The organism is Marinobacter shunpengi, assembly GCF_045449695.1.
Classification (GTDB): Bacteria; Pseudomonadota; Gammaproteobacteria; order Pseudomonadales; family Oleiphilaceae; genus Marinobacter.
The window spans coordinates 1-57,671 of sequence record NZ_JBJJKZ010000020.1 but is presented as its reverse complement, the minus strand read 5'-3'; the positions used below and the strand labels follow the sequence as shown (position 1 = coordinate 57,671).

Genomic DNA, 57,671 nt, shown 5'->3' with positions numbered 1-57,671 from the left:
CTGGCAGCCGCCCGTGAGGCGCCGGCCTTCCAGCGCCTGGAGGCCAACGACACCGACCAGATCGTACCGGTGGATGGCACCCTGTGGACCAGCGCGTCCGGCCCCCTTGCCGCCCTGGCCATTCTGGACGACATCGAGGCCGCACTGAAGTAATCCATGGCAGTCACCCTCAGAAGCACCCTTGCATCTTGTGCCTTTGCACCGCCACTTGCCGTGGCGGTTTTTTTCGTTATGGCCACCGCTCTCGCCAGCCTGCTCTGGGGCGCCGGCCCGGTGTCGGCCATCGAAGCCCTGCCGGTGCTGTTCGGGCAAGGTACCGAGGAAGCCCGCTTTGTGGTCACGGAACTGCGGCTGCCCCGTCTTGCCACCGGTATTGTCGCCGGCATTGCCCTGGCTGTAAGCGGTGCCCTGCTTCAGTCCCTGACCCGCAACCCGCTGGCGGAACCCGGCCTGCTGGGGGTCAGTGGCGGCAGCGCCTTTGCCGTGGCCATTGCCATCCTGCTGGGGGCCAGTTCCGCCACCATGACCACGCTGGTGGCCCAGACCGGCGCCCTGGCCGGCTGTTCCCTGGTTATGCTGGCCACCCGTTCCCGGGGTCTGGCGGCCGACCCCGTGCGGCTGGTGCTGGCTGGCGCCACGGTGACCGGCCTGCTGCTGTCGCTGACATCGGTGCTGATGCTGGCGGATCAGCGGGCTGCGGACGAGATACGCTTCTGGATCACCGGCAGTATCGCCGGTACACCGCTGTCCCACCTCAGGGCAGTGGGACCGTCCCTGTTGGTCGCCGGCGTACTGGTGGTTTTGGTGGCCTCACCACTGGCGGCCATGTCGCTGGGGGAACGGGCCGCCATGGGGCTGGGCCACAAGCCGGGCCGCATCCGGCTGCTGGTGATCATTGCGGTTGCCCTGCTGGTGGGCGGCGCCACGGCCCTGGCCGGCCCCCTGGCCTTTATCGGCCTGGTGGTGCCCTTTATCGCCCGCGCCCTGGCCGGCCCGGATATCCGCAAGACCCTCTGGCTGTGCCTGCCCATCGGCCCGGGGCTGCTGCTCCTGGCGGATACCATGGCACGGGTGGTCGCGGCCCCCTCGGAGTTGCCGCTGGGCGTGATTACCGCGCTGATCGGCGCACCGGTGCTGCTGATGATTGTCCGTTCCGGGCGTATGCCAACGCTATGAGAACCACTGCCATGACCCTGCTGACCACCCGCCAACGCAACGCCTCCACCAACCTGGCCCTCGCCCTGGCCCTGGTGGCGGCGGTTACCGCCTCCCTGGCGCTGGGAACGGTGGCGGTTCCCCCTGAAGCGATACTGGATGTGCTGGCAGGCGGCGGCGATGCCATCCACCAGTTTGTTATCCGGGAACTGCGGCTGCCCCGGGTGCTTGCCGGTGCCCTGACCGGCGCCGCCTTTGCCCTGGCCGGCTGCATGATGCAGACCGTGGCCCGCAACCGCCTGGCAACCCCGGGCATCATCGGCATTGATAACGCCGCCACCGCCTTTGCCGTGGCCTCGGTGGTCGGCACCGGTATCGCCGTGGCGCCATCGGCCATGGCCCTCACCGGCGCGGCCGCCGCCACCGCCCTGGCCTTCGGGTTGGCCGGTGCCAACGGCACCCGTGGCTACCGCTTCATTATTGCCGGTCTGGGCATCGGCGCCATTGCCGGGGCCGTCACCCAGGTGATGCTCAGCCGCGTGGCCATTGACGCCGCCAATGCCGCCTTCCCGTGGACCGTGGGCAGCCTGAACGCCCGGTCGGCAACCGCCGTGCAGGTGCTCGCCCTCGGCTTGGCGATCGGCTACGGTCTGGCCATCGCCCTGGGCCCGGCACTGACCACCCTGCAGTTTTCGGATCCGGTGGCCATCAACCTGGGCACCCGCCTGAAGCGGATCCGCGCCCTGAGCCTGGCCTGCGCGGTGTTGCTCACCGGCCTGGCGGTCGCCGTCGCCGGCCCCGTGGGCATGGTGGCCCTGCTGGCACCGGAACTGGCCCGTGCCCTGAGCCGTGCCGGCAAGGTGCCGCTGACCGCGTCGGCCCTGGCCGGTGCGGCCTTCATGGTGGCGGCGGACCTGGTGGGCCGGCTGGCCCTGGCGCCCCTGGAACTGCCGGTGGGACTGGTGACCGCCATCGCCGGCAGCCCGTACCTGATCTGGATTCTTGTCAAACCTTCCACCCGGAGCCTGTCATGACCGATGCCACCCCAATGCCCCGACTGGAAGCCCGGGACCTGACCCTGGCCCATCGCCATACGCCGGTGATCAACCAGCTCAACCTGACGCTGCCCCCGGGTCAGGTGACCGCCATTGTCGGCCCCAACGGTTGCGGCAAGTCCACCCTGCTGAACGGACTCGCCCGGGTGCACGCGCCCGCTGGCGGCGCGGTGCTGCTGGATGGCGGCGATATCCACAGCCAGCCCAGCCGCGAGGTGGCCCGCAAGCTGGCCCTGCTGCCCCAGGACAACTCGGCGCCGGAGGGGCTGACCGTGACCGACCTGATCCGCTTCGGTCGCCAGCCTCACCAGGGCTGGCTGCAGCGCTGGACCGCCGATGACCAGGCTGTGCTGGAGCAGGCCCTGGCGGCAGCGGACCTGTTGCCACTGGCCGACCGCCCCCTGGACACCCTGTCCGGTGGCCAGCGGCAACGGGCCTGGATCGCCATGAGCATTGCCCAGCAAACGCCCCTGCTGTTGCTGGACGAGCCCACCTCCGCCCTGGACCTGGGGCACCAGATCGAGGTGTTCGAACTGATCCGCCAGCTTGCCCACCAGGGCAAGACCGTGGTGATGGTGGTGCACGACTTGGTCAGTGCCTGTCGCTATGCCGACCACCTCATTGCAATGACGGACGGCACCATCCAGGCCCAGGGAGCCCCCGGTGACATCCTGGACCAGTCACTGATTCACCGGCTGTACGGCGTCCACTGCGATGTCATCCAGGACCCGGCCAGTGGCACCCCGGTACTGGTCAATCTCCGCAAAACACCGTGAGCCCAACTGTCATGAAGCTGTAATCACCATAAGTTATAAATGCGACCACATTTATTTCTTCGGAGATGCAGTAATGTCCGAAAATGCCTCCCTCCTGGTAGAACAACTCTGGCAACTCAAGCGGCTGGTGGATCGCGGCGAATGCAGCGATATCCAGTTTGTCCACCTCAACAATCTGCTGCGGGAACCCAACTACCGGGCCGATGTATTGCGTCGGGCGGAGAGCTCCGGTTCGGACAAGGTCCGCAAGCTGGTGAAGGACATCCGGGACAACGACCCGGGCAAAGCCCTGATGGCCAACCCGGACAACCGCCAGGCGCCGTTCCGGGAGCCCGACGAGGAGAAGCCCCGCAAGCGTCGCCGCCACCTGACCTGGATTGCGCCGGTCCTGGTGGCCGGTGCCGTGGCCACCGTGGGGTTCACGGCCCTGGAGCCCCAGACCATCCGCATCACCGACGACATCACCACCGCCACCACCTGGGAAGGTGACAAAACCTACGTGTTGGAAGACATCATATTTGTGGAAAACGCCAGCCTCACCATCGAGGCGGGCGCCACCATCAAGGGGGAGAACGGTGCCGCCCTGATCGTAACCCGGGACAGCCAGCTTTTCTCCCGCGGGCGCCCCGACAAGCCCGTGGTGTTCACCAGCGCCCAGGACGCAGGTGCCCGATCACGGGGTGACTGGGGAGGCGTGGTTCTGCTGGGCAGCGCCCCGGTCAACCAGCCATCCCCCCAGATCGAAGGCATCCCCGACAGCGACCAGCGGGGCAGCTTTGGCGGCACCAACGCCACGGACAGCTGTGGCGTGGTGGAATACACCCGTATCGAGTTCGCCGGCTTCGAGGTGTACCAGAACAACGAGCTGAACGGCCTGACCCTGGGGGGCTGTGGCAGCAATACCATTATCCGCCATGTGCAGGTGCACCGGGCGCTGGACGACGGTATAGAAATGTTCGGTGGCACCGTGGACCTGCAGCATATCCTGGTAACCGGTGCGGCGGATGACAGCATTGACTGGGACTGGGGCTGGCGCGGCCGGGTCCAGTTTGCGGTGATCCAGCAGCACGCGGATGTCGGCGACAATGCTTTCGAGGGGGACAACAACGGCAACCAGCACGAGGCAACGCCACGCTCGGAGCCAGTGTTCTACAACGTGACCCTGGCCGGTACCGGACAGAGCGCCAAGACCCATCGGGGCATGGTGCTGCGCGAGGGCACCGGCGGGCACTTCCACAACATGATCATCGACAGCTATGCCATCGAAGCCGTGGATACCCGTGACGAAGCCCGTGCCCTGGTGGCCAGTGGCAAGCTGACCTTCAGCCACAACATCCTGGCCAGCACCGGCAGTATCGCCGGCCAGCAGCAGGAGCGGGGTGACAGTGACGATGATTTCGGCTTTGACGAGCAAGCCTGGCTGAAGGCAGCGGAAAGCGAGAACCTGATCAGACTGGAAAGCGCCCTGCACCCGGCAGCCCGTAACCCGACGTCACCGGATTTCCGTCCCCGGATCCCCCTGAGCGATATGCCGGCAACCACACCACCCAAGAGCGAGTTTTTTGACGAATCAGCTACTTTCTCAGGCGCCATCAACCCCCGTAGTCCTGGCGACTGGCTGGAGGGCTGGACCGCCTACCCGGAGGCCTGAACCCGGGAGTCTCCGCGGCAAAACGTGTAGAATGCTCTCTTTCCGGAACATCCGGACAGGGCCAGGGGTCTGCGACTTTCCACCGCGCAGCCCCCAGGCCCTGTCCGGCAGGTGGCCGGGTTACCAGCAGTAAAGAGAGGCGCCATGAACCAGGTTATCGATCTACTCAAATCCCACCGTTCGATCCGCAAGTTCACTGACCAGAGCATTCCCCGGGACCTGTTCCTGGAGCTGATCCGTGCCGGCCAGAGCGCGGCCACCTCCAGCCATGTGCAGGCCTACTCCATTATTCATGTCAGGAACCCGGACAACCGCGAGAAAATTGCCGAACTGGCCGGCGGGCAGCCGTATATCGCCACCTGTTCGGATTTCCTGGTGTTCTGTGCCGACATGAAGCGCCCCACGGACTCGGCGGAGCGCACCGGTGCCGAGGTGGTCCGGGGCATGACCGAACAGTTCCTGGTGGCCAGCGTGGACACCGCGCTGATGGCGCAGAACGTGGTGGTGGCCGCCGAGTCCGCCGGGCTGGGCATCTGCTATATCGGCGGCATTCGCAACAATCCCTCCGAAATCAGTGAATTGCTGCAGCTCCCCGACCATGTCTTCCCGGTGTTCGGCCTGTGCCTGGGCTACCCGGACCAGAACCCGGAAGTGAAACCCCGCCTGCCGGTGGAGAGCATCCTGATGGAAGACGTCTACCGGGAGGACGAGGATTCCGTCAACCGCTTCGACGACACCATGCGTACCTACTACCGCCAGCGCACCGGCGGCACCAAGGACACCAACTGGTCCCAGCAGCTCAGCCCGCTGTTCAACGCCAAGCTGCGCGCCCATATGCGGGAGTTTCTGAAGAAGCGGGGCTTTGATCTCAAATAGGATCTATCGGCTCACTTTTCCCAAAAAAATGAGCCGTCAGGGACACCCTGACGGCTCATGATCTTCCTTATGACGGGGCGCAGGTTTTACTCCGTCGGCAGCCTGTAATCCTTGAAGTCGTCGCGGAGCTTGGCCTTCTGCAGCTTGCCGGTGGCACCGTGGGGCAGCTCATCCACGAACACCACGTCATCCGGCAGCCACCACTTGGCGACCCGCTCTTCCAGGAACTTGAGCACATCCTCGCGGGTGACGTCCGCATCCTCGTTCTTCACCGCCACCAGCAGCGGACGCTCCTGCCACTTCTCGTGGCGAACACCGATCACCGCCGCTTCCGCCAGACCCGGATGGGCGATGGCTTCGTTCTCCAGATCGATGGAGCTGATCCATTCGCCACCGGACTTGATCACGTCCTTCACCCGGTCAACGATTTCCATGAAACCGTCCGGGGTGATCACGGACACGTCGCCAGTATGGAACCAGCCGTCCTTGTCCAGGGCCTTCTTGGTGGCTTCCGGGTTCTCGTAGTAACCGCTGATGACCGCGTTGCCGCGCACCAGCAACTCGCCCTGGGACTCGCCATCATGAGGCAGTTCCTTGCCCTCGGCATCGACGATCTTCATCTCCACGCCGAACACCAGTCGGCCCTGGGAGGCCCGCAGGCGCAGTTCCTCATTCCAGTCGCCGTCACGCTGGCTCGGTCGCGGTGTTGCGACGGTACCCAACGGGCTCATTTCCGTCATGCCCCAGCCCTGGATGGCCTCGACGCCAAAGTTGTCGCGGAAGTCCTCAATCATGGACTTGGGCACGGCGGAGCCGCCGATCAGGGTACGCGTGAGGGTGCTGAACTTCTTGCCGGCCTTTTTCATGTAACCCAGCAGACCCAGCCAGACCGTGGGAACGCCCCAGGCGTCAGTGACCTTTTCATCTTCGATCAGATTCGCCAGATTCTCACCATCAAGCCCCGGGCCCGGGAACACCAGCTTGGTGCCGGCGATCAGGCCGAAATACGGCGTGCCCCAGGCGTTTACATGGAACATGGGCACCACCGGCAGAATGGTGGAGCGCTCGTCCAGTGGCAGGCCGGACACCGTCAGCGCAAACAGGGCATGGAGCACGTTGGAGCGGTGGCTGTAGAGCACGCCCTTCGGGTTGCCGGTGGTGCCGGAGGTGTAGCACAGGGATGAAGCGGTGTTCTCGTCGAACTCCGGCCACTCGAACTGGTCGGGCTCGTCCTTGATCAGGGTTTCGTAGCAATAGACCCGGGGCAGGTCCGTCTGCGGCATGTGTTCCTCATCGGTCATCACGATGTAGCCTTCCACATCCGGGAAATGCTCGTGGAGCTTTTCCATCAGCGGCAGGAAGGTCAGGTCCACGAAGATGAACTTGTCCTTGGCGTGATTGATGATGTAGATGAACTGCTCCGCCGGCAGGCGCGGGTTCATGGTGTGGCAGATGGCCCCCATGCCGGAGCTGGCGTAATAGATCTCAAGGTGCCGGTAGGTATTCCAGGCGATGGTGCCGATCCGGTCTTCCTCGGTGACGCCCAGCTTCTTCAGGGCATTGGCCAGTTTGCGGGTACGCTGGGCCAGTTCCGGGTAGGTGTACCGGTGGATGGGGCCCTCGGTGGTGCGGGATACGATCTCCTGATCGGGGTAGTTCCCGGCCGCGAACTCCAGGATCTGGGAAATGAGCAGGGGGCGTTGCATCATGAGGCCATGCATCGGGCGTCTCCTTTGTTGTTATGGTTTGATATCGGGTTGTTATGGTTTCGGTGTCAGGTCGGCGAGCAACCGCTTTATTTTGAACCCATACGATATAGCCACAGGTTGGATCCTGACAAGCCGCTTATATATGTTTTTCTCAGATTTCTTTCCCTATCCCCAGTGTAGTCCACCCCCGGAACACTAGTTCAGGCCATAACGCCGTTCCCGCTGGAAACGGAAGAAACCCTGCTCTTCCTCCCTGGCGATGGTGGGCGCGGTATCGCCAAAGTGCGCCTGCCGGAGACGGTCCAGAGCCTGCTCCAACTGTTCCCCCTGGTATTGCCGGCCAAGCTCCCGGCGTTCGGCCATATAGGCCTCGCCCTCCTGCCAGCGCTGGTTCCGCTGACGGTCCAGTTGCTCCAGTCGGCGAACGTCCTCCTCGCTGTAGCCCATCTGCCGGCGCAGGCTGTCAATGCGCTGCTGCCGTTCCTCCGCAGACATGGCCGCCAGGTCCGTCTGTACCGACTCCATGGCAAACAGGGCCTGGCCCAGTGCCTGGGGGGTGACCAGTTGGCTGGCCGCTTCCAGGCCATAGAGGTCATCCACTGTGGTGCTGAGCTGGTGGGCCACCTCTTCCGGGGTGAGTTCGTGGGCCTGGTCGAGACGGGTCAGTTCCTCCCTCACCGCATCGGCATTCTTGCTGGCAACGGTTTCCTCCTCACCCCAGATTTCCGAGGCCCTGGCGCCAAAGATCGCCTGCCGCTGCTTCCAGATCGCCGCCCGCCGCTGCAACAGTGGCATCTCCCGCAGGGTCAGTTCGTTGTCCGACAGCCACTGGTGATAGCGGTCCATGCCCGCCATCAGCGCCAGGATGGATGCCGAGCGGTCGGGGAAGGCCATAGCCACGGCGGTCTCGAACAGGGCCCGCCCGTCCCGGGGATGGGTGTCGGCCAGTTTTTCCCGCTCCACGAACAGGTATGCCTGGGTGGCCGGTTCATCAATGGTGTCGCCGTAGTCGTTCCGCAGTCGGGCTGCCAACCGGCTCACTCGCTGGTCCCAGGAGGTTGAGGCATCGGTTTCGACGGCCTCCCCGGAGCCCGGGGCTGTCGGCACGTTCGCCGGGACGGGCCCAGCGCGTTTCTCCGCGACCGGGGAATCCGGATCATCGGACAGGATGGTGGAGTAGCCCGCGACGCCCCCAATCACGATCAGGGCCAGCAAACCGGCGATCAACGTCGTTGGTTTCATGGCAATGCGTCCTGTTCTGGTAAAAGCGGTGACAACGCCCGGAGCGCCGCCACCGCCGGGTCAGTTATCCGCAACCACGGTTACAGCAAGGGCTGCAGCTTGGGCCAGATCAGATTGGCAATCTTGCGGGAACCGCTGTCCGAGGGGTGGATACCGTCGAAGATGATATCGCTGTTAACAATGCTGGAACGCGGGTCCACAAAGGTGCACTCCAGGACGGAGTTAGCGCAGGCCCGGGCCAGTGACTGATTGCCGTAATCCACGGCCTCTTTCATGCTCTCCAGACGGAACAGCCCGTTCTTGGTGTAGTAGTAGCCCAGGAAGATGGCCTTATCCACGCCGGCTGCGGCGGCACCGTTGAGGTAGTCCACGGCATCCACGTAGACATCGTCGATCAGCGACTTGCAGCTATCGCTCAGGCGACCGAACTGGTACCAGTGGGTCTTGCAGTGGTGGGGGTCCAGCGCAATGGCCGGGATCAGGATGTCGTTGCCACCGCCATCGGTCACCAGGGTGTCGATATCCGGATTGTCGTTGACTGCGGTGTCCAGTTGCTCGACCACCGACGGTGCCAATACGCCACCGGTCAGTTCCGCTCCGGAGACCGTATAGCGCCGGAAGGTTTCGCCGGCCTTGCCTTCCAGTTCATCCTGGATACCGCCGGACAGCGCGAAGATGGAGTCGCCCAGGAAGACCACCTGATCGTTGTCGGCATCCGCTACCTGGTCGTTGCTCAGCAACTGCCCCAACTGGCCACAACCGGTCATGACCAGCGCCAGGGCCGCCATTGTCAGGATACGCAGGAGGTTTCCGGTGTTGAGGAGTAAAGTCGTGTGCCTGGTAAGGTCTGTATTGTTCATTATTGTTGCTCCTTGTTGTTGAACCGCAGCCTGAAAGCCTCAGGCCACGGCCAGGCAGTCTGTTCACCCCTCCCGCTTCAGACCATGCCAGTACCGGCTACCCTCTTGGGCGAAACGGCCAAACCCGAAAAACGTGAATCAGATCACGTCCAGGAAACATGAAAATCATAACCATTGGGCGACATGGTCATATAGGCACCGTGTAGGCAAACCACCCGGGACGAACACCGGGCCAAGAACAAGAACCACCTCAGGAAGAGACAGGACGCCAGATGTCCGATCACGTATCCGTGGAAAGGGGCAGCCAACACCGGCTGGGTATCGGCACCTTCGATATCCTGCTCAGCTATGCCCGGGAACAGGGGCTGGACCGGGTCCGGTGCCTGCAACGCGCCGGTGTCACCCCGGATGCCCTCGACAACCCGGACACCGTTATCGACGCCAGCCAGGAACTGGCCCTGATTCGCCTGCTGGTCCGGGAATGCGGCTCCGCCTTTCATCATGGCCTGCAGGTAGGCGGTCGCCAGGGGCTCACCGCCCATGGGGTATGGGGGCTAGGCGTGATGAGTTCCGCCAATGGCATTGTGGCCCTGCAGTGGGGCGGCCGGTTCGCGTCCGTCGCCTTTCCCTTTGTCCGCTACCGCTGGCGGCTGGGTCGCCGGGGCCCGCTGCTGCTGATGGACGATGACCACCTGCCGGACGATGTATCACCGTTCATCGTTGCCAGGGACCTGGCCTGCCTGTGGAGCCTGCACCGGGAACTGCTCCCGGGGCATTCCATGGGCGTCAACGAGCTACGCCTGACCCTGCCGGAGATGAACGGCATGGACATGCTGCGGGACCTGTACCCCTGCCCCGTCCGCACCCGGCAGGCCCATACCGGCATGACGCTCGACCCGGCCACCTTCCAGCAACCGTTCAGCGGGGCCAACCGTGTTACCCAGGCCCAGTGCGAACGCTACTGCCGAGAGCTGATCAGCCAGCGCAAACAGCGCCTGGCGCTTTCAGACCGGGTACGGGACTTCCTGCGAAACCAGGGCGATAACCTGCCGACCCTGACGGAAGTAGCCGGGGTGTTCCACCAGTCGACCCGCAGCCTGCGCCGCCAGCTCAGCCTGGAAGGTACCGGCTGGCGCCAGTTGCGGGATGAGGTGCTGGAACGCCGGGCCCGAAGACTCCTGGGCTCGGCGCACTACACGGTGGAACAGGTGGCGGAACAACTGGGCTACACGGAAACCTCCAGTTTCTCCCACGCCTTCAAGCGCTGGACAGGACTCTCCCCGGCGCAGTTCAGGCAGGCCCAGAATGTTCACCGGTCGAATCGGGACAATCCCAGTCATTCCTACTACATTGAAAACTGAACCAGCTCATTGAACTTTCAGGAATTCCGAAGGTCCATGCATCCCTATCGATGAGGTAAGCATCCCGTCAGCAACCGAGAGAGACCGATCATGATCCAGGACAATGTTGACCGATACGGCTCCATCAGTCGCCTGCTCCATTGGGGCATGGCCCTGTTACTGCTCTGGCAGTTTACTTCCGCCGCTGCCAGGGTGCTGGCGGAGGACACCGCTGTAGAGCAGTTCCTCTGGTCCACTCATAAACCCCTGGGCACCCTGTTGCTGACCCTGGTGGTCATCCGTATCGTCTGGGCGCTGGTCAACGCCAGCCACCGGCCACCTTCCATCACCATCGCGGCCAAGGCCGGACATATTGCCCTGTACCTGCTGTTGCTGGTGATTCCCGCCATTGCCCTGCTGCGCCAGTATGGTTCCGGGCACAGTTTCGAGCCTTTCGGCATCCCGCTGTTCCCCGGTTTCGAGGGCGACGAAATCGCCTGGATGGAGGCCCCGGCCAACCTGCTACACAGCTGGCTGGGCTGGCTCCTGCTGGTGACGGTGATTGGTCATGCCGCCATGGCCCTGATACACCGACGCTCCCCGGAACACGAGGATGTGTTGAGAAGAATGATAAAAAGCGACATAACGTGACGCAGACTATATTTTTCAATTCCTTGAGGGGGTAGGTTACGCGACTCGCCCGTCCACACCGGCCATTGGTCAGACGGGCTACAAACTCCCAACGAGGATGGCATCATGGAAGACTCTCCGGGCAGGACGCCCGCCAGCGCACGACAGGAGTTGTCCCGCCTTACCGACTACCGCCGCTACACCTACGCAGTGGCGTGCCTCATGGCCATGGCCATATTCTTCGTCAGCTGGCTGTTCCGGCATCCCCATGACTTTTTTATCGCCATCGGCTACCCGATCTTTTCGGTGATCTATGGTGTTTCCTGCGTCCTGCTGATTCATGGGCGTGTGCGCCTGCGGCTGCTGGAAGTCGGCCTGGTATCCCTGATCGCTGTGATCGTGCTCAGCCGGCTTGCCTGGCATTTCATCGCCGGTGATCCGTTCGGCGCCAACTTCATGCCACTGGTGTCCGGCCATTACTGGGCCGTGGGGATGCTGATCGTCGTGGCCTTTATCGCCCTGGGCTTCCGGGCCGGGATGGCGGTTGCCCTGGTGACCTTTTCGTTCTCGGCCCTGCTGGCCACCGGTGCCTCCCTGAGCTGTGCCCTCGACGGATCGGCGGGCTGTTCAGATGCCATGTATTTCCTGCGTATCCACTTTTTCCTGCTGACGCTGCTGGCCCTCACCAGCGCGGGCACCCTGCTACGGGACCGCACCTTCTCCGCCATCGCCCGTACCGAATTGCTGGAGCGCGTGAACGTCACCGACGACCTGACGGGCCTGGCCAACCGGCAGGGCGCCCTCGATTACCTGAAGAAAGCCACCCGTATCGCCAGACGCAAGGACCAACCATTGTCGCTGGCCCTGGCGAACCTGGATCATTTCCGCCGGATCAATCACCACCAGGGCCATGAGACCGGTGACCGGGTCATGACCCTGGTGGGGGAATTACTGACAGAGGCCATGGGGCGTGACAGCCTGGTGGCCCGGTGGGGCAGCGATGAGTTCCTGATGGTCAGCCCCGGGATGACGGAAGGGGAGGCCCTGCACAGTGCCGAACATTGCCGGTGGCGGATGGAGCAGTTGCCCATCGCGGGTCTGACCGTTACCGCCACCTTCGGTGTGGCCCAGTATCATCCGGAGCGGGACCTGGACGAGGTCCTGTACCGGGTCGATCAGGGCCTGGTCCAGGCAAGGAGCCTGGGCCGCAATATCGTCGCCACCGCACCGGCGGAGCGACCAGCCCCCCATACCTTGCGGCACCGGCGGGAGGATGCGACGACAGTGTGAGGGGCACTACCCTCCCCCCAAGGGGCCGGCCAGACGGAACACTAGAACAGTAGCCCAGGCAGGAAGGTCGACAGGAAGGGCACGTAGGCCAGCACGATCAACCCCAGGATCAGTGCTATCAGGAACGGTACGATTGCGCGACTCAACCGACCAATGGATACCCCCGAGATGCCACAGGTGGCAAACAGCGTGATGCCCACCGGCGGCGTTGCCATGCCTATGGCCAGGGCGACCACCGTCACCACCCCGAAATGCACCATATCAATACCAAGCTGTTGGGCAATCGGCGCAAAGATCGGCACCGCCAACAGAATAATGGCACCGGTTTCCATGAAGGTGCCCAGGATCAGGTACATGATGATGATCAGCATCAGGATGATGTACATGTTGGTCGATATACCCAGAATCGCGCTGGAGGCCATCTGCGGCACCTGCTCGATGATCATCACCCAGCCGAACGGACTTGCCGCAGCAATCAGCAGCATGATCATCGCGGAGTTCAGGGAGGCCTTGTAGAAGATGGGCACCAGGTCACCCAGCCTGAGTTCCTTGTAGACGAAGAAGCTGATGATCAGTCCGTAGACCACGGCAATCGCGGCGGATTCCGTTGGCGTGAACGCCCCCGTCATGATCCCGCCAAGGATAATGATCGGCAGCAGCAACCCCCAGACCGACTCGAGGAAGGGTTGCCAGCGCTCTTTCCAGGTCCGCCTGTCTTCCGTCGGGTAGCCGTGCTTGCGGGACCAGATCAGGTTCACACCGATCAGCAGGACCGCAAGGAATATCCCGGGGATAATCGCGGCGACAAAGAGCTGGCCAATGGAGACGTTGGCCACGATACCGAAGATGATAAAGGTAATGCTGGGAGGAATGATCACCCCCAGGCAGGAGGCGGACGACACCACGGCCGACGCATAGGCCTTGGAGTAACCCCGCTTTTCCATCTCCGGGATGGTCAGCTCACCCACGGCGGCAGCCGTGCCGGGGGCCGAACCGGAAATGGCCGCGAAAAAAGTGCACGCCAGGATGGACACGGCCGCCAGCCCACCGGACACATGACCCAGCAGCGAGCTCGCCAGGCGGACGATACGACGGGAAATCCCGCCCCGCTCCATGATCGACCCCACCAGCATGAACAGGGGGATCGCCAACAGGGGAAAGGAATTCACGCCGGCAATCATCCGCTGGGGAAGGATACCGATGGGTGCCATGCCCGAGGCCACCAGGCTCGCCAGGGCGGCAATGGCCAGGGCGAAACCGATGGGAACATTGATCAGAAACGCAATCAACAGTGTCGCAACGAGGGCAAACAGCATGGTCAGTGACTCCCCGACGCGGTGAAGCGCTTCCAGGCATCGCCGATTTCCAGGGTGCAGTAGAACACCATCATAGCGCCCATCACCGGAATCGACAGGTACACCCAGCTCATGGGAATGCCCAGGGCCGGTGACGGTTGGCCATCCGCCATCTTGACGTTCTGCCAGCCGTAATAAACCATGAATCCGGCAAAGATCAGGATGGCCAGATTCACCAAAATGTGCATCAGGGGAGCGAATTTACGGGGCAGCAGATCAACGAATATAGTGATGCCGATGTGTATCCCTTCACGCACACCAATCGCGGCGGCCATGAAGCTGCACCAGATAAAGATGAACCGGATAAGCTCCTCACTCCAGGAGGACGCGCTACTGAACACATAGCGCATGATCACCTGATAGAAGGTAAGGCCGGCAATCGCCATCATCATGGCGACCAACTGCCACTTGACCAGGGTATTGAAGTAGTGAACCAGGCCCGAATCGTTTGTTGTCTTCACGTTTGCCATCCCGACATCGTCACCGCTTATTATTGGAGATGAAGCCGGGGGAAGCGTGAACTCCCCCCGGCTTCAGTATTACTTGGTGTTGAGGATGCGCTGGACCAGTTCCCTGGCCTTGTCGGCATCGCCCTCGCCGATGGTTTCATAGGACATGGGATAGATGTCCTGCTTGGCGACCTCGATGAAGTCGGACTTGTCCACCTCATTGATCACCATGCCCTTCTCTTCCAGAACGCCACGGATCTCCTGCTCGTAGCTGGCCAGCTCCGCCCGCTGGATATCACAGGCTTCCTTGGCGGCTTTGGCGATAATGGCCTGGTGTTCCTCACTCAGACCCTGCCACCAGCGCTCGGAGGCGATGAACTGACGGGGATAGTAGAAGTGGCCGCTCAGGGACAGGTATTGCTGGACCTCATAGAAGCGCTGGCTGTAGATGAGGTTCATCGGGTTTTCCTGCCCATCGACAACACCTTGCTGCAACGCCGAGTAGAGTTCGCCGAACGACATGGGAACCGCTGAGGCACCAAATGCGTTCACCGTATCGATCATGACTTCGCTTTCCATCACCCGGATCTTCAGGCCCTCCAGGTCTGCCATGGTCTCGATGGGGCGCTCGTCATTGGTGAAGTAGCGGAAGCCGCCATCGTTGTAGGCCAGGTGGCGGATGCCCACGTCCAGGTACGCTTCCTGGACCTGCTGGCCGATCTCGCCGTCCAGCACCTTGTGGGCATGGTCAATGTCCCGGAAGATAAACGGCAGGTCCCAGAGCATGGCTTCCGGCACGAACCGACCCATGGGGCCGTTTTCGACGTCGCCCATTTCCAGGCTGCCCATCTGGACGCTCTCGACGATGGTCCTGGCATCGCCGAGTTGTCCGGCGGGATAGATGTTGACCTCAATGGCCCCGTCGGAGCGCTCTTCCACCATCTCCTTGAAGGCAGCCACGCCAACGTTCTGGGGGTCCTTGGGATCGGTATTGCCATTGTGGGCAAACTTGATGGTGACATCGGCGGCGGATGCCACGACTGGCACGGTCAGTGACATCGCGCCGGCCATCATGACGAACGCTGCGGTTATGGCAGACAGTTTACGGTGCATGTGGTACTCCTTGTTGTTGTTTTGCATTGGCGATCAGACGAGTGACGCCGTGTTCGGATCAGGTTGGATCCGTTTTCTGGGAAATGACCATCCCGCCTGGGATGGGCCGGTTTGTTATTGGTTGTTCTCGGGTTATTTCCAGTTCCGGTTGACCCAGAACTTCGGCTGCCCCTCCTGCAGCGTGCGGATGATCTCCCGGGACGCCTTCTTCCTCAGTTCAACCACCGATGCCTCGGAGTAAAACGCGGCATGGGGTGTGATGACCGTGTTGGCAAGCCGGGACAGCGGCGGGGCCTGCTCCGGCGGTTCAGTCTCCAGCACGTCAATGCCGGCACCGGCCAGTCGACCCTCCTCCAGGACCTCCTGCAGGTCCTGCTCATTGATCAGCCCACCCCTTGAGGTGTTGATGACATACGCGGAGGGCTTCATCTTCTCCAGGTTTTCCCGGTCGATGATGTGGTGGGTGTCGTCGGTCAGCGGCACATGCAGGGACAGCACATCGACGCTGCCCAGGAAGTCGTCAAAGTCGGTGACGCGACGAATACCATTGTCGCTGAAGGTGGATTCCGGCGCGTAGGGGTCATAACCAACCACGTCCATACCGAAGGCGGCGGCCCGCCGGCCCACCTGCTGGCCGATCGCGCCACAGCCAAACAGCCCGAACACGGCGCCCCGCAGCGGGGGCATGGGTTTGGCATCGGCGATGCTCCAGACCCCATCGGCCACTTTACGGTTCAGCAGGCAGGTGCGACGGATCACGGACAACGCCAGGGCCATGGTGTGATCGGCCACTTCATCCAGACAGTAGTCGGGAACGTTAGCCACCATGATCCCGGCTTTGGTGGCCGCTTCCAGGTCCACATTGTTGAAGCCGATGCCGGCTCGCACGATGACCTTGCAGCGGGTGAGGCTATTAATGACGCTGGCATCCACCTTGGCGTAGACCACCAGCATGGCATCGCAGTCACGGCCCTCGCGGATCAGGGTGTCGGCATCCGGGGCGCTGGAAAACGTCAGCTCCGCATCGGCGAGCCCCAGTTCGTCCCGCTCGATGGCCGTGTCGGGGAAGATACTATCGGTCATGAATACAGAATACTTGGCCACGGTCTGCTCCTTTCAGAAATCGGGGAAACGCCGGCCACATAAGGCCGGCGGCGTCTGGTCCGTTGCTTAACCGGCCACCAGTTGATTGGTCAGCGAGCCAATGCCGTCGATGGTGACGGTCATGGAATCGCCGGGCGTAACGGGACCAACGCCGTGGGGCGTGCCGGTCAGGATCACGTCCCCCGGGAGCAGGGTCATGTGGGCCGAGATGTAGCTGACCACTTCATGCACGTTGAAGATCAGCTGGTTGAGGTTGGACCGTTGCCGCACCTCGCCATTCACGGTCAGCTCGATGGTCGTATCCTTCTGATTGATGGTGGGGACGATGCCCGGTCCAATCGGGCAGAAGGTGTCGAAGGACTTGCCCCGGGTCCATTGCTTGTCGCCCAGTTGCAGGTCACGGGCGGTAAAGTCGTTGGCGCAGGTGTAACCGAAGATGTAGCCGCTGGCCTCTTCCACCGACACGTTCTTGGCGCGCTTGGCGATGACAATGCCCAGCTCCCCTTCATAGTCCAGGCGTTTGCTGTGGGCCGGAGCGACAATCGCCTCCTGGTGGCCAATCACCGAGGTGGAGGGCTTCATGAACAGCAGCGGTTCCTTGGGCAGGGTCTCGTTCATTTCCGCCGCGTGGTCCCGGTAGTTCAGCCCCACACAGACCACCTTGCTCGGCTCGCAGGGTGCCAGCAGGCGAACACTGGCCAGGTCCACGGAGCGCTCACTGGCGCTGCCGCCCTCCAGCATGGGACCGTTGAGATAGAAGACCTTATCCCCTTCCAGGTAGCCTTCATGGATTTCGTTGTTGTTGTCGTTAAAACGCACGTACATCTTTTTATTCTCCAGCTTTGAGTTTATCGATCCCGGTCATGTGATCGAGCCTTTCCTGTACATCCAGCAGGTGGGACTGCATTTCGTGTTCGGACTCCGGCACATCGCCCCGCTTCAGGGCGTCCAGGATCCGGCGGTGATACTTGATGGACTCCTTCATCACCGTGGCGTCATAGCCGACCCGGGTCTGCACCTTGAAGATCAGCATGATGATGGAGTTGTAGAGAATGATCAGGACGCTGCTGCGGGAGGCCTTGGCAATCTGCTGGTGGAACGCGATATCGGCGATCACGAAATCGTTGTTGTTCTCCCGCTCGTCGGCATCGATCATTGAGGCCAGGTGCTGCTCCATCAGATCGATGTCCTCGTCGGTGATCCGCTCCGCCGCCAGGCTCACCATGGTCTTCTCCAGGAACAGCCGCGCTTCGGTGATGTCCTCGTAGCTGGTGTCATCCAGCAGGATCTTCAGGGTCAGCGTCTCCTCCAGGATCGAGGAAAAGCTGGTGGTAATGACGGTACCGGCATTCGTGCGCTTCAGCAGCCCCTGGAGCGAGAGGATCTTGAGACCCTCCCGCACCGATGCCCGGCTGACGGCAAACTGCTCGCAGAGCTCCCTTTCACCGGGAATCCGGTCGCCTTCCTTCAGCTCACCCTTGAGAATCAGCTGCTTGATCTTCTCAACCACCAGGTCGCTCAAGCTCTTTCTTTCCAGGGGTTCAATACTCATTACGCAACATGCCTCGACGAATCGGATAAGGACGCTTCACTGGATCAATGGACTGATGGTCTGACCACTCGATCTGGAAATAGACTAGATTCGAATTATTCAAACCGTCAAGCACTTTTTTTAATTCTTATATTGCAATAACGATACTTTTTGTCTCATTATCGAATAACAAGATCGATAACACCCTTTCCCAAACGCCCTATACCAACAAGAGGATCAAGCCATGACCCAACGAGTCGTCCTGCCGCGCATCCTGGAAACCGGACCCGGCACCCTCCAGCGCCTGCCGGACATCCTGTCCACCCTGGCATGCCGCAACCCACTGATCGTGACCGACCAGGTGATGATGTCCCTCGGCTACGCTGACCGGCTCACCGATATTCTGAAGACAGCTGGCATGACCTGGGGGCTCTTTGCCGACACCGAGCCTGAGCCCACCGAAAGCTCCCTCCTGCCAGCGGTGGAACAGCTCCGGCAAGGCAGCTTCGATGCCGTGGTGGCGTTGGGCGGAGGCAGTGCCATCGACAGCGCCAAGGCCATCTCGGTACTGGGTCTCCATGGCGGTCGCATGGCCGACTACAAGGTGCCAAGGGATGTATCCGAGCCGGCACTGCCCGTGGTGGCCATTCCCACCACCGCTGGTACGGGGTCCGAGGCCACCCGCTTCACCATCATCACCGACGGCGATTCCGATGAAAAAATGCTGTGCATGGGCCTGGCCTTCATGCCCTACGCCGCGATTGTGGATTACGAACTGACCCTGTCCGTACCCGCCCGGGTTACCGCGGATACCGGCATTGACGCCCTGACCCATGGCATCGAGGCCTACGTCAGCCGGAAGGCCGGCCCATTCAGCGACCAGCAGGCCCTGGCCGCCATCGCGCTGATCGCGCCCAACCTGCGCCGGGTCTACCACAACCCCGAGGACCGGGAAGCGCGGGAGGCGATGATGATGGGCTCCACCCTGGCGGGCATTGCCTTCTCCAACGCGTCCGTCGCCCTGGTCCATGGCATGAGCCGCCCCATCGGCGCCCACTTCCATGTGCCCCACGGGCTCAGCAACGCCATGCTGCTGCCCGCAATCACCCGATTTTCCCTGCCCGGGGCGCCGGACCGGTATGCCCGCTGTGCCCGGGCCATGGGCATTGCCGGGGCGGAAGATTCGGATGACGCCGCCAACGACAAGTTGCTGGCGGAATTGCGCGCCCTGAACCGGGAGCTGGAAGTGCCCAGCATGGCGGCCTTTGGCATCGACGAGGCCCGTTTCATGGAGCTGCGGGAACTGATGGCGGAACAGGCCCAGGCATCCGGATCACCGGGCAACAACCCCCGGGTACCCAGCCAGGCGGAAATGGTCGAACTTTACGAACAGGTGTGGAACCAGGAGTAAATCAGGATGCAGAACATTCTCGGACATTTTATCAACAACACCCACAATGCCGGCGACGGCGGGCGCACGGCCCCGGTCCATGACCCGGCCACCGGCGAAGTCCGCTGCCAGGTCGCCCTGGCCTCAAAGGCCGACACCGAGCGCGGTATCCAGGCTGCCCATGAGGCCTTTTCTGCCTGGTCCCGGACGCCGCCACTGAGCCGGGCGCGCATCCTGTTCCGGTTCAAGGCCCTGCTGGAAGAACACGAGGACGAGCTGGCGGAACTGATCTCCCGTGAACACGGCAAGGTCCTGTCGGATGCCAGGGGGGAACTGACCCGGGGCAAGGAAGTGGTGGAATTCGCCTGCGGCATGCCCCACCTGCTCAAGGGAGAACACAGCCGCAATGTGGGCAGCGAGGTGGACACCCATTCACTGATGATGCCCCTGGGCGTGTGTGCCGGTATCTCGCCGTTCAATTTCCCGGCCATGGTGCCCATGTGGATGTTCCCGGTGGCGATTGCAGCCGGCAATACCTTTATCCTCAAGCCCTCGGAGAAGGATCCCTCGGTCGCCCTGCGCATCGCCGAACTGCTTGCCGAGGCGGGCCTGCCCGAAGGCGTCTTCAACGTCATCAACGGCGACAAGGAAGCCGTCGATGTGCTGCTCACCGACCCCAGGGTCGAGGCCGTCAGCTTTGTCGGCTCAACCCCGGTGGCCGAGTACATCTATGCCACCGGCAGCGCCCATGGTAAGCGAGTGCAGGCCCTGGGTGGGGCCAAGAATCACCTGGTGGTGATGCCGGATGCGGACCTGGACCAGGCGGTCAACGCTCTGATGGGCGCGGCCTACGGCGCCGCCGGTGAACGCTGCATGGCCATCTCGGTGGCGGTGGCGGTAACCGATGAGGTAGGGGATGCGCTGGTCAAACGCTTAAAGGAGAAGGTGCAGGCACTGCGGGTTGGACCGGGCTACGGCGTCGACACCGAGAACGACATGGGACCGCTGATTTCCGGTGAACACCGGGACCGGGTACGGGACTTTATCGACTCCGGCGTGGCCCAGGGCGCCAGCCTGGTAGTGGATGGCCGTGGCGTTGAGGTTCCGGGCCATGAGACCGGCTACTTTATCGGCGGTACCCTGTTTGACGATGTCACGCCGGCCATGGACATCTACCAGCAGGAAATCTTCGGGCCGGTGCTGTCGGTGGTACGGGTGCCCGACTATGACTCGGCGGTGTCCCTGATCAACGACCACGAGTACGGCAACGGCACCGCGATCTTTACCCGGGATGGGGATACCGCCCGCAACTTTGGCGACGATATCCAGGTGGGGATGGTGGGCATCAACGTGCCCATTCCGGTGCCCATGGCCTATCACTGCTTCGGGGGCTGGAAACGGTCACTGTTCGGGCCATTGCATATGCACGGGCCGGACGGGGTGCGTTTCTTCACCCGCATGAAGACCATCACCAGTCGCTGGCCGACCGGCATTCGCCAGAATCCCGACTTCAACATGCCCACGCTGTAACCGGCGATGGAGGCCGATGCCCGACCGATGTCATGGTAGCATCGGCCTCCTGTTAACAATGTCTGGATAGGGATTCATGACCACCTCTCGCGACCACCAAACGGCGTCCCGCCGTGAAAAAGGTTCCTCGATCCTGCGGGTGCTGGACATCCTTCACCATGTCTGCACCGCTGAAAAGGCGACGCCCCTGCCCGAGCTGATCGCCGAACTCAACATTCCCAAGGCCACCGCCCACCGGCTGGTCCAGCAACTGGAGGAACAACGCTTCTTCCAGACCAATATGCGCGGCAACCTGGTCCCCGGGCCCGCCATGCGTGCGATTGCCCTGGGGGTCATGAACAGCAACGAGATCAAGGTGCAGCGCCAGGCCATCCTCCAGGGCCTGTCACACCGGATCGATGAAACCTGCGGCATTTCCATTCCCGACGGCACCGAGATGATCTACTACGACCGGGTGCAGGCCAACTGGCCGCTGCAGGTTCACCTGCCCATCGGCAGTCATGTGCCCATCTGGGGATCGGCCAGCGGCAAGCTCTACCTGGCCCGACTGCCCAAGGCCACTCGCCGCCGGGTCCTCAGGAACCTGCCCCTGGTCAAACTGGCCCGCAACACCATCGTCGACGCGGACCAACTGGAAGAAGAGCTGGAGCAGATTCGCCAGACCGATCTGGGTATCGACAACGAGGAATTCATCGACGGCATGGTCGCCATCTCGGTACCGGTCACCCACCGGGACGGACGGCTGGCCGCCTGCCTGTTCTGCCACGCCCCGGTTATCCGCAGCAGCCTGGAAGAGCTGAAGGCCCACGAGCCACTGTTACGGGAGGCGGCAGTGCAGTTGCAGGAAGTGCTGATTGATGCGGAAGACAGGGCTACGCAACCGTAGCCCCAGGAGCCTGCGCGATGTCTACCGCACAGACTCCTACCGGAAGGCTTACTCGAACGGCGGCTCATCCCACCAGGGGAAGAACGCGGGCATGTCGGTGGATACCTTGTTGGGGAACTCCGCCGGACGCTTCTCCAGGAACGAGGTCACCCCTTCCTTCGCATCCGCCGATTCGCCCCGGGCCTGGATGGAGCGGCTGTCGATGCGGTGGGCGTACATCGGGTGCGGTGCCGCGGACATGCGCCACAGCATCTGACGGGTCAGGGCAACGGACACCGGTGCAGTGTTATCGGCAATCTCACGGGCCAGTTCGTAGGCTGCCGGCAGCAGGTCGTCGGGCTCATGGAGCGAGCGGACCAGCCCCTTCTGCAGGGCCTCTTCGGCACCGAATACCCGACCGGTCATGCACCACTCCATGGCGGTCTGCATGCCCACCAGGCGGGGCAGGAACCAGGACGACGCCGCTTCCATGGTGATGCCGCGACGGGCGAAGACAAAGCCGAACTTGGCCTGGGTGGACGCCAGACGGAAATCCATGGGCAGCTGCATGGTGGCACCGATGCCCACCGCCGGGCCATTGATCGCCCCGATCACGGGCTTGAGGCTCTCGTAGATGCGCAGGGTATTGGTGCCGCCGCCATCACGATAGACATCCCCAACCCTGAGGGACTCCCGGGACAGGTCGCCGGACTGGGCGTTGCGGTCAAAGGTGGAACCGCCGGAGGCGAGGTCCGCCCCGGCACAGAAGCCGCGGCCCGCACCGGTGATCACCACCGCTTTCACATTGTCATCGGCGTCGGTCTCGTCGAACAGGGCCAGCAGTTCCTCACGCATCTTCGCGTTGTAGGCGTTGAGCCTGTCGGGGCGGTTCAGGGTGATGGTGGCAATGCCCTGGTCCACGCTGTACTGGGTCGTTTCAAGGGTAGGTAAAGCCATAAGGCCTCCGGGTGTTGTTATCGGAATCTGGATCAGTGGATCTGGAAGACTAAGCAGACCGGCCGGATCTGACAAATGCATGATTTTGATGATCGACTATTCATACCATGCATAATCCTGCCCGCCATGACCGGATGAACGCGATCTCAGGCATCCGGACTGAAGTAGCCCTTGATCCAGTCCACCAGGGTATCGGTGCTGACCTCCGACAGGGGAGTCCGGCGAAATTCCTCCCCCATTTCCTCTTCGAGCGTCACGAACTGGTACAGCAGGGTGCCGGGCTCCTCATCGTGCAGGATCAGCAGGATTCGCCGGCGGGTCCGCAGACAGTCGATGGTCATCACATCCGCCGGAATACCGGCATCCCGCATGCCACGACGAACTTCCACCACCGGGTTGATGTGCTCGTGGGCCTGCTGGATGCGGGCATGGGCGTCGCTGGCCATATCCGACAGGGTTTTCAGGGGATCTTCAGGCATCAGGGGCTCCTCGTTCATATTCCCCAAGCCTAACAGAAGGTCCCCTGCCCGCGCTCGGCCGTCGCTCCAGCTACCCCAGGGCCCGCACCAGCGCAGCCACCAACTCCGCCTGGCGCCGGTAGCCATTCTTCGATAGCAGGCTCTTGATGTATTGGCGAACCGTGTGGATGGACAGGGCTTCGGCCCCGGCAATCTGGTCCGATGTCAGGCCCCGCATCAGCAACGCCGCCGTGCGCGATTCCGCCACCGTGCAGTCGAACAGGGCCCTGAGCCTGTCCTCGTCAACGTCGCGGGAGGAGGAGAAACATATCAGTTCCGCCAGGGCTCCCTGGCCATGGCCGCCGTCATCCTGAAGGGGCGTAAAGCACAAGGCCAGACGCTCGTCTCCCGAGCCATCCACCAGCGTGACGGTGTCGTGAACGTTCAAGCGAGCATTGAAGACACTGGTGGCAATGGCCGCCATCAGTTCCTCGTTGAAGCCCGCATGACGACTCCGCAGAACGGGTGCCGGACCGTCAGTCACAAACAGCCGGGGATGATCCCGCAGTACCTCCCTGGCCGACGCATTGAGCTGAGCCACCTGGGCCAGCTCGTTGAACACCAGCATGGGCTTGCCCACCAGGTCCAGCGCTGCCGACAGACTGCGGTTATCCGCCCGGGAGTGATATAGCTTGTGGTGGAGGTTGATGGCATTCTCAATATGGGGTGCCAGCAGGTTCATCTGCAGGATTTCCTGACGGCTGTACGGGCCTTCGCTGCGATGGCGGTTTGCCAGGAACACGATCTGGGCATCACGCCCCCGGGTCACCAGCATGCCCGCACTGTCTCCAAGGCCGGCTTCCGCCGCCCAGGCCCGGGTGTCCTCGGTGAGAAGGTCCAGGATATCCACCGAGGCATCGCCACCGACCAGGCTATCAAAATGACGGGGTGGAAGGGCGGCGAAGGTTTTCAGGGCCTCGTCCTGCCGGGGCAGGTCACTGTTGATAAACCACTGCTCGAACCCCTCCGGATATCCGAAGGTCCAGCCATACATCATGCGGATGGGGGCCAGGGTGAGCCCCAGGATACCGCCCTGGAGGCACCGGAAGTGGGACTGGAAGGCATCGAAGAAGGGCTGGAACCCGCTGTTATCGTTGAGGCAGCGATACAGCGAGGCCACCAGTTGACTGTAACCGATGAAATCCCGCTCGCTGATGGCGCTGTCATCCGGCGCCTCCGGACCCCGCGGCAGGACGAATCCGTCGCCCCCCGGGATGGTGTCTTTCGGGTCCATGCACAAGGCTTCCCGTTGATGGCGACAAGGCCGTGTTTCCAATTCTCATTGGTTGTGTATTTAACTTATATTTTATTGCACCCGGTATATCAACATCCGGTATAGCGCCTTGTCACAAACCATCGTCCCGCGGTTACCTCCCCAGAAGGCACCGTTAGCCTCGACAGGTATCGAGTAACCGGTTGAAGGCCCGGGCTTCTGATTCCGGAGGCTTGAGGTCGTACTTGATCAGGATTCGCATGAACCGGCTGATGTACTGGCACTCTCCCGCCGGCGGCATCCACTCGTCCGGCCCCCGGCCACCCTTGCTGCGGTTGAGGCTTGCTTCCACGGGCCAGAGGTTGAGGGGGTCGTTGGCAAAGGCCTCCCGGCGTTCCCGGGACCACTCACTGGCACCGTTATGCCAGGCCCAGACCAGGGGCACCACATGGTCGATGTCGATATCGCCGGCGTTCTGGATCACTTCGCCGGTGAACGGTGATATCCAGCGGCCGGTCACCACCCGGCACCGGTCCGCGCCGGCAAAGCGGACGTTGGTGGTGGAGGTGGCAATCAGTGCCTCGGCGCGACTGTCCTGGCAGTCGCCGTCCCGGTCATCCCAGCCGTGGCCGAAGGCGCTGCGCCGGTAGCCCGCATCCGCCGGGTCAGCGCTGGCAATGCTCACCCCGTCCGGCAAACGCCCGTCTGCGGCCAGGCAGGCTTCAAGGCTGTCATAGGCGGTAAAGGTGGTGGTGCGCTCATACCAGGGACTTTGCGGCGGATGGCAAAGCCCCGAGGAAGACTGCTTGATGGTGGCCTGGGCCAGTACCGGGACAAGCCCGAGCAAAAGCACAGCCACCAGGTTCCGACAGCGAACTGAAACCATGGACATTCCATATACTACAGGTACAACAGAGGGCTACATTATTACCGCCCTCACCTGCGGGGCATTGTATACAGGTGTTCCGTCTGCCGTCATTGCGCCTTTAGTCAGACGATCGAGGGTTTTCAGGTTCAGCCGGATGACGGATCAAACCACCACCCCGGCAGCAGCGACCGGTTCGCTGTCTGCAGGAAGCGGTCGTCAATCAGCCAGATCACGCCTTCGTCCTCCGGTGTCCGTATCACCCGGCCTGCCGCCTGGGCCACCTTCTGCAGGCCGGGGATGCGATAGGTATAGTCGTAGCCGGTGGCAAAGCGGGCGTCCAGCCGGGTCTTGAGCACCTCATGCCAGGGGTCGAACGGTGGCAGCCCGAGGGTTGCCACGAAGGCGCCGATCAACTGGTCACCGGGCAGGTCGATGCCTTCACTGAACACCCCGCCCAGCACTGCAAAAGCCACCGCCGGCTCGGGCTGACGGAAGCCCGCCAGGAAGTCGGCGCGCTGTTCGTGACTCATCCCGGGGTGTTGTGACCGCTGGGGCAGATCCGGATCCCGGCTGGCCAGGGCCTCCGACACCTGCCGCATGTACTGGAAGCTGCTGAAGAAGGCCAGGTAGTGCCCCGGGCGCGCCCGGAACTGGCGGGCGATCAGGTCCGCGATGGCCGCCAGGGACGCCTCCCGGTCCGGTTTGCGGGTACTGATGTCTGGCGTGAACCGAACCTGCAACTGCCCGGCATCGAACGGACTGGGCAGTGAGGTAAAGCGGCTGTCATCCGGCAGTCCCAGCAAGTCCCGGTGGTAGACACCCGGGGTCAGGGTGGCGGAGAACAGCAACACCGAGTCGGCCGCCGTAAAACGCTCCCGCAGGAAATCCGCCGGAATCAGGTTCTGGATGGTCACGCTGGCCCTGCCCCGCCCTGGCCGGTGGAACTCGCACAGGGAGTGGTCGCCGAACTGGTCCGCCAGTTTCAGGAAGGCCACGCTCTCGAACAGCAGTTCCTGCAGGGCCAGGTCCGGCGGGTTATCCGCCAGGTAGTCGGTCAGCGCGGAAACCAGCCCCTGCAGCGCTGCAGGCAGACGGTTTGGCAACGACTCGAGGAATACCGGCTCGGTGCCCGCCGCTTCCTGCTCCCGCACCACGTCCTGCCAGGTCCTGGCCACCCGGTTCAGGGGGGCCTTCAGGCTCTTCGGCGCTGTCTTTTTCACCCGTAACAGGCGTTGCTGATCCAGTCGCACCGAGTACATGCCCCGGGCCCGGTCCACCAGGTTGTGGGCCTCGTCCACCAGCACACTGGCCCGCCACTGGTTCTGGTTCACCAGAGCATGGAGCAGCGCACTCTGGTCAAACAGCCGGTTGACGTCGGCCACCACCACATCGCTCCAGCGGGCCATCTCCTGGGCCAGGAAGTAGGGGCAGAGTTCATGGCCGGCGGCTATCGTCGCCAGCCGCTCCCGGGTCAGGGGTTCCCGCACCTGTGCCGCCTCGGCCCGGGCATCCGGCAGGCGATCGAAAAAGCCCTTCGCCAGGGGGCAGGAATCGCCGTGGCAGGCCTTGTCCGGGTGTTCGCAGGCGTCGTCCTTGGACACCAGTTCCAGGGTGCGCAGGGGCCAGTGGTCCGGTTCCGGCTGGGCTGCCCGCAGGGCGTTCACCCCATCAATGGCCAGTTGCCGGGTGGTGTTGCGGCAGGTGAGGTAAAACAGGCGGTCCTGAGCGCCGGTGGGCATGGCCACCAGTGCCGGGAACAGGGTGCCCAGGGTCTTGCCCAGCCCGGTGGGCGCTTCCAGCAACAGTGTGCGGGACTGAACGGCGTTACGGTAGACGGTTTCCGCCAGTTGCCGCTGACCGGTGCGGAAATCCGCGAACGGGAACCGCAGCTGGCCCAGCCGCTGATCCCTCTGTTCACGATGGTGTTCTTCCTGCTCGGCCCAGTGTTTGTAGGTGTGGCACAGGGTTTCCAGTTCCTGCCACAGTTCATCCGCCGTAGCGGTTTCCGTGACCGGCGATTCCCTGTCCCGGGCGGTGTCGTAATAGACCAGCGACAGGGTGACCTTGCGACGGTTTTCCTGGCGGCACAACAGCGCACCATAGGCCCGCAACTGGGCCCGATGCAGGGCGCGCTGGTGTTCGCGAATGCGGGACAGGTCACCCCGGTGGGTCTTGATCTCTTCCAGCAGGCCTTTGTGGGGATTGTACAGGTCGGCACGACCGGACAGTTCGAGCCCCAGGCATTCACCGGTGAGCTGGTACTCACTCTGGTAGCCGTAACCACGGCGGGATTGCACCGACTTATGGCCTGCGATGCCCTCCTCCGACGAGGGCGCCGGGGTATAACGGAAATCCAGGTCACCCCGGCGGGCGGCAAACTCGCAGAGGGTACGGACCGCGACCTTCACGTTCCGTCACCCAGCCAGCGCACGTAGCAGACCCGCGCCGCGATGCCCTGGTGGTGGAAGAACGCCAACCATCGCCGCTGATGGTCCTGCAAGCGGTCACCGGGGCCCTTCACCTCGATCATCTCATAGCGCCGGGCCGGGTCCACCTCATCGGGCAGGAAACGGATCAGGTCCGGGAAACCGCTGCGGTGTTCCTTCAGGTTGTGGAGCAGCCGCCGGAACAGCACCTCCAGGTGGCTGGCAGGGATGCAGTCCAGTGCCAGTTCCAGCAAGTCTTCGTTCACCACCAGCCAGTTGACGAACGGGTTGGCCAGCCCCTGCTTGCGCCGGTAGTTCGCCAGGATGATGTGACCGTAATCACCGTCCTCCAGGTGGGCAAAGCACTGTTCCAGCCGTTCCCGACGACGGGGTACGAAATCCTCACGGGTCAGGTCCGCCGGCCCCATATGGAAGGGGTGAAAGAAGGCCCCCGGCACCGGTGCAAAGACAACATCCCAACACAACAACCCGAACAGGCCGTTGATCAGGGTGTTCTCCACGTAGAACACCGGCTGGTGGTCGTGCCACAGATGCTGCTGGACGGCCACCTCCACCGGCACGCCCGTGTGGGGCAGGGTTACCAGGAAGTCGTCCGGTGCGGGCTCGGCAGGCAGCTCCGGCACCGGCTGCTCGACCTTGCGGGCCACCCGCTTGAGGATGCGGGCCAGGCCCTGGGCCTCGGCATCGCTGAGTTCCGTGGTATGCCAGTCCCGGGCGATGGCCCAGGCGTCGTCAAAGCGCTTCATCCGCTCCAGCAACCGCAGCTGTTTCAGCCGCGCCTCCCGGTGGGTGCTTTGCGCCAGTACCTCCAGCGCCAGTTCCCGCTCGCCCTGGCGTTCCGCCTGCCGGCCCAGTTCCAGCAGTAATCGATCACGTCGGCTGGCCAGCCAGGTATTTTCAGTGAGAGCAGGTACTTGTGGCCAGAGATTCGCAGCGGGCACGCCCTCGTCCAGTTGCTCCCGGCACTGGTGCATGACCAGATAGCAGTCGACCTCATGCCGGTGCTGGAATGCCCGGGATTCGGGTGTGAAAGAGACCTTCTCGTACTGCTGGTAGCCCAGTTCCACCAGCACAAAATCCGACCAGTTCTGGCGCAGGTTGCCAAAGAACATCAGGCGGATACGGTCGAACAGGGGCATATGGGGCAGGTGGACCACGTTATCGTGATGCGCCGGCAGCCAGTCCGCAAGACGGATGGCATCGTCCAGGTGATCCGCCAGCGCCGCTTTCATGCCAGCCTTGGGAAGCGCCCGGGCATACCCGAGATCCGACAGGGTGGCCGCAAACGCTGGTCGCAGTTCCGCCAGGGTGAACAGGTGGAACAAGTCATCCAGGCTCACCCGATCCGCTGTCCGCACCCATCCGCCCGCCGCCAGTTCCGCGAGGGCAACCGGTTCCGGCTCCGGCAGCTCCGGGTAACTCAGCTTGTCGGCCCGGAACAGCTCACCGGTACGCATGATCATCCGGGTCAGCAGGGCACGGGCGGACACCGACAGCAGGCGGAAATCCGCCAGCCGACGGCGCTCATCGGTCGTCAGCAGGTCGCCGTGGTGATCGTCGACCCAGTTCACCACGGTTTCCATGTTTTCCAGGTAGTACAGCGGGTTGGTCAGGTCCGCAGTCTGTGGTCGCGAATCCTGCCTGTCGGGGGTATTCATCACTGACGAAAGCAACCTGTGGCGGATGGCATCGAGGACCCAACTCTACGATGAGTCCAGGCGGGGCTCAAGGCATCTGGTGTCCCTGAGAATCAGATGCCAAAGTCCGCCCGCTGCAGGGTGACACCGCCCACCTTCCATTCACTGTCCTTGCGGACCATGCGGTAATAGGCATCCCATAGTTTGCCTTCCGGCCCCTCCAGGCGCACCACCTGAACCTCGAACTCGTCGTGGGGAATGCGTTGTCCAAAACGGATGGACGCAGCCCGGTGTACCGGTGGGTAGGCGTTCTGTATCACATAGAGCAGCATTTCGGGGGAGCGCAAACGCCTCTGGATGCCCCGGGAGGCGTGGACCCAGGCGCCCAGCTCGTCATCGTTGGCAAAGGCTTCGATCTGGGTGAGGATGACATCGCGGATGGCCGCGTCCGTCTCGTCGGCCAGCGGCGAAACGGAGACCAGGGCGAGCAGCCCCAGGGCCACCAGCAGGACCGGCAGCCCGACATGGACAGTTCGTCGTCTTTTCGTCATCTTGGAGCCCTCCGCAGGGACCGACACTACCGGTGGATACGGTCGTGAGCCGACGATGGATGGACCAAACTGACTACTGCACCTTACTGATCAAGTATAGACCGCCAGGATAGACTGCGCCCGTCACCCAATAGCCGGGTCGATCGCCGGATCGGTTTTCCGGGGTCAGTTGCGGTAACCTGTACAGGATCAAACGACGTACCCGAACCGGGAGCAAGATGACCCAGACCGCCCACCTACAGCCCGGCTTCCACGCCATCCACGCCAACCACCTTGAGGACCTGCGCCGGGCGGTGGTGTACCTGTGCCGTCAGACACCGGTGCCGCCCCTGGACAGCGAGACCTTCCTGGTGCAGAGCAACGGCATCGCGCAATGGCTGAAGCTGGCCCTGGCGGAGAAGCGTTCCGACGACGGCGTTGACGGTGGGCTGGGTATTGCCGCCGGCATGGACTTCCTGTTCCCGGCCCGCTTTATCTGGCAGGCCTACCGGGCCGTGCTGCCGGACGGCGAAGTGCCGGAGCAGTCCCCCTTCGACAAGCGGCGGCTGGTATGGCGGCTGTACCGTCTGCTGCCGGAGTTGGTGCCCACGGACGAGGTGTTCGCCCCCCTGGCCCGTTTCCTGGAAGGCACCGACCCGGACCTGCGGGCCTTCCAACTGGCGGAGAAGGTGGCCGACCTGTTCGATCAGTACCAGGTATTCCGGGCCGACTGGCTCAGTGCCTGGGAGCAGGGCCACGAGGTGATGATCACTGCCCGGGGCGAGGAAAAGCTTCTGGATGCCGAAACCCTCTGGCAGCCCAGGCTGTGGAGGGCGCTGGTGGCGGATGTGGGTGAGCTGTCCCAGACCAGCCGTTCACGCATCCACACCCGGTTCATGGAAGAAGGCGAGCGCCTGCAACGCCCCGCCAACCCCGGGCGGCTGCCTCAACGCATCGTGGTGTTCGGGGTGTCGTCCCTGCCCCGGCAGGCGCTGGAGGCCCTGCATGTACTGAGCCGGTTCTGCCAGGTGGTGCTGTGCGTCCATAACCCCAGCCAGTTCTACTGGGCCGATATCATCAGCGACCGGGACCTGCTCAACGCCCAGCGCCGCCGGGGTCGTGAACACCCCACCCTGATGAAGGTCGCCGACCCGGAACAACTGCACCAGCACGCCAACCCGCTGCTGGCTGCCTGGGGCAAACAGGGCCGCGACTATATAAGGCTGCTGGACGAATTCGATAATCCGGACGAATACCAGCACCGGTTCCAGACTCCGGACCAGAAGATCGACATCTTCTCCGAGCACGGTGATCCGGAGCTGCGCCGCCTGCTGCACCAGTTGCAGAATGACATCTACCAGCTGACGCCCCTGCAGGAAATCCGCGAACAACAGCGAACCGTGGACCCGGCTATCGACCACTCCCTAGCCTTCCACGATGCCCACAGCCCCCAGCGGGAAGTGGAGATCCTCCACGACCAGTTGCTGGCCGCCTTCAACGCGGACGACACCCTGCGGCCCCGGGACGTGATCGTGATGGTACCGGATATCAACGTCTATGCACCCCATATCCAGGCGGTCTTCAGCCGCTACCAGGCGGGTAGCACCCGCTATATCCCCTTCACCATTTCCGACCAGGGTCAGCGCCACCACGAACCGGTGCTGATCGCCCTGGAAACCCTGATGGGCCTGCCCCGCAGCCGCTTTGCGGTGAGCGAGATCATCAGCCTGCTTGAAGTGCCGGGCATCCGCCAGCGCTTCAACATTGGCGAGGACGACATCCCCCTGGCCCGGCGCTGGGTGGAAGGCGCCAATATCCGCTGGGGTCTGAACCGCCAGCAGCGGGAGACCCTGGAACTGCCCGGCGACCTGGCCCGCAACACCTGGCAGTCGGGCCTGCGGGCCATGCTGCTGGGCTATGGCATGGGGGACGACGAGCCCTGGGCCGGGGTCGAACCCTATGCCGAAATCGGCGGCCTGCAGGCCAGCCTGGCGGGCCGGCTGTCGGATTTTGTCTCCCGGCTCGAAAACCTGTGGAACGCCCTGCAACAGCCCCGCACACCCACCGGGTGGGAAGCCCTGTTCTCGGATATGCTGGAGCAGTTCTTCAAGGACCTGGAAGGCCACGACCTGCTGTTGCTGAACCGTTTTCGCCGGCACCTGGAGCAGTGGCTGGAGGATGCCCTGGCCGCCGGCCTGCAGGACACCCCGCTGCCCCTGAACATCGTCAGGGATGTGCTGCTGGACGGGCTGGATGAGGGCGGTCTGAACCAGCGCTTCCTGGCGGGCAAGGTCAACTTCGCCACCCTGATGCCAATGCGGGCCATTCCCTTCCGCAAGGTGTGCCTGCTGGGCATGAACGATGGTGACTATCCCCGTTCCCGGCCACCGGTGGACTTCGACCTGATGGCCAACGACTATCGGCCGGGGGACCGCTCACGGCGGGAGGACGACCGCTACCTTTTCCTGGAGGCACTGCTCTCCGCCCGGGAGCAGCTCTACATCAGTTGGGTGGGACGCAGTATCAAGGACGACTCGGAACGACCGCCCTCGGTACTGGTCAGCCAGTTGCAGGACCATCTCGACAGCCTGTGGCAGGTGGCCGGTCACCCGGACCAGCACGTCACCCGCGCCCTCACCACCGAACACCCGTTGCAGCCGTTCAGCCGGGCCTATTTCCCCCAGGCCAACGGCCTGCAACCGGAGCCGGACAGCCTGCCGCGCCCCCTGGAGGACATCCTGCGGGAACGACACCTGTTCACCTATGAGCAGGAGTGGCGCAGTGCCCATGGCAGCCGCCCGGACGAGTCTGAACAGGCCGCCCTGCCCTGGCAGCCGCCGGAGGAACCCATCACCTTCGCGGAGCTGGCCGCGTTCCTCAAACGCCCCATCGAGACCTTCTTCCAGCGACGGCTACAGGTGCGCTTTGAAGGGGTGGAGGAAGACGACACGGATAACGAGAATTTCGACCTCAACGGCCTGGACCGCTGGTGCCTGGACAACGAACTGATTGGCGAGGCAGTACTCAAGGCCGATGGCGACGATGAACTGCAGGACCGTATCCACACCACCCTGGACCGCATGGCCCGCCGGGGCGACCTGGGCATGGGCCTGACCGAGCATCGGTTGCGCTCGGATTTATCCGAACGTCTGCCGGACCTGCACGGCCGCTATCGACAGGCACTGGGTGAGTGGCCGGAAGCACTGGCGGAGCCCGTCACCTTCCAGCATACCGCTACCGGCGACCTGGGTTCCGTGGAGCTTCTGGACCTGATCGACGGCCTGCGAACCGGCCCCGATGGTGGTTTCTGCCGGCTGGTGGTGTCCCGTTCCAGCCTGCTGTCCGGCTCCGGCAGCACCCGCAAGGTGCGCTATGCCAACCTGATGACCGACTGGGTGATCCACCTGGCCGGCCAGCTCACCGACACACCATTCACCACCCTGATCCTGGGCAAGGAAGAGAAGCGAAATATCACCTTCGCGCCCCTGCCAGCGGAGCAGGCCCGTAAGCATCTGGACAACATACTCACCGGCTGGATGCAGGCCACCACCCGGACCCTGCCCCTGCACTGCGAGGCCGCCTTTGCCTGGATCTACAGTTTCTATCAAAGCAAGAAGTACCGGGCAGACCACGACAAGGCCATCGAGGATGCCCTCGCGGCCTATGACATCGCCCTGCAACGGGACACCGGCTACCTGCGCAGCGCCTTTGAAACACCGGAACAACTGGTGAGCGAGGCCTTCGAAGGCTGGCTGCACCAGATCTACCTGCCGCTGTGGGAAGCGGAGCAGGACAAGGCCGCTGCGGAACAGATCGGGGGAGAAGCATGAGCCAGCACAGCACCACCCTCAACCCGCTGTCCCTGCCTCTCAACGGCAGCACCCTGATCGAGGCCAGTGCCGGTACCGGCAAGACCTTCACCATTGCCATCCTCTACGTGAGGCTGGTGCTGGGCCATGGCCAGCCAGCAGACGGACCACTCAGCCAGGGCATCGACCCGCCCAACCTGCTGGTGGTCACCTTCACCGAGGCCGCCACCAAGGAGCTGCGGGACCGTATCCGCGCCCGCCTGACCCAGGCGGCGGAGGTGTTCTCGGACGCGGCGGACGACACCAATCCACCACCGGAAACCGCCCTGATCTACCAGTTGCGGGACGAGAGCTACCCGGACCCGGCCACCTGGCCCGCCTGTCGCAAGCGCCTGCTGCTGGCGGCGGAATGGATGGACGAGGCCGCCGTGTCCACCATCCACGGCTGGTGCCACCGCATGCTCAGCGAGCACGCCTTCGACAGTGGCAGCCTGTTCCGCCTGACCCTGGAAACCGACCAGACCGAGCTGCTGGACGAGGTGGTGCGGGACTACTGGCGCACTTTTGCCTACCCGCTGCCGCCCGCACAGATGGAGGAAATCCTCGGCCACTGGAAAACCCCGGAGGACCTGCGCAAGTCCGTCCGCAACCTGCTCAACGACAGTCACCGGCTGCACTCACCGGGAACCGACATCCAGGGCGCCATTGAATACGCGGTTAAAAAACGCCGTGAACGCTCCGATGACCTCAAGGTCCGGCCCTGGTCGCAGTGGAAAGACGAGGTGATTGCCCTGCTGGAAGGCCTGGGCAAGCGTCTCCATGGCAGCAGCCGCAAATCCATGGTCACCGCCTGGGACACCCTGCTGGCCTGGGTAGACTCGGACGACCTGCTGCCGGAAGGGCTGGACAAGGCCGGCCTGAAGAACCAGACCCCGGAAGGCCTGGCGGAAAAAGTGAAAGGCGACGGCCCACTGCCCGAACATCCGGCCTTTGACGCCATTACCGAACTGATGGCCTTCAGCGCCGACCTGCCCAGCGCCCGGGCGGATATCCTGCGCCACGCCAGCCACTGGGTCAGCCAGCGCCTGGAATCGGAAAAACAGAAACGTTCGGAAATGGGTTTCGACGACCTGCTGACCCGGCTGGACGACGCCCTTCAAGGCCCCCGGGGCCCGCAACTGGCTGCCACCATCCGCCGTCAGTTCCCGGCGGCGCTGATTGACGAATTCCAGGACACAGACCCGGTGCAGTACCGTATCTTCGATCGCATCTATCAGGTCGCCGACAACGATGCCGACACCTGCCTGCTGATGATCGGCGACCCCAAGCAGGCCATCTATGGCTTCCGGGGCGCGGACATCTACACCTACCTGGAGGCCCGCCGGGGCGTGCAGGACCGTACCTTCACACTGGGCCGCAACTTCCGCTCGTCGCAAGCCATGGTGAAGGCAGTCAACCGCGTGTTCCAGTACGGCGACCAGCATGCCCGGGACGGCGCCTTCCTGTTCGGCAAGGGGGACACCACCCCGCTGCCCTTCCAGCCGGTGCAGGCCAATGGCACCAAACGCGCCTGGACGGTCAGCGGCGAGGCCCGGCCCAGCCTGAGTTTCTGGACCCTGGAAAGCGAGGACGACAACGGCAAGCACCCGGCCAAGGGCACGGCGACGGACCGGGTGGCGGACACCTGCGCCAGCGAGGTCGCCCGCCTGCTCACCCTGGGTCAGGCGGGACAGGCCGGCTTTGCCGCCAACGACAACCCCGCGGACCTGGACCCCGTGCGCCCCGGCGATATCGCCATCCTGGTCAACAACCGTAACGAGGCCGCCGCCGTTCGCGATGCCCTGCGCCAGCGGCGTGTCCGCAGCGTCTACCTGTCGGACCGTGACTCGGTGCTCACCTCCCCGGAAGCCCAGGAAATCCTGTGCTGGCTGCGAGCCTTCGCCGAGCCCCGGCAACTGGCCCTGGCCCGGGCTGCCCTGGCAACGCCCACCCTGGGATTGCCGTGGCACAAACTGGACCAGTTGCTCACCGACGAAATCGCCCTGGAGCGGGAAATCGAGCGCTTCATGGGCTACCAGCAGCAATGGCAGAGCCAGGGCGTTCTGCCCACCCTGCGCCGTTTCCTGATGGACTTCCAGGTGCCGGGCCGGCTGCTACAACGCCCGGATGGTGAGCGTCGGCTCACTGACATCCTCCACATTGCCGAACTGCTACAACAGGACAGCTTGCAACTGGACGGCGAACACGCCCTGGTGCACCACTACACCCAGATCCTGCGGGCTGCCGACACCGAGGACGAGCACCGTACCCTGCGCCTGGAGAGCGACGCCGGACTGGTGAAGGTGATCACCGTGCACAAGTCCAAGGGCCTGGAATACCCGCTGGTGTTCCTGCCCTTTGGCACCGCGTTCCGTGCCGAGGACCAGAAGCAGGCCTTCGTTCGCTACCACGATGACAATGGCCAGCTAATCACCGTGTTCGACCCGGAACCGGACGACGTCAACCGGGCCGACCGGGAACGCCTCGGGGAGGACATCCGCAAACTCTACGTGGCCCTGACCCGGGCCCGCCACGCCACCTGGGTGGGCGCCACCGCCCTGTCCGACTGGCACCTGAGCGGCCTGGGCTACCTGCTGGATGCGCAGGGCGAAGCCAGCGGCGAACTGGGCCCGCGCCTGCACACCCTGGCGGAAGACCATCCGGAAATCACCGTCACGCCCCTGCCGCAGGCGGAGGAAACCCACTACACCGAGGAATCCCCGGAAACCCTCGGCCCGGCCCTGGTCTCCACCCGCGAGGCCCGGGAGGACTGGTGGATTGCCAGTTACTCCTCCATCGAATACGGCGGCCTGAGCGGCACCGGCATCCCCTTTGTGGACGAGGTGGAAGACGCCGAAGCCCAGAACCTGCTGGAGGAGAGCCGCCAGCCAGCGGAAGAAACCAGTGCGCCACCGACAGCCCTCAACCAGCATCACTTCCCGAAGGGGGCCGGCCCCGGCACCTTCCTCCACGAACTGCTGGAATGGTGTACCGCCCAAGGCATGGCTGAACTTGCCGCCGACCCGGCGCTGCTGCGGGATCAACTCGCCCGACGCTGCCGCACCCGGGGCTGGAGCGAGTGGGTCGAACCCCTGGAGCAGTGGCTGCTGGCCATTATCCGCCAGCCGCTGCCCCTGGACCGGGACGGCCGGGAAAACGCCAGCCTGGCCGACCTCGCCAGCCTGCGCCCGGAGCTGGAATTCTGGTTCGAGAGCCGCAACGTCAGCACCCGCCGGCTGGACGCCCTGGTCACCCGCCACACCCTCAACGGCGCTGACCGCCCGGCGGTGGACGACCAGCCGTTCAACGGCATGGTGAAGGGCTTTATCGACCTGGTGTTCGAACACAACGGCCGCTATTACGTGCTGGACTACAAGTCCAACACCCTGGGGGAGGACGACAGCGCCTACACCCGCCAGGCCATGGGGGAAGTCATCCTGGAGAAACGCTACGACCTGCAGTACGTGCTCTACCTGCTGGCCCTGCACCGGTTGCTGAAGGCCCGGCTGCCGGACTACGACTACGACACCCATATCGGCGGTGCCGTGTACCTGTTCCTGCGGGGCATCGAGGCACCCTCCGCCGGGGTGTTCGCCGACAAGCCACCCCGGGCACTGATCGACTCCCTGGACGCCCTGTTCGATGGCGATGCGGACAAGGGGGAAGCGGCATGAGTCGGAAGCGCAACCACGACCAGCAGTTCTCCCTGGATCTGGACGAAACCACGGAAGCCACCGTTCGGGAGCAGGCCGAGACCACCAAAGACGCTATCCAGGAAACTACGCCTCCCATGGATGTCACAACCCCCTTCGCCAACCTGGACGCCATGGAACACCTGCTGGCCAATTGGCAGGCGCAGGACTGGATACGCGCCCTGGACCGGGAGTTCGCCCACCTGATCCGCACCCTGAGCGAGGAACAGGGGGAACACCCCCAACCGCTACTGATCCTGCTGGCGGCCCTGGTGTCCCATCAGGTCGGCCGGGGCCACGTCTGCATTGATCTCGGCACACTGCTGGACGATGCCAGCCAGACCCTGTCACTGCCACCGGAAGAATCCGTCAGCAGGGGTACCGGGGACGAACTGCCAGCACTGCCAAAGCCAGATCAGTTGCTGGCCCGGATCACCCTGGACGAATGCCACCAGGCGCTGGCCTTATCCGGCGCCGCCAGCCAGGGCGACCAGCCCACGCCGCTGGTGCTGGATGGCAACCGCCTCTATCTGCGCCGTTTCTGGCGCTACGAACAGCGTATTGCCGACGGCATCCGGCAGCGGCTGGAGCAACCCTCAGCGCTGGCGGACCCCGCCTCCCCGGAGACCCAGACCCTGCGCACTACCCTGGACACCCTGTTCCCGGCCCGGGATGACGTGGATTACCAGAAGCTGGCCTGCGCCCTGGCCGCCCGTAACCGCTTTGCCGTGATCACCGGCGGCCCCGGCACCGGCAAGACCACCACCGTGGTCAACCTGCTGGCGGCATTGCAGGCGGTGGCCGGCACCTCGCCGCAACGCCAGGGCCGTAAATATCGCATCCGCCTGGCCGCCCCCACCGGCAAGGCCGCGGCCCGGCTCAACGAATCCATCGGCGGTGCCGCCAGCCGGCTGCCACTGGCAAAACTGCCCGGCCAGGTCGGCCAGGACGACATCCCCACCCGGGTCACCACCCTGCACCGGCTGCTGGGCAGCCGCCCGGACTCCCGCCGGTTCCGCCATAACCGGGACAACCCGCTGCTGGTGGATATCCTGGTGATCGACGAGGCCTCCATGGTGGACGTGGACCTGATGGCATCGGTGATCGACGCCCTGCCCGCCAGCGCCCACCTGATCCTGCTGGGGGATCGGGACCAGCTCGCCTCGGTGGACGCTGGCGCCGTGCTCGGGGAACTGTGCCAGCGCGCAGGCGCCGCCCATTACACAGCCGCGACTACGGACTGGCTGACAGCCGTCACCGGCATGCAGGTGCCGGAATCTTTACGGGATGAGAACGGCAGCGCTATGGACCAGGCCGTGGCCATGCTGCGCAAGAGCTACCGGTTCCACGAAGACAGCGGCATCCGCAAGCTGGCGGATGCGGTGAACGGCAACGCCCTGGATGACGCCCTGCTGGCGAAAGCGCGCAGTGGCGGGTTCGAGGATGTGGCCATACTGCCCGCCGGCCCGGCGCCCGAGGATACCCAACGCCTGATCTGCCACCATGCCATGACCGGCTCCCCCGCTGCCTTCCACGATCGGGGTGAAGGGCGCTCGATGAACGGTAGAACGCTGCCACCCCCCACCGGCTACCAGCACTACCTGACTCGCATGCGGGACCATGGCCTGGATGCCGCCAGTTCCCGCGAGGACTGGGACGACCTGGCCCGGCAGGTACTGGCAGATTTTGCCGATTTCCAGGTGCTTTGCGCCCTGCGCAAGGGCCCCTGGGGCGTGGAAGGTCTGAACGACCGCATTGCCCACCAGTTGTTAAGCGAAAAGCTGATCCCCCGGGCCGAAGGCTGGTACGCCGGGCGACCGGTGCTGGTTACCGGCAATGATTACAACCTGGGCCTGATGAACGGCGATATCGGCATCACCTTCAGCCTGCCCTGGGACGAGGACGACCACGGCCAGCCCCGGCACACCCTGCGGGTGGCCTTCCCCGCCAGCGACGGCAGCAACGATATCCGTTGGATCTCCCCCAGCCGGCTGCAGCAACTGGAAACCGTCTACGCCATGACGGTTCACAAGTCCCAGGGTTCGGAGTTCACCCACACCTGCCTGATCCTGCCAGACCGGCTCAGCCCGGTGCTGACCCGGGAGCTGGTCTACACCGGCATCACCCGCGCACGGCACTGGTTCAGCCTGATCGCCGGGGATGAAGCGGTGCTGAAGGAGAGCGTCGCGCAGCGGGTAGTGCGGGCGTCCGGGCTGGCGGGGCGTTTGTGGGTTTAGTTAGGGGGAGAGAGTAGCGTGAAAAGGGACTTGGTTCACTTACCTTTCCGTAAATACTCCCTCCTTCGATACTCATCTTGCCAAATTTGATAGAAATGAGCCCTGAGGTTTTCCAGGGCCTTTGATCGATACCCCCAAAGCCCGAGCGCACCAGAAACCAGGCCCAGGAGTCCTCCACTGTATATGTCGTCGAGTCCACTAAAATACGACCATAGTAAAGTGATTGACGTTAGCGAAATACAGAAAAGCAAGAGCACGGACATATACGTCAGCGGCCATTTCGCACCCCGAGTCAACTTAAAGTTGGGGTGAACGACAACAAGTACACCGACAATGAACATCATTACAACCAACTTCGACAAAAGGTCGCTGTTGATTTGCTGTCCAAAAACCAGAATTGCCAACGCAAATGCTGATACAAGTGAAATAACGGAGCAAACAATAGATAGAATAAACCTGACGCTCCCCGGCGGCAGAAGCGTCCGGAATAACCCCGGTCGATCAGAGCTCATCAATCGTATTCCCTGTATATTCCAATCATCACTTGTGACAAAACACCCGAAGTAGCGCTCCCCGTTAGCGACAGCATGCCTGACAATGACTCTTTAATTTTTACCAAGGCGGCCCTAGAAATATCCGTACTGCTGTACCGCTTGGGCAGCAAACCATACCTTTGCGCATGTTTCCTCATTTTTGCCGAAATACCAGGTTGATTCATCTCAATGAGCTCTTCCGTGAGGCGCTTCCGCTGGTTACGGTTAAGTCTCTTATAGAGGATATCTCTCAACGAATGCTGTTGTGACCGTAGCCTCATCACCAGCTTTACAGTAATCGCCCCGCTAGTCACCGCCCCGCCAACCGAAACCACATCAAGAGCGGTTTGTGTATATTGGTACCATTCTTGGTTGTCAAACTCATCAAGGGCCTCCGGGTTTGCGTGTTCGGCCCATGATCGCGCTATGCCATTCCCGCACTGCGCCGTTCCAGCAGCCGCCGCCGAGTAGCTGATTACGGTCACGGCCGTGCTGGTACCCCCAGTAACCGGGACTGCCCCGGTTGAAACGATGACTGCCGCCCAACCAAGGATGGCCGCACCACAAGAAAGTCCCGCGTTCAAGAGTTCCTTGGCCAGCTTTGACTCTCTTTTGCCTGCTTTAATGTCACCTATCACTTCCGCTGTTGGCCTGGCACTAATGGGCTCAACAAGGACAACTTTTACCGGTTTAACCTGACAAATGGGTTCAAATTCCCTGAGAGTTACCATTGTCCCTCTGGCATCGATATAGACAACACCCGCCCCGCTCAACTCGAAATCCGAGTCAATCGCCTTGAAAAGCTTGTTCAGATCTACGTGGGTTTCCAATCGCCTTTTTAACTGGCTCTGAAAATAGGGGTTCTGAAAGGGAGAGACAAAAGGTTGTGCGTAGAGAGGTAGTGAAGCAGACATGTCGCATCCTTGTGTAGTTGAAAACTTGATGCTCGTCCAGTGGCATCGACCGAAAGACTACCCAATTTCCTTCTCACCGGTCAACGTACTCATTTCCTAACAGAGACTCAGGACGAAGAGAGGCTGTCTACACCGGCATCACCCGGACCGCCGCTGGTTCAGCCTGATTGCCGGGGATGAGACAGTTCTGAAGGAGGGTGTGGCACAACAGGTAGTGCGGGCGTCCGGATTGGCGGAGCGGTTGTGGGAGTGAGCAGTCCAGGTCGGCCCTATGTTTCCCCCCCTACAGGGGATAGAATCGAACTTACCCTCCACAGAGGATAAACTTTACTTTACCCCCTGCAGGGGATAACCTTATCTTTATCCGCTATAGGGGGTAAACATGAAGATTACATCGCCGGACCTGCTGGCCCAGGTCCTGAAGAATGCCAGAATAGACCATCAACTCAGTCAGCAATCCGTGGCCGAGCTGGTTGGCATCAAACAGAACACCGTATCCAGTTTCGAGAATCATCCGGAGAAGAGCAGGGTAGAGACCCTGTTCCGATTGCTGTCTGCCCTCAACCTCGAATTGAGTATTACCGAGCGTAACAAATCGCCCCAGGGCACCGGCTGGGAACAGGAGTGGTAGCGAATGTCGAGTCTCACCGTTGCCATGAACGGCATGGAGGTTGGCCGCCTGACGCTGGAAAGGTCTGGCGCCATGACCTTTCAATATCATCCGGATTGGGTGGAGCAGCCCGGCGCCCGGGCTATTTCCCTGTCATTGCCGTTATCTTCCAAACCGTATAAGGGCGAGCGGGTATACAACTTTTTCGACAATCTGTTGCCGGATTCCGAAGCCATTCGGGCCCGTATGCAGGCTCGGTTCCAGACGCCCACTAGCCATCCTTTCGACCTGCTGGCCAGCGTTGGTCGTGACTGCATTGGCGCGATCCAGCTCTATCCCGAAAACCAGGCAGTGCCTGACGTGAGAACTGTATCAGCCGAGCCGGTGAATGACCTGGAGATTGAGTATCTACTGGGGAGCTATCAGGCCGCACCTCTGGGAATGGAGAGGGACCACGATTTCCGCATCTCCCTGGCCGGTGCCCAGGAAAAAACAGCGCTGCTGTGGCACAACGAGCAGTGGCACCGCCCTACCGGCAGTACGCCAACCAGCCATATCTTCAAGTTGCCCATCGGCTACCTGGAACACAGTAATATCGACCTGCGGGAAAGCAGTGAGAACGAGTGGCTATGCCTCCAGTTACTCGCCGCCTTCGGTTTACCGACAGCCAGGGCCAACCTGGCACAGTTTGGCCGGCAGACCGTCCTGATCGTGGATCGCTTTGACCGACGGTGGTCTGCCGACGGTTCATGGTTGGTACGTTTGCCGCAGGAGGACTTTTGTCAGGCCCTTGGCATTGCACCAGCGCTCAAGTATGAAAGCGAAGGCGGCCCGGGGATTCGTGACGGCATGGAACTCCTGTTGGGCTCCCAGCAAGCCGGCGATGACCGGGCGCATTTTTTCAAGACCCAGATCCTGTTCTGGCTACTGGCGGCTATCGATGGCCACGCCAAGAACTTCAGCCTGTTTATCGAACCCGGTTCAGCCTATCGCATGACGCCCCTCTACGACGTAATCTCCGCCTATCCGTTAATGGCCCAAGGCAGTCTGCCGGCCAACAGGGCCAAAATGGCCATGTCCCTCAAAGGAAAAAGCCGCCATTACCATTGGGCTCGTATCCAGCCGCGGCATTTCCTGAGCACGGCCCAACAGGTGGGCTTTTCCCGGGCACGGGCGACCTCGCTGATCCAGGAGGTCATCGAGCAGTCGGAACCGGCTATTCAGGCCGTTGAAAGCCGGTTATCGGTTGGCTTTCCCTCGGCGATCAGCCATAGCATCCTTGAGGGCATTCGCCGACAGGTCGCCTTGCTCGCCGAAACCACTTAATGATTGTCGCAGGCACCTGCCGGGCATCATCCTGATCTCAGATAGAGCGCTTGCCGTCGCCCTGCCAACTCCCCCTTTCCAGGCAATATGGCGTCGAGCTGTGGAACGGCACCAGTTTGTTCCCATGCGGCTGTGATCACCGGATAGGGCAGCAGACAAACTTCCTCTGTATACTCTCTCTTCTCTCGGAAACCCGAAAAACACAACATTGCAGGAGACTCCGATATGACCATCCAACTAACCGACCAGGTAGCCATCGTCACCGGTGCCGGCGGTGGCCTGGGCCGCTGTCATGCCCTTGCCCTGGCGGCCCGTGGCGCCAAAGTTGTCGTCAATGACCTGGGCGCCGAGCCCGCGGAAGCCGTGGCCGAGGAAATCCGTGGCGCTGGCGGCGAGGCCATCAGCCACGCCTGTTCCGTGTCGGACTTTGCGGCGGTGGAAAGCATGGTCAGCAAGGTAATGGACCAGTGGGGCCGGATCGACATTCTGGTGAACAACGCAGGTATCCTGCGGGACAAGACCTTTGCCAAGATGGAACTGGACGACTTCTCCACCGTACTGGACGTGCACCTGATGGGGTCCGTCAATTGCACCAAGGCAGTGTGGGAAATCATGCGCAACCAGCAGTATGGTCGCATCGTGATGACCACCTCGTCCTCCGGCCTGTTCGGTAACTTTGGCCAGTCCAACTACGGTGCCGCCAAGCTGGCGCTGGTGGGCTTCATGCAGACGCTGGCCCTGGAAGGCCAGAAGTACAATATCCGCGTAAACTCCCTGGCACCCACCGCCGCCACCCAGATGACCGAAGGCCTGATGCCCCAGGAAGTGCTGGACAAGCTGAAGCCGGAAACCGTGTCCCCGGGGGTAGTCTTCCTGTGCTCCGAGGATGCGCCGACCCGCACCATCCTGGCTGCCGGCGCCGGTTCCTTTGAAACCGCTCACATCACCCTGACCAAGGGTGTCTACATCGGCGATGGCGAGGATGCGGCAGACCAGATCGCCGCCCGTTTTGCCGAGATTTCCGACCGCACCGGCGACCAGGTGCCCGGCATGGGCGGTGCCCAGGGCCAGCAGGAAATCACCAATCTGATGGAAGCCCACAACAAGGGCTGATCCTGCCAGTGGCCATCGTCGCTCCAGGGCGGCGGTGGCCCCGTTCCAATCGACCCGCCTATCCCCGCCAGAAGTGGGGCGAGAACATCACGAACACCGACAGCAGTTCCAGACGCCCCAGCAGCATGGCGGCCATCAGCACCCACTTGGCGGCATCCGGCAGGGTCTGGAAATTCCCCGACGGGCCGATGACCGTGCCCAGCCCGGGCCCCACATTCGCCAGTGCCGTGGCCGCGCCGGTCAGGCTGGTCACCAGATCCAGGCCCAGCAGGGCCAGTATCGCCGCCACCACCGCCAGGGTCGCCAGGAAGATGAACGAAAAGGCGACGCTGGACGACACGATCTCATTGCTGATCAAACGTCCGTTGTAGTGCCGGGCAATCACCGCGTTGGGGTGCAACAGTCGTATGACCTGCTCCCGCAGCAGCAACATGGACAACTGGAAGCGGAACATCTTCATGCCCCCGCTGGTGGACCCGGAACAGCCCCCGACGAAGGTCAGGAAGAAGAAGATCACCACCACGAAGGGCCCCCAAAGGGAATAGTCCTGGGACGCATACCCGGTGGTGGTGACCACCGAGGTGACGTTGAACAGGGCATGCACAAAGGCGTCCACGGGAAAGGCGTTCTCGTTGTAGACCCGGTACAGGGTGATCACCAGTGCCACGCCCACCAGCACCTTGAGGAAGAAACGAACCTGCTGGTCCCGGAATAACGGCTGGGCGTGTCCGTTCAGCAACCGCACGAAGAGGAAGAAGGGCACCGCGCCCAGCATCATGAAAATCGATGAGGCGAACAGTATCGACAACTGGTCGTACTGCCCCATGGAGCTGTCCGAGGTGGAGTAGCCCCCGGTGGATACGGTGGTCAGGGCATGGTTGACGGCGTTGAAAAAATCCATCCCCAGTACCCAGTAAACCAGCGCACAGGCCAGGGTCAGCATCAGGTAGCTGAACACCAGCCCCTTCGCCAGCCGCCCGGTGCGGGGCACGGCCTTCTCGGTCCACTCGGAGGACTCGGTGGCAAACAGTCGCATGCCCCCGATCCTCAGGAACGGCAGTATCGCCACGGCCATGCCAATGATGCCGATGCCCCCCATCCACTGCATGATCGACCGCCACAGCAGGATGTCCGCCGGCAGGGTATCCAGCCCGGTGAGCACCGTTGAGCCGGTGGTGGTGACGCCGGAAATGCTCTCAAAGAAAGCGTCGGTGATCGACAGTTTCATGTCACTCAGCAACAGCGGCAGACTGGAGAACAGGGGGATCACCACCCACGCAGAGACCGTCAGGAAGAACATCTGCCGCTGCTTCAGATGGTGCGAGCGTGTCCCGGTCGTGAGAAAACACGCCAGGCCGACACCAAAGGTCAGCGACGCGGATTTCACGAACGCCAGCCAGTCTGGCGTTTCCGCCAGGGCCAGCAGGTTGACGGGCAGGGTCATCAGGAAGCTGAGCAGGATTAACAGGAACCCCAGTATCTGGACCACGGGTAACATGATTTTCCGTCAGTCCTCCTTGGGGTGCCTGCGACTCACCAGGTATTCGATACCCGCGAGCATCATCTCGATACTGAACTCTGCGTCCGCGTCCGTCGTGCCATGGGATGGATGGCTCTCGGTTTCCGGCTCGCCATAGAGTGGCCGCAGCCGCAAACCATTGGCCGACACATTGGCCATGCCGATGCCGTAAGTATACAGCGCGCTGGTGGCCCCTGGCATATCCGAATCGGCAACCCCTGCCTTCTGCAGCGCGCGCCGGATGTAATGGAAGATTTCCCGCTCCCGCTCGGTGCCATAGGAGCTGGTGATCATGGCGGGAAAGATGCCCGGGTATCGCCGTGCCAGGTGGTGAAAGCCCTTGCCCAGTTGCCGCAGCGCCTCCTTCCAGTCCGCCGGCATGGGATCCGGCAGCGGCAGCTCTTCCTGCACGGTCTGGAACACCCCCTGCAGCAACGCCTGCTTGTTTTCCACGTGATGGTAGATGGACATGGCGTCCACCCCCAGCGCCCCGGCCAGCTTGCGCATGCTCAGGTCGTCCACGCCGTTTTCCTCAATCAGCCCCAGTGCGGTGCGGTAGATGCGCTCCGGACTGAGGGGCTGACGTCTGACCAGTGCCTGTCGTGCCATTGACTGTCCTGTGATGGATCACTGAGTGCCGGGTATAAGCCGCCAATAATGCCCTGAAAAGCGACCATTGACCAACCTTACAGTGTAGGGTAGCGTTTTATCCACCCTGCACTGTAAGGCAATAACAACGATCATGAGCGACCACAGCGGCACCCCCGACACCATCACTCCGGCGAGCGGACTCCAGCCACTGCCCCACCCGCCGCGATGGCCCCTGGTGGGCAACCTGCTGCAGATCCCCAAGTCCCGCATGGCCCAGTACTTTCTGGAGGTGTCGCGGGACTTTGACGGCATCTTCGAGATGGACTTCGCGGGAGTTCGCATTCCTTTCGCCTTCTCGGCGGATCTGGTGGAGGAATTGTGCGACGAAACCCGGTTCCGCAAGGTCATCCGCCCGCCCCTGTCACTGCTTCGCGATGTGGTCGGCGATGGCCTGTTCACCGCAAAAAGTGACGAGGCGCCCTGGGGCAAGGCCCATCGCATCCTGATGCCCGCCTTCAGCCAGCGGGCCATGAAGGGCTATTTCGATGCCATGGCCGACGTGGCAGGCCAGTTGTGCGACTACTGGGCAGCTCACGAAGGGGAAGATCTGCTGGTGGCGGACGACATGACCCGGCTGACCCTGGACACCATCTCCCTGGCCGGGTTCGACTACCGTTTCAATTCCTTCGAGTCCCGGGAACTGCACCCCTTCCTGGGGGCCATGGTGCGGGTGCTGGCGGCCAACATGGCCAAGCTTACCCAGATCCCCGTCCTGGAACGCCTGCGCAAGGACCCGCCGGACTACCTGGCAGACATCGACACCATGAACAACCTGGTGGACGAGGTGATCCGCCAGCGCCGGGAAAACCCCACCGACAGCAACGACCTGCTTAACCTGATGCTGACCGCCGAAGACCCGGAGACCGGCGAACGCCTGGACGACCTCAACATCCGCCAACAGGTGCTGACCTTCCTGGTGGCGGGCCACGAGACCACCAGCGGTCTGCTCAGCTTCACCCTCTACTTCCTGCTGCGCAATCCCCATGTACTGGCCCAGGCCTACGCGGAAGTGGACCGGGTGCTGCCCGGCGACACCGTGCCGGACTACCGCAACCTGGCAAAGCTGGACGTGATCGAACGGGTGCTCAAGGAAACCCTGCGCCTATGGCCCACTGCCCCGGCGTTCCTGGTGGCGCCATACCAGGATGAAATTATCGGTGGCCGCTACCGCATCCCCCGCAACCAGGGCATCTCCGTGCACCTGCCGTCGCTGCACCGGGATCCGAAGGTGTGGAGCAATCCGGACGTGTTCGATATCGACCGTTTCCTGCCGGAGAACGAGGCCAGGATCCATCCCCACGGCTACAAGCCATTCGGCAATGGCGAGCGGGCCTGTATCGGTCGCCAGTTCGCCCTCACTGAGGCCAAGTTGGCGGTGGCCATGATCCTGCAACGCTTCGCCCTGAGCGATCCCCACGACTACCGCCTGGACATCAAGGAAACCCTGACCCTCAAGCCGGATAACTTCTACCTGCGGGTGCGTCGACGCAAACCCTATGAGCGGTTGGCCACCACTCCGGTCGCCGACAGTAGCGATAAACGGACAGAGCCCGAAACCAGCGGCGTCCAGGGCCAGGGGAAAGTTTTCACCGTAGCCTGGGGCACCAGCCTGGGCACGGCCCGGGATATTGCCGAGGAACTGGCCAGCCGCGCCTCCAGCCTGGACTTCGACACCCGCTGCGTTCCCCTGGATGACCTGGCCAACGACCTGCCGGACACCGGCATCCTGGTGGTGGTGACCGCCACCTACAACGGCTACGCGCCAGACAGCGCCAGGGCGTTCGAAGCCCTGCTGGACGAACAGGGTCTTGATAACATCGAGCGCCCCGGCCTGCGCTTTGCCGTGCTTGGCTGCGGCAACTCCCAATGGGTGAACTACCAGGCCTTCCCCCAACGCATGGACGAAGCCCTGGCGGACACCGGCGCGGAGCGTCTGCTGGAGCGGGGCGCCGCCGATGGCAATGGCGATTTCGAAGGCGCGGTGGAAGACTGGCTCAGCGACTTCTGGCAGACCCTGGGAGAGACCAGTGGCAACAGCCCCGCCATCAAACCGCCCCTGCGGATGGTGGATCACCAGGCCACACGCACACAGGTCCTGCCGGCCAGTGCCCGCCCCCTGACGGTGCGACGTAACCGGGAACTGGTCACGGACGCCAGTGATCTTCCGGATTTCACCGGTAGCCGCTCCCATGCCTCCACCCGGGAGATCACCCTGGCCCTGCCCGAGGGCACGCACTACCGGACCGGCGACCACCTGGCGATCTACCCGGCCAACCACGACCCCCTGATCCAGCGGGCCTGCAACCTGCTGGGAGCACACCCAACGGACCTGGTCACCATCGACAGCAACGGCGCCCCCGCCCACCTGCCCGCTGGTGCCACCCTGAGTGTTGGCCAGCTACTGCGCCACTTCCTGGAGCTACAGGAACCCGCCAGCCGCCGCGACCTGCGCGCACTGGCGGAACACAGCCCCTGCCCCCATACCCGCCGGACCCTGGAGGAACTGGCCGACGACAGCGACCAGTATCACCGGGACATACTGGAACCCAGGCTGTCAGTGCTGGACCTGCTGGAACGCCATCCCGCCATCCAGCTACCGCTGGAGATCCACGCGGCCCTGTGCCCACCCCTGCGGCCCAGGTTCTACTCCATATCATCCAGCCCCCTGGCCCATCCGGACGAGGTCATCCTGACCGTGGGCACCGTACAGGCCCCGGCCTGGTCCGGTCTCGGGGAATACCGGGGCGTGGCCACCAACTACCTGCGGGCACTGGAAGAGGGGGACCAGGTACTGGCCTACGTGCGGACACCCTCACCCGCCTTTGCGCCCCCGGCCGACCCGCAGCAGCCGATGATCCTGATAGGGGCCGGCACCGGCATCGCCCCCTTCCGGGGCTTCCTGGAAGAGCGAGCACAACAGGCGGCCAAGGACCAGACAGTGGCCACCAGCCTGCTGTTCCACGGCTGCCGGCACCCGGACCATGACCTGCTCTATGCGGACGAACTGGCAAACTGGCAACAGCAGGGCATCGTCACCCTGCTCACCGCCTGCTCCGCCCGGGCAGGCCACCCACACCGATACGTGCAGGACGCCCTGTGGCAGGCCCGGGGCCAGATCTGGCAACAACTGGAAGCCGGCACCCCGATCTACGTCTGCGGCGACGGCAGCCGCATGGCCCCGGCAGTGCGGGACTGCCTGATCCGCATCTGCGAAGACCAGCGCGGATGCTCCCGGGAGGAAGCCTCCCAATGGCTACAGACCCTGATGCAGGAAGGCCGATACCACCAGGATATCTTTGGGAGCCATTAGTAAGCATCCGGAAGTGCCCGGGGCCGTGGCTTCCATCGGTATGAAAAAGGCAGACCTTTTGCGCTGACCAACAACCTGACCTGTTTGCCTGCCGAATTGTTGTCAGTCACCGGCCCCACTCTGTAACCAGCGTTTTCGGCGAACAATGTTACCAACGCTTCGCAACTTCGAAATCGCCGCGAAGCTCTGTGTTAACAAAGGGGACGTTGGTAGGTTAACGGTGGACTCTACGGTGCCCCGGATATTTCAGTCGGTTTGATATTTGTCAGTTCCCCCGCTCTTGAGGGGAGCTACACTTGCGATGCGTGAAGATCGCATCAGCGAGCTACTATGGACAGGAGAAGCTCCATGACCGACGAAAAGCCCTCCTCATCGAACCCCGAAGACGATCTGGCAACACGATTCCCCACGGCGTATACCATTTTATTTCTGCTCATCATTCTGGTTGCAGCACTCACCTGGATTATTCCCGCAGGGCAGTACGAGCGCTCCATGAATGAAGAGGTCGGGCGTGAAGTAGCAGTGCCTGGTACCTATCAGACCGTCGAGCCCAACCCACAGGGATTTGTAGACGTAATGCTGGCGCCCACGGCAGGCTTCTATGACCCCGACAGCTATGTGGCCAACGCCATTGATGTGGCCCTTTTTGTGCTGTTCCTTGGTGGCTTCCTGGGCGTGATGAACGCCACCGGCTCGATCGACACGGGCATTCGTAGCGCCATGCACCGGCTTGAAGGGCGTGAGATATGGATGATCCCGATACTGATGACCCTGTTCGCGCTGGGCGGCACGACTTACGGCATGGCAGAGGAAACCCTGGCGTTCTACGCCATTCTCATTCCGGTCATCATTTCGGCGGGTTACGACGTCGTGACCGCGGTCGCCATCATTCTGGTGGGTGCCGGTATCGGGGTGATGGGTTCCACCATCAATCCGTTTGCAACGGTTATTGCCGCGAATGCCGCCGATATTCCATTTACTGACGGCATTGTGTTGAGATTTGTACTTCTTATCGGGGGGCTCGTCATTTGTGCCGCCTACGTGATGCGCTATGCCCAGCGGGTCAAGGCGGATCCGTCCCGCTCGGTGGTCGCGAAGCAGAGAGATGCCCATCGCAGGCTCTTCCTCCAGGGCCATGATGAGCTGGAGAACTTTGACCTCACAGGCACCCAGAAAATTGCCCTGATCATCTTTGCCCTTACCTTCATCGTGATGATCTGGGGCGTATCGTCCCAGGGCTGGTGGATGGCCCAGATGGGCTCGCTCTTCTTTGGGGCCGCCATCGTGATTGGCCTTATAGCCCGGCTGGGCGAGAAAAAGCTGACCGGCAGCTTTGTTGACGGTGCCCGTGACCTGCTCGGTGTCGCCCTGGTGGTGGGCCTGGCCCGGGGCATTGTGGTGATTATGGAGCAAGGCATGATTGCCGACTCCATCCTGTACAGTGCCGAAACCACCCTGGGTGGATTATCGGAACTGGCATTTATTAACCTGATCTTCTGGATTGAAGTGGGCATGAGTTTCTTTGTGCCGTCCTCATCCGGCCTGGCTGTGCTGTCCATGCCAATCCTTGCCCCACTGGCGGACTTTACCAATGTGGGGCGGGATCTGGTGGTCACCGCTTACCAGTCCGCCAACGGGCTGGTGAACCTGATCAACCCCACCTTCGCCGTTGTAGTTGGCGGCCTTGCCATCGGTCGAGTCTCCTATGACCGCTGGCTGGTGTTTATCTGGCCGCTGTTGCTGATCCTGACAGTGTTCATCACGGTGGTGATCAGTATCGGCGCGTTTCTGTAACCCTTTTGAAACCCAAGGCAAAGGAGTATGCAACATGGCTGAGTACACACTTGGTGTTCACTCCGAAACCGGCACCCTGAGGCAGGTGATTGTCTGCCGCCCCGGGCTGGCCCACCGGAGGCTGACCCCGACCAATTGCGATGCACTACTGTTTGACGATGTGTTCTGGGTCAAGCAGGCCCAGAAAGACCACGACGTATTCGCCGAGCTTATGCGTGCCCGGGGTGTGGAGGTGCTGGATGTCAACGAACTGCTGGCCGACACCCTGGACATCCCCGAGGCACGGGCCTGGATTCTGGACAACCGCATTACCTGGAACCATATCGGCGTGGGCATGGTCTCCGACCTTCGCGCCTGGATGGACGAGCTTCCAAGCGAGCCCCTCGCCCAGTTCCTGATCGGCGGCCTGGAAGTGGGCGACCTGCCGTTCGACCCGTACGGCCTGTTTGGAAACCACCTGGGACCCCACGGATTCGTGCTGCCGCCGCTGCCGAATTTCCTGTTCACCCGGGACAACAGCGCCTGGATCTATGGTGGTGTCACCCTGAACCCCATGTACTGGGCCGCACGCAAACCGGAAACACTGCTAACGAGCGCAATCTACCAGTTCCACCCGGCGTTCGCCGGCAAGGTCAATGTGCATTGGGGTGACCCCCTCAAAGACCATGCCCTGGCAACCCTGGAAGGGGGTGACATTATGCCGGTAGGTAATGGGGCCGTGCTTGTTGGAATGGGGGAACGATCATCACCACAGGCGATCGGCCAACTGGCCAAAACCCTCTTTGCCGACGGTGTCGCCAACCGGGTGATTGCCTGCCAGATCCCCAAGACCCGTTCCGCCATGCACCTGGATACCGTGTTTACCTTCTGTGGTGGCAATGTGGTGACCACCTTCAAGGAGGTAGCCGACCAGATGGTGTGCTACGACCTTCGCCCCGGCAGTGACGGCAAGCACCTCTCATTCCACCAGGACCCCCGGCCGCTGTTTGATGTGGTTGCGGAGGTACTGGGTTACCCCTCACTGGAGGTGGTTGCCACCGGCGGCGACACCCCCGCCGAGCGGGAACGGGAGCAGTGGAACGATGGCAATAACGTACTGGCCCTGAGCCCGGGCGTGGTTATTGGTTACGACCGCAATGACGACACCAACGCCGCCCTGGAAGCCGCCGGCATCGAAGTACTTGCCATTCCCGGCGCAGAACTGGGCCGTGGTCGGGGCGGTGGACGCTGTATGAGTTGCCCGACCATACGAGACGCCGTTTAACAAGGAAGGAGCAGAACCATGGCTTTCAATCTCAAGAACCGGCATTTCCTGACCCTGAGGGATTTCACTCCCCGGGAGATCAGCTTTCTACTCAAGCTGTCCGCCGACCTGAAAACCGCCAAGTACGCCGGCACCGAAGTACCACAATTGCAGGGCAAGGACATCGCACTGATCTTCGAAAAGAACTCCACCCGAACCCGGGTAGGTTTTGAAGTGGCTGCGTTTGACCAGGGAGCCCGGGTCACCTATCTGGGCCCGACGGGCACACACATCGGTCACAAGGAATCGGTAAAGGACACCGCCCGGGTTCTGGGCCGTGTTTACGATGCCATCGAATACCGGGGATTTGGCCAGGCGGTCGTCGAGGAACTTGCGCAGTACGCCGGCGTGCCCATTTACAACGGGCTGACCAATGAATTTCACCCTACCCAGATACTGGCGGACTTCCTGACCATGCAGGAAAACGTGGAAAAACCCCTGCGGGACGTGGCATTTGTGTTCATCGGGGACGCCGCCAATAACATGGGTGACAGCCTGCTGATCGGCGGCGCCAAGATGGGCATGGACGTGCGCCTGTGCGCCCCCAAGGCCTGTTGGCCAAGCGAGGCCATACAGAAGGAAGCCCGGGCCATCGCCAATGACACCGGCGCACGGATCATGATCACGGAGGACATCGATACCGCCGTGGCGGGTGTGGATTTTGTCTACACTGATGTTTGGGTATCCATGGGCGAACCCAAGGAGAAGTGGGCGGAGCGGATCAAGCTATTGCAGCCCTATCAGGTCAATGCCGCCCTGATGGAGAAAACCGGCAACCCCCGGGCTAGGTTCATGCATTGCCTGCCAGCCTTCCACAATACCGAAACCACCGTGGGCAGGGAGATTCAGACAGAGTTCGGTATTGATGCCATGGAAGTCACCGAAGAGGTCTTTGAAAGCCCCGCCTCCATTGTGTTTGATCAGGCGGAAAACCGGATGCACACCATCAAGGCGGTGCTCGTTGCCACTCTGGGAACCTGACACAGGGAGTTCAATATGCTTGTGGTCGCAGCCCTCGGAGGCAATGCCCTGTTGCGGCGCGGTGAACCGCTGACCGCCGGGGCCCAACGCGCCAACGTCAAGATTGCCGCGGAATCACTGGCAGGCATCGTTCGTGCCGGCCATCAACTGGTGATCACCCACGGCAACGGCCCACAGGTAGGTCTGTTGGCGCTGCAGGGCGCCGCCTACAAGCCGGACGAAACCTATCCGCTGGACGTACTGGGTGCCGAAACGGAAGGCATGATCGGCTATATCATCGAACAGGAACTGGAAAACGCCCTGGGCCATGACCGCCCTGTGGCAACCCTGCTAACCCAGGTGCTGGTGGACAAGGACGATCCTGCTTTCAAAAATCCCACAAAGTTTGTCGGGCCGGTTTACGACAGGGAAGAGGCCGAGGCCATGGCCGAAGCCGCCGGCTGGCATATAGCCCCGGATGGCGACAAGTGGCGGCGGGTAGTGCCCTCACCCAGGCCCCTGAAAATTCCGGACATGCGGGTGCTCCAGCTGCTGCTGGATCAGGGCGTGGTGGTGATCTGCGCCGGAGGCGGCGGCATACCCGTTCTTCGCCGGGACGACGGCAGCACCATCGGCGTTGAAGCCGTAATCGACAAGGATGCGGCCAGCGCGCTGCTGGCCCGACAGCTGGGAGCAGACGCCCTGTTGCTGCTCACCGACGTGGAGGCCATCTACCGTGATTTCGGCACGGACGCCGCCGCCCCCATTCGCCAACTGACCATTGCCGAAGCGGACACCCTGAACCTGCCGGCAGGCTCCATGGGGCCCAAGCTCGCCGCTGCTGCGGATTTTGCCGAAAGCGGCGGTATCAGTGGCATTGGCCGACTGGAGGATGCGGTGGCAATCCTTGAACGGCGTGCAGGCACCTGCATTGTCAGCTAAACCATTGCCCGCGGAATCCATGGAACAGCATTGGTATACCCTGGACACCTGCCACGCCAGGGCACAGCTGGAAGCAACGGCTCCCCTGAGCGCAGAGGAAGCGGCCTCGCGGCTCGCCGCCCATGGCCCCAATCGCCTGCCGGAAGAGCGATCCAGCGGTGCTCTGGCAAGGCTCGGTCGCCAGCTCCGCAATTTCCTGATTTATGTTCTCCTGGCCGCCGCCGCCATCACCGGTGCGCTGGGCCATTGGGTGGACGCCGGCGTGATCCTCGCAGTGGTGGTCATCCAGACACTGGTGGGCTTTATACAGGAGGGCAAGGCCGAACAGTCGTTGTCTGCCATCCGGCACATGCTGGCACCCAAGGCCCGCGTGGTCCGTGAGGATGGCCAGTATCAGATTGATGCCGCTGACCTGGTGCCCGGGGATACCATCCTGCTGGAACCCGGAGACCGTGTACCGGCGGATATCCGCCTGGAGAAGTGCCACAACCTGAAGATCGAAGAAGCCATTCTGACGGGTGAATCCGAGGCGGTGGAGAAATCCCCGGAACCGGTTGAAAAAGACGCTGCATTGGGTGACCGGAAAGGCATGGCGTTTTCCGGCACCATGGTATCCACGGGAACCGGTCGTGGCCTGGTGGTTCACACCGGAGCGGCGACAGAGATCGGCCGTATCTCCGGCCTGCTGGCCCGGACCACCGCCCTGAAAACGCCGCTGCTGGAACAGATGGACCGTTTCGCCCGGGTGCTTTCAATCATCGTGATCGTTGCCGGAGCGGCCATCTTCGCTGGTGGCCTGGTGTTCAGCGGCCTGCCCTTCCGGGACCTGTTCATGGCCGTGGTTGGCCTGACGGTGGCGGCGATTCCCGAAGGGCTGCCCGCGATACTGACCATTACACTGGCCATCGGCGTGCGCCAGATGGCACGGCGCCAGGCCGTTGTCCGGCGGATGCCCGTTATCGAGTCTCTGGGGGCGGTCTCCGTTATCTGCTCCGACAAGACCGGCACCCTCACCCGTAATGAAATGATGGTGACCACCGCCGTGCAGGGCCATCGACGGCTGGGTGTGACCGGCGAGGGCTATGAGCTGGAGGGCATGGTGCGCCAGGATAACCAGCCGGCCGAGGTTACCGGGGCGCTGGAGGATCTGGCCCGCGCCGCCGCCCTATGCAACGACGCCCATCTTGATTTTCGCGAAGGCTCACCACACATCCAGGGAGACCCGATGGAAGCCGCCCTGAAGGTGTTTGCCCACAAGGCGGCGTTCGATATCGAAGCCAGTGCCAGCGCCTGGCCCCGCGAGGATGAGATCCCCTTCGACACCCAGACCCGATTTATGGCCACACTGAACCATGATCACCATGGCCATAGTGTGGTGTACCTCAAGGGCGCCCCTGAGCGCATCCTGGACATGTGCAAAGCAGAGTGTGCGGCGGATGGCACTACCGCCGTACTGGACCGAGACCGGTGGGATCAGGTGATTGCTGACCTGGCATCGGAGGGCCTGAGGGTACTTGCCCTGGCCCGCAAATCAGTACCCCGTGGCACCACGGACCTGGCGGTGGAAGACCTGGATGCAGGCGTGGAACTGTTGGGTCTGGTGGGGTTGCTGGACCCACCCCGCCAGGAAGCCATCCGGGCCATTTCGGACTGCCATGATGCGGGTATCCGCGTGAAAATGATCACCGGCGACCATGCCCTGACCGCAGGTGCCATTGCCCGCAAGCTGGGGCTGCGGAACAGCGAGCGGGTGTTAACCGGGAAGGAACTGGATGGCCTGAGCGCCGAAGAGTTGCAACAACTGGCGACCGACGTGGACGTGTTCGCCCGCACCAGCCCGGAACACAAGCTGCGACTGGTGGAGGCCCTGCAGGCGCAACACGGGGTTGTTGCCATGACCGGCGACGGTGTCAACGACGCACCAGCGCTGAAGCGTGCCGACGTTGGCATCGCTATGGGCGTCAAGGGATCTGAAGCCGCGCGGGAGGCATCATCGGTAGTGTTACTGGACGATAATTTTGCCAGCATCGCTGCTGCCGTTCGCGAGGGACGCACCGTCTACACCAACCTCAAAAAGGGCATCGCGTTCATGTTGCCTATTAACGGCGGCGAGTCCATCAGCCTTATTACCGCTTTGCTGCTGGGGCTGACACTGCCCATTTCGGCGCTGCAGATTCTCTGGGTCAACATGGTCAGTTCCGTTGTGCTGGCCATGACCCTGGCCTTCGAACCGCCGGAACCGGATGTCATGAAGCAGCCGCCCCGGCCCAGGGAGCAATCCCTGTTGCAGGGATTCCTGGTCTGGCGGGTGTTTTTTGTATCGCTCCTCTTCCTGGTGGGTATCTTCGCAGCCTGGTTCTGGGCCATGCACCTGCATGGTGACCAGAGCGTGGCGCGCACTCTGGCCGTCAACACCCTGGTGGCCATGGAAGTGTTCTACCTGTTTGCCGTGCGCTACCTGGATACACCGTCCATCACCCTTCGCGGTGTACTGGGAACACCGGTGGTACTAGGGGCAGTGGCGGCCATTGTGGCCCTGCAACTGCTGTTTACCTACCTGCCATGGTTCCATGACACCTTTGAATCCAGCCCGCTGTCCCTGGAAATGCTGGTCTTCGCCGGTCTTGCCGGGGTGGTCGTGCTGGTGATCCTGGAGATCGAAACCCGGATTCGCAGGGGCTGGGCCCGAAGCCGCCTGGGCTAGTGTCCCGTCCGGGTAATTCGTTAATCTACTGCGTGTCGCTGGCGTCTCTGGCCGAGGCGCCAGTCCGCAGGTGTGGTGGTTCCACATCAAGGGCTGGCAACACAGGTCCAGAGGCGCCAGCGAC

At 62.6% G+C, this 57,671-nt stretch carries 43 protein-coding genes (1 of these 43 running past the window's edge); 24 read left to right on the top strand and 19 right to left on the bottom strand.

Going from position 1 to position 57,671, the window contains the following annotated elements:
* From ACJO2E_RS17655 to nfsA, 6 genes are all read left to right on the top strand, one after another.
* On the top strand, window positions 1-153 hold the final stretch of the coding sequence (locus tag ACJO2E_RS17655) for an ABC transporter substrate-binding protein (RefSeq protein WP_406965599.1). It extends 786 nt beyond the left edge of the window; the window shows 153 of its 939 coding nt (coding positions 787-939); its start codon lies beyond the left edge, outside the window; its stop codon occupies window positions 151-153.
* A gap of 78 nt (window positions 154-231) precedes the next feature.
* A complete protein-coding gene (locus ACJO2E_RS17650; protein ID WP_406965598.1) occupies window positions 232-1,176 on the top strand; it encodes a FecCD family ABC transporter permease in 945 nt (314 codons plus the stop codon).
* Between the two features lie 11 nt (window positions 1,177-1,187).
* Window positions 1,188-2,189: a FecCD family ABC transporter permease gene (locus tag ACJO2E_RS17645; RefSeq protein ID WP_406965597.1), complete on the top strand. Its 1,002-nt coding sequence runs from the start codon at window positions 1,188-1,190 to the stop codon at window positions 2,187-2,189.
* The gene (locus ACJO2E_RS17640; protein WP_406965596.1) at window positions 2,186-2,986 is read left to right on the top strand and encodes an ABC transporter ATP-binding protein; all 801 of its coding nucleotides are present in this window, start codon (window positions 2,186-2,188) and stop codon (window positions 2,984-2,986) included. Before ACJO2E_RS17645 ends, ACJO2E_RS17640 begins: the two co-directional genes overlap by 4 nt.
* Window positions 2,987-3,059: 73 nt before the next feature.
* Entirely contained in the window at window positions 3,060-4,637 is a 1,578-nt protein-coding gene (locus tag ACJO2E_RS17635; RefSeq protein WP_406965595.1) for a beta-helix domain-containing protein, read from the top strand.
* Window positions 4,638-4,781: 144 nt separating this feature from the next.
* Window positions 4,782-5,513, top strand: a complete 732-nt coding sequence (nfsA, locus tag ACJO2E_RS17630) for an oxygen-insensitive NADPH nitroreductase (protein WP_406965594.1) — start codon at window positions 4,782-4,784, stop codon at window positions 5,511-5,513.
* 86 nt (window positions 5,514-5,599) lie between these two features.
* Here the strand turns inward: nfsA and ACJO2E_RS17625 are convergent, their stop codons facing one another.
* From ACJO2E_RS17625 to ACJO2E_RS17615, 3 genes are all read right to left on the bottom strand, one after another.
* Entirely contained in the window at window positions 5,600-7,234 is a 1,635-nt protein-coding gene (locus tag ACJO2E_RS17625) for a long-chain-fatty-acid--CoA ligase (RefSeq protein ID WP_406965593.1), read from the bottom strand.
* Window positions 7,235-7,417: 183 nt separating this feature from the next.
* Window positions 7,418-8,464: a lipase secretion chaperone gene (locus ACJO2E_RS17620; RefSeq protein ID WP_406965592.1), complete on the bottom strand. Its 1,047-nt coding sequence runs from the start codon at window positions 8,462-8,464 to the stop codon at window positions 7,418-7,420.
* Between the two features lie 80 nt (window positions 8,465-8,544).
* Window positions 8,545-9,324, bottom strand: a complete 780-nt coding sequence (locus ACJO2E_RS17615) for an SGNH/GDSL hydrolase family protein (RefSeq protein ID WP_406965591.1) — start codon at window positions 9,322-9,324, stop codon at window positions 8,545-8,547.
* Between the two features lie 272 nt (window positions 9,325-9,596).
* Here ACJO2E_RS17615 and ACJO2E_RS17610 point away from each other — a divergent pair, with 272 nt between their 5' ends.
* The 3 genes from ACJO2E_RS17610 to ACJO2E_RS17600 all read left to right on the top strand — a co-directional run bounded on the left by ACJO2E_RS17610 (window position 9,597) and on the right by ACJO2E_RS17600 (window position 12,584).
* Window positions 9,597-10,685, top strand: a complete 1,089-nt coding sequence (locus tag ACJO2E_RS17610; protein WP_406965590.1) for an AraC family transcriptional regulator — start codon at window positions 9,597-9,599, stop codon at window positions 10,683-10,685.
* A 90-nt stretch (window positions 10,686-10,775) separates the two neighbouring features.
* Window positions 10,776-11,315 (top strand): cytochrome b, encoded by a 540-nt coding sequence (locus tag ACJO2E_RS17605; protein ID WP_406965588.1) that lies wholly within the window; start codon window positions 10,776-10,778, stop codon window positions 11,313-11,315.
* Between the two features lie 105 nt (window positions 11,316-11,420).
* Window positions 11,421-12,584: a GGDEF domain-containing protein gene (locus tag ACJO2E_RS17600; protein WP_406965587.1), complete on the top strand. Its 1,164-nt coding sequence runs from the start codon at window positions 11,421-11,423 to the stop codon at window positions 12,582-12,584.
* A 41-nt stretch (window positions 12,585-12,625) separates the two neighbouring features.
* Here the strand turns inward: ACJO2E_RS17600 and ACJO2E_RS17595 are convergent, their stop codons facing one another.
* From ACJO2E_RS17595 to ACJO2E_RS17570, 6 genes are all read right to left on the bottom strand, one after another.
* Complete coding sequence (locus ACJO2E_RS17595; protein WP_406965585.1) at window positions 12,626-13,900, bottom strand: TRAP transporter large permease; 1,275 nt, start codon at window positions 13,898-13,900, stop codon at window positions 12,626-12,628.
* 2 nt (window positions 13,901-13,902) lie between these two features.
* The gene (locus ACJO2E_RS17590) at window positions 13,903-14,400 is read right to left on the bottom strand and encodes a TRAP transporter small permease (protein ID WP_406965583.1); all 498 of its coding nucleotides are present in this window, start codon (window positions 14,398-14,400) and stop codon (window positions 13,903-13,905) included.
* A 78-nt stretch (window positions 14,401-14,478) separates the two neighbouring features.
* Window positions 14,479-15,501: a TRAP transporter substrate-binding protein gene (locus ACJO2E_RS17585; RefSeq protein ID WP_406965581.1), complete on the bottom strand. Its 1,023-nt coding sequence runs from the start codon at window positions 15,499-15,501 to the stop codon at window positions 14,479-14,481.
* Between the two features lie 132 nt (window positions 15,502-15,633).
* A complete protein-coding gene (locus ACJO2E_RS17580; RefSeq protein WP_406965580.1) occupies window positions 15,634-16,605 on the bottom strand; it encodes a C-terminal binding protein in 972 nt (323 codons plus the stop codon).
* 66 nt (window positions 16,606-16,671) lie between these two features.
* Window positions 16,672-17,430, bottom strand: a complete 759-nt coding sequence (locus ACJO2E_RS17575; RefSeq protein WP_406965579.1) for a fumarylacetoacetate hydrolase family protein — start codon at window positions 17,428-17,430, stop codon at window positions 16,672-16,674.
* A gap of 4 nt (window positions 17,431-17,434) precedes the next feature.
* On the bottom strand, window positions 17,435-18,157 hold the full coding sequence (locus ACJO2E_RS17570; RefSeq protein WP_406965577.1) for a FadR/GntR family transcriptional regulator: 723 nt from the start codon (window positions 18,155-18,157) through the stop codon (window positions 17,435-17,437).
* 223 nt (window positions 18,158-18,380) lie between these two features.
* On the opposite strand from ACJO2E_RS17570, the gene ACJO2E_RS17565 reads away from it, so the two are divergent.
* The 3 genes from ACJO2E_RS17565 to ACJO2E_RS17555 all read left to right on the top strand — a co-directional run bounded on the left by ACJO2E_RS17565 (window position 18,381) and on the right by ACJO2E_RS17555 (window position 21,942).
* The gene (locus ACJO2E_RS17565) at window positions 18,381-19,547 is read left to right on the top strand and encodes an iron-containing alcohol dehydrogenase (RefSeq protein ID WP_406965575.1); all 1,167 of its coding nucleotides are present in this window, start codon (window positions 18,381-18,383) and stop codon (window positions 19,545-19,547) included.
* Between the two features lie 6 nt (window positions 19,548-19,553).
* On the top strand, window positions 19,554-21,056 hold the full coding sequence (locus ACJO2E_RS17560) for a CoA-acylating methylmalonate-semialdehyde dehydrogenase (RefSeq protein ID WP_406965573.1): 1,503 nt from the start codon (window positions 19,554-19,556) through the stop codon (window positions 21,054-21,056).
* 76 nt (window positions 21,057-21,132) lie between these two features.
* A complete protein-coding gene (locus tag ACJO2E_RS17555) occupies window positions 21,133-21,942 on the top strand; it encodes an IclR family transcriptional regulator (RefSeq protein ID WP_406965572.1) in 810 nt (269 codons plus the stop codon).
* 48 nt (window positions 21,943-21,990) lie between these two features.
* Here ACJO2E_RS17555 and ACJO2E_RS17550 read toward each other — a convergent pair whose 3' ends face one another.
* From ACJO2E_RS17550 to ACJO2E_RS17520, 7 genes are all read right to left on the bottom strand, one after another.
* Entirely contained in the window at window positions 21,991-22,878 is an 888-nt protein-coding gene (locus tag ACJO2E_RS17550; RefSeq protein ID WP_406965571.1) for a crotonase/enoyl-CoA hydratase family protein, read from the bottom strand.
* A gap of 146 nt (window positions 22,879-23,024) precedes the next feature.
* Window positions 23,025-23,357 (bottom strand): hypothetical protein, encoded by a 333-nt coding sequence (locus ACJO2E_RS17545; RefSeq protein ID WP_406965570.1) that lies wholly within the window; start codon window positions 23,355-23,357, stop codon window positions 23,025-23,027.
* Between the two features lie 70 nt (window positions 23,358-23,427).
* A complete protein-coding gene (locus ACJO2E_RS17540; protein WP_406965569.1) occupies window positions 23,428-24,630 on the bottom strand; it encodes a helix-turn-helix transcriptional regulator in 1,203 nt (400 codons plus the stop codon).
* Between the two features lie 154 nt (window positions 24,631-24,784).
* Window positions 24,785-25,468: an HNH endonuclease family protein gene (locus tag ACJO2E_RS17535; RefSeq protein WP_406965567.1), complete on the bottom strand. Its 684-nt coding sequence runs from the start codon at window positions 25,466-25,468 to the stop codon at window positions 24,785-24,787.
* 155 nt (window positions 25,469-25,623) lie between these two features.
* Complete coding sequence (locus ACJO2E_RS17530; RefSeq protein ID WP_406965566.1) at window positions 25,624-27,885, bottom strand: helicase C-terminal domain-containing protein; 2,262 nt, start codon at window positions 27,883-27,885, stop codon at window positions 25,624-25,626.
* Window positions 27,882-29,582 (bottom strand): VRR-NUC domain-containing protein, encoded by a 1,701-nt coding sequence (locus tag ACJO2E_RS17525; RefSeq protein ID WP_406965565.1) that lies wholly within the window; start codon window positions 29,580-29,582, stop codon window positions 27,882-27,884. The genes ACJO2E_RS17530 and ACJO2E_RS17525 overlap by 4 nt, the downstream gene beginning before the upstream one ends.
* 92 nt (window positions 29,583-29,674) lie before the next feature.
* The gene (locus ACJO2E_RS17520) at window positions 29,675-30,112 is read right to left on the bottom strand and encodes a DUF4864 domain-containing protein (protein WP_406965564.1); all 438 of its coding nucleotides are present in this window, start codon (window positions 30,110-30,112) and stop codon (window positions 29,675-29,677) included.
* Window positions 30,113-30,330: 218 nt separating this feature from the next.
* Here ACJO2E_RS17520 and recC point away from each other — a divergent pair, with 218 nt between their 5' ends.
* Genes recC through recD form a run of 3 tightly spaced genes read left to right on the top strand, consistent with a single transcriptional unit; the run spans window position 30,331 to window position 39,868 of the window.
* On the top strand, window positions 30,331-33,921 hold the full coding sequence (gene recC, locus ACJO2E_RS17515; RefSeq protein ID WP_406965563.1) for an exodeoxyribonuclease V subunit gamma: 3,591 nt from the start codon (window positions 30,331-30,333) through the stop codon (window positions 33,919-33,921).
* Window positions 33,918-37,613 carry an exodeoxyribonuclease V subunit beta gene (recB, locus tag ACJO2E_RS17510; protein WP_406965562.1) on the top strand — a complete coding sequence of 1,232 codons (3,696 nt, stop codon included), beginning with the start codon at window positions 33,918-33,920 and terminating at the stop codon, window positions 37,611-37,613. The genes recC and recB overlap by 4 nt, the downstream gene beginning before the upstream one ends.
* A complete protein-coding gene (gene recD / locus ACJO2E_RS17505; RefSeq protein ID WP_406965560.1) occupies window positions 37,610-39,868 on the top strand; it encodes an exodeoxyribonuclease V subunit alpha in 2,259 nt (752 codons plus the stop codon). Before recB ends, recD begins: the two co-directional genes overlap by 4 nt.
* A gap of 511 nt (window positions 39,869-40,379) precedes the next feature.
* On the opposite strand, the gene ssp4 is transcribed toward recD, so the two are convergent.
* Complete coding sequence (ssp4, locus tag ACJO2E_RS17500; RefSeq protein WP_406965558.1) at window positions 40,380-41,315, bottom strand: Ssp4 family T6SS effector; 936 nt, start codon at window positions 41,313-41,315, stop codon at window positions 40,380-40,382.
* A 382-nt stretch (window positions 41,316-41,697) separates the two neighbouring features.
* Here ssp4 and ACJO2E_RS17495 point away from each other — a divergent pair, with 382 nt between their 5' ends.
* From ACJO2E_RS17495 to ACJO2E_RS17485, 3 genes are all read left to right on the top strand, one after another.
* Complete coding sequence (locus ACJO2E_RS17495) at window positions 41,698-41,946, top strand: helix-turn-helix domain-containing protein (RefSeq protein WP_406965556.1); 249 nt, start codon at window positions 41,698-41,700, stop codon at window positions 41,944-41,946.
* 3 nt (window positions 41,947-41,949) lie between these two features.
* Entirely contained in the window at window positions 41,950-43,251 is a 1,302-nt protein-coding gene (locus ACJO2E_RS17490; RefSeq protein WP_406965555.1) for a type II toxin-antitoxin system HipA family toxin, read from the top strand.
* A 225-nt stretch (window positions 43,252-43,476) separates the two neighbouring features.
* Window positions 43,477-44,364, top strand: coding sequence for an SDR family NAD(P)-dependent oxidoreductase (locus ACJO2E_RS17485; protein ID WP_406965553.1), 888 nt, complete (start codon window positions 43,477-43,479; stop codon window positions 44,362-44,364).
* A gap of 58 nt (window positions 44,365-44,422) precedes the next feature.
* On the opposite strand, the gene ACJO2E_RS17480 is transcribed toward ACJO2E_RS17485, so the two are convergent.
* Window positions 44,423-45,862, bottom strand: coding sequence for a TrkH family potassium uptake protein (locus ACJO2E_RS17480; protein ID WP_406965552.1), 1,440 nt, complete (start codon window positions 45,860-45,862; stop codon window positions 44,423-44,425).
* A 9-nt stretch (window positions 45,863-45,871) separates the two neighbouring features.
* Window positions 45,872-46,492, bottom strand: coding sequence for a TetR/AcrR family transcriptional regulator (locus ACJO2E_RS17475; protein ID WP_406965550.1), 621 nt, complete (start codon window positions 46,490-46,492; stop codon window positions 45,872-45,874).
* A gap of 133 nt (window positions 46,493-46,625) precedes the next feature.
* Here ACJO2E_RS17475 and ACJO2E_RS17470 point away from each other — a divergent pair, with 133 nt between their 5' ends.
* The 6 genes from ACJO2E_RS17470 to ACJO2E_RS17445 all read left to right on the top strand — a co-directional run bounded on the left by ACJO2E_RS17470 (window position 46,626) and on the right by ACJO2E_RS17445 (window position 57,547).
* On the top strand, window positions 46,626-49,844 hold the full coding sequence (locus ACJO2E_RS17470; RefSeq protein WP_406965549.1) for a bifunctional cytochrome P450/NADPH--P450 reductase: 3,219 nt from the start codon (window positions 46,626-46,628) through the stop codon (window positions 49,842-49,844).
* A 348-nt stretch (window positions 49,845-50,192) separates the two neighbouring features.
* Window positions 50,193-51,638 carry a YfcC family protein gene (locus ACJO2E_RS17465; RefSeq protein ID WP_406965548.1) on the top strand — a complete coding sequence of 482 codons (1,446 nt, stop codon included), beginning with the start codon at window positions 50,193-50,195 and terminating at the stop codon, window positions 51,636-51,638.
* Window positions 51,639-51,672: 34 nt separating this feature from the next.
* The gene (locus tag ACJO2E_RS17460) at window positions 51,673-52,902 is read left to right on the top strand and encodes an arginine deiminase (RefSeq protein ID WP_406965547.1); all 1,230 of its coding nucleotides are present in this window, start codon (window positions 51,673-51,675) and stop codon (window positions 52,900-52,902) included.
* Window positions 52,903-52,920: 18 nt separating this feature from the next.
* Complete coding sequence (locus ACJO2E_RS17455) at window positions 52,921-53,922, top strand: ornithine carbamoyltransferase (RefSeq protein ID WP_406965545.1); 1,002 nt, start codon at window positions 52,921-52,923, stop codon at window positions 53,920-53,922.
* A 15-nt stretch (window positions 53,923-53,937) separates the two neighbouring features.
* The gene (arcC, locus tag ACJO2E_RS17450; RefSeq protein ID WP_406965543.1) at window positions 53,938-54,843 is read left to right on the top strand and encodes a carbamate kinase; all 906 of its coding nucleotides are present in this window, start codon (window positions 53,938-53,940) and stop codon (window positions 54,841-54,843) included.
* A gap of 19 nt (window positions 54,844-54,862) precedes the next feature.
* Entirely contained in the window at window positions 54,863-57,547 is a 2,685-nt protein-coding gene (locus tag ACJO2E_RS17445) for a cation-translocating P-type ATPase (RefSeq protein ID WP_406965542.1), read from the top strand.
* Window positions 57,548-57,671: the final 124 nt, after the last annotated feature.

Excerpts from the sequence above, each read along its gene's own strand:
- ACJO2E_RS17650 (WP_406965598.1), top strand. The coding sequence starts at position 232 with ATGGCCACCGCTCTCGCCAGCCTGCTCTGGGGCGCCGGCCCGGTGTCG.
- ACJO2E_RS17645 (WP_406965597.1), top strand. The coding sequence starts at position 1,188 with ATGACCCTGCTGACCACCCGCCAACGCAACGCCTCCACCAACCTGGCC.
- ACJO2E_RS17640 (WP_406965596.1), top strand. The coding sequence starts at position 2,186 with ATGACCGATGCCACCCCAATGCCCCGACTGGAAGCCCGGGACCTGACC.
- ACJO2E_RS17635 (WP_406965595.1), top strand. The coding sequence starts at position 3,060 with ATGTCCGAAAATGCCTCCCTCCTGGTAGAACAACTCTGGCAACTCAAG.
- nfsA (WP_406965594.1), top strand. The coding sequence starts at position 4,782 with ATGAACCAGGTTATCGATCTACTCAAATCCCACCGTTCGATCCGCAAG.
- ACJO2E_RS17625 (WP_406965593.1), bottom strand. The coding sequence starts at position 7,234 with ATGCATGGCCTCATGATGCAACGCCCCCTGCTCATTTCCCAGATCCTG.
- ACJO2E_RS17620 (WP_406965592.1), bottom strand. The coding sequence starts at position 8,464 with ATGAAACCAACGACGTTGATCGCCGGTTTGCTGGCCCTGATCGTGATT.
- ACJO2E_RS17615 (WP_406965591.1), bottom strand. The coding sequence starts at position 9,324 with ATGAACAATACAGACCTTACCAGGCACACGACTTTACTCCTCAACACC.
- ACJO2E_RS17610 (WP_406965590.1), top strand. The coding sequence starts at position 9,597 with ATGTCCGATCACGTATCCGTGGAAAGGGGCAGCCAACACCGGCTGGGT.
- ACJO2E_RS17605 (WP_406965588.1), top strand. The coding sequence starts at position 10,776 with ATGATCCAGGACAATGTTGACCGATACGGCTCCATCAGTCGCCTGCTC.
- ACJO2E_RS17600 (WP_406965587.1), top strand. The coding sequence starts at position 11,421 with ATGGAAGACTCTCCGGGCAGGACGCCCGCCAGCGCACGACAGGAGTTG.
- ACJO2E_RS17595 (WP_406965585.1), bottom strand. The coding sequence starts at position 13,900 with ATGCTGTTTGCCCTCGTTGCGACACTGTTGATTGCGTTTCTGATCAAT.
- ACJO2E_RS17585 (WP_406965581.1), bottom strand. The coding sequence starts at position 15,501 with ATGCACCGTAAACTGTCTGCCATAACCGCAGCGTTCGTCATGATGGCC.
- ACJO2E_RS17575 (WP_406965579.1), bottom strand. The coding sequence starts at position 17,430 with ATGTACGTGCGTTTTAACGACAACAACAACGAAATCCATGAAGGCTAC.
- ACJO2E_RS17570 (WP_406965577.1), bottom strand. The coding sequence starts at position 18,157 with ATGAGTATTGAACCCCTGGAAAGAAAGAGCTTGAGCGACCTGGTGGTT.
- ACJO2E_RS17565 (WP_406965575.1), top strand. The coding sequence starts at position 18,381 with ATGACCCAACGAGTCGTCCTGCCGCGCATCCTGGAAACCGGACCCGGC.
- ACJO2E_RS17560 (WP_406965573.1), top strand. The coding sequence starts at position 19,554 with ATGCAGAACATTCTCGGACATTTTATCAACAACACCCACAATGCCGGC.
- ACJO2E_RS17555 (WP_406965572.1), top strand. The coding sequence starts at position 21,133 with ATGACCACCTCTCGCGACCACCAAACGGCGTCCCGCCGTGAAAAAGGT.
- ACJO2E_RS17550 (WP_406965571.1), bottom strand. The coding sequence starts at position 22,878 with ATGGCTTTACCTACCCTTGAAACGACCCAGTACAGCGTGGACCAGGGC.
- ACJO2E_RS17545 (WP_406965570.1), bottom strand. The coding sequence starts at position 23,357 with ATGCCTGAAGATCCCCTGAAAACCCTGTCGGATATGGCCAGCGACGCC.
- ACJO2E_RS17540 (WP_406965569.1), bottom strand. The coding sequence starts at position 24,630 with ATGGACCCGAAAGACACCATCCCGGGGGGCGACGGATTCGTCCTGCCG.
- ACJO2E_RS17525 (WP_406965565.1), bottom strand. The coding sequence starts at position 29,582 with ATGAATACCCCCGACAGGCAGGATTCGCGACCACAGACTGCGGACCTG.
- ACJO2E_RS17520 (WP_406965564.1), bottom strand. The coding sequence starts at position 30,112 with ATGACGAAAAGACGACGAACTGTCCATGTCGGGCTGCCGGTCCTGCTG.
- recC (WP_406965563.1), top strand. The coding sequence starts at position 30,331 with ATGACCCAGACCGCCCACCTACAGCCCGGCTTCCACGCCATCCACGCC.
- recB (WP_406965562.1), top strand. The coding sequence starts at position 33,918 with ATGAGCCAGCACAGCACCACCCTCAACCCGCTGTCCCTGCCTCTCAAC.
- recD (WP_406965560.1), top strand. The coding sequence starts at position 37,610 with ATGAGTCGGAAGCGCAACCACGACCAGCAGTTCTCCCTGGATCTGGAC.
- ssp4 (WP_406965558.1), bottom strand. The coding sequence starts at position 41,315 with ATGTCTGCTTCACTACCTCTCTACGCACAACCTTTTGTCTCTCCCTTT.
- ACJO2E_RS17495 (WP_406965556.1), top strand. The coding sequence starts at position 41,698 with ATGAAGATTACATCGCCGGACCTGCTGGCCCAGGTCCTGAAGAATGCC.
- ACJO2E_RS17490 (WP_406965555.1), top strand. The coding sequence starts at position 41,950 with ATGTCGAGTCTCACCGTTGCCATGAACGGCATGGAGGTTGGCCGCCTG.
- ACJO2E_RS17485 (WP_406965553.1), top strand. The coding sequence starts at position 43,477 with ATGACCATCCAACTAACCGACCAGGTAGCCATCGTCACCGGTGCCGGC.
- ACJO2E_RS17480 (WP_406965552.1), bottom strand. The coding sequence starts at position 45,862 with ATGTTACCCGTGGTCCAGATACTGGGGTTCCTGTTAATCCTGCTCAGC.
- ACJO2E_RS17475 (WP_406965550.1), bottom strand. The coding sequence starts at position 46,492 with ATGGCACGACAGGCACTGGTCAGACGTCAGCCCCTCAGTCCGGAGCGC.
- ACJO2E_RS17470 (WP_406965549.1), top strand. The coding sequence starts at position 46,626 with ATGAGCGACCACAGCGGCACCCCCGACACCATCACTCCGGCGAGCGGA.
- ACJO2E_RS17465 (WP_406965548.1), top strand. The coding sequence starts at position 50,193 with ATGACCGACGAAAAGCCCTCCTCATCGAACCCCGAAGACGATCTGGCA.
- ACJO2E_RS17460 (WP_406965547.1), top strand. The coding sequence starts at position 51,673 with ATGGCTGAGTACACACTTGGTGTTCACTCCGAAACCGGCACCCTGAGG.
- ACJO2E_RS17455 (WP_406965545.1), top strand. The coding sequence starts at position 52,921 with ATGGCTTTCAATCTCAAGAACCGGCATTTCCTGACCCTGAGGGATTTC.
- arcC (WP_406965543.1), top strand. The coding sequence starts at position 53,938 with ATGCTTGTGGTCGCAGCCCTCGGAGGCAATGCCCTGTTGCGGCGCGGT.
- ACJO2E_RS17445 (WP_406965542.1), top strand. The coding sequence starts at position 54,863 with ATGGAACAGCATTGGTATACCCTGGACACCTGCCACGCCAGGGCACAG.